This is a genomic window from Leifsonia sp. PARNA 1/14, from assembly GCF_055720965.1.
The window spans coordinates 828,256-884,693 of the sequence record NZ_JBVQSP010000002.1; the positions used below are offsets into that span (position 1 = coordinate 828,256).

Here is a 56,438-nt window from a genome sequence, read left to right on the forward strand (position 1 = left end):
TGAGACGCGCCCCCGCACCTCAGAGCGTGCGGCGGGCCCGTTCGGCGATGCGCCGGTCGAGCGCGCTGAGCTCGTCGATGATCGCGGTGACCGCCCACACCCTGTTGCGCTGACGGTTCGTTATTCGGTGGATGATGCCCGCACCCTCCAGCCGGTCCAGTGCCTCGTATGTCGTCGAGGTCGCCCGACCGATGCGGTCCTCCACCGACTCGGCGTCGAAGACGGGGTTGTCGAGAAGACCGTCGAGCACAGCGGCGACCGCGCTCCCTCTGCGGGGCTCGAGATCGGCCTCCCACTCGGCCGGGAGATCGCGGATCGCGCGGACGGACTCGAGTGCCTCCTCGGACGCGACTCGGGTCGCGTGCGCGAGTTCGCTGACAATCGGGGCCGCGACGCCCTTCCGGTACCGGGTCAGCAGCGCGAAGTAGCCGCCTTGGTCGGCGGCGAGCGCCGACGCGATCGGCGGCGTCGTGCTCGACGTGAGGCCCCGGCGACGATAGATCGCCCCGATGAGCGCGCGGCCGATACGGCCGTTGCCGTCCGTGAACGGGTGGATCGACTCGAACTGGGCGTGCGCGATCGCCGCCTGGGCGATGATGGGGACGTCGTCACGGTTCGCGAACACCAGCAGGTCGTCGAGTAGCGCGCGCACGCGCCCGGGGGCAGGCGGAACATGCACGGCGCGGATGGGGGAGAAGTCGCTTCCGCCGATCCAGTTCTGCATGATTCTCACCTGTCCCGCGTACGGGCTCTCCGCAGGATCGTCCTCCAGGAGGATTCGATGGGCGCCGAGCAGGGCCTCCAAGGTGATTTGACCGCTCGCCCCCGCCTCATCGATCAGCCGCATGATGGCGCGGGAGGCCGAGACCATCGAGGTCGCGCTCGTGTTCGCGCGGACGCCGGCCAGGGCGCGGGCGAAGTCCTCCGTGGACGCGTCGATGTGTTCGATCTTCGACGACGCGATCGACTCGGTGCGGATCAGGAAGGCCGAGATCGCGACGGCGCCTGGGCCGGCGACGGTGTCGAGCTTCGCGAGGGCGCGGATCGCGCCCTCCTGAGCAAGCTGGTCGGCGACGCCGCTCGTGAACTCGAGTTCGCCGATGAACGGCGGGACTGTCGCGTCGACAGCGGTCAACATGCGGTCGGCGCGCGTGCCCCGGCCGCTCCTGCTCCGCCAGGGCACGGTCTCTAGGCCATGTGCGGTCCAGTCGGACTCGTCGATCATCGTGGCCTCCAACCGGAATAGGGCTCGGTAATTCCGATTACGGTGCTAAAACTGGAATAATATTCCCATACTACGGTTACAGCACGACTTTCGGAACAACGCCGGAACTATTCCGGGGAACCGCACCTCAGAACCAGGTGCTGAGGCGCGGCGGCACCGCCGTGCGGAAGAGCCGGTCGAGCGCCTCCGCGTCGCCGTGGATGCGTCCCGCGAGCGCGAGACCGCGCGACAGGTCGTGCCCGAGGTACACGCTGCCGAGCGACTCGACCGGGAGGGTCACGTCCGGCGCGTCCGTCGTCGACTCGACGCGTGCCTCCCCGTCCTCCACGATGAGCCGGTAACGGCCGGCGGCGAACCCGAGTTCGTCCGTGACCTCCAGCACCAGATCGCCGTCGCTCTCGTACCGGCGGGCGGTCAGGGTCGCCGGTACGTCGAGGATGCGCACCCACAGGTGGTCCTGCACGCTCGTGATCTGCGCGCCGCGGACGTCCTGCACCAGCAGCTGCACGGGTTCGTCGACGCCACGTGTCCACGCTTTCACCTCGGCCACGAGGTCGAGTTCGAGGAGGTAGCGCCAGAGGGCGGTGAGCGCCGCGTCGGTGGCCGCCGCCAGGTAGGCGACCTCCACCACGTGTCGCGAGAAGTCCTCCTCACCGCCGCGCACGATGTAGCTGACGAAGCCCTCCGGCCGGCCCTCCGGTGAGTCGTAACGCACGAGCAGTCGCTTGGGGCCGTCGTCGTCGCCCTTCAGCGGCCCGAGGAGCCGGTCGGCGAGGTATGGTTCCAGGCCGATCTCGCCCGCGCGGGAAGCCATGACCTCCGCCAGCACGGCGTAGCCCGTCTCGCGGTACTCCTCCGGAGTGGTGAACGACAGCCGGCCCGGCGTCGGGGCGCCCGCCCAGCGGACGCGCTTGGCGTCGATGCTCCATCCGGTGGCGAAGGTGGCCGGCCCGAAGCCCCAGCGCCCGTAGATCGTGGACTCCGACACGGTGAGGATGGCTGCGGGCACGCCCAGCGCGTGCGCGGTGCGCAGCTCGGCGCCGAGCAGGGCGGTCGCGATGCCGCGGCGGCGGTGCGTCGGCGCAACCGTGACCGAGCTGATCGCCCACGCCTCGAGGGCGACTCCACCCGGGACGGTGAGCGGCGCCACCCAGGAGTTCACGGTGCCGACCGGGGTGCTGACGCCGTCGTCGTACACCGCGGTGGTGCGGCGGCCGCCGAAGTTGCCGCGCGCCTCCTCGAGCACCTCCTCCGTCGGCCGGCGACCGTGGAAGCCGCGGAAGTCCGCGACGATCCAGGCGTCGAGAGCGGCCGTGTCGGTCGGATCGACGAGCGACAACCGGAGGCCGGAGTCGGCCAGCATGGTCTTCGAACGGTCGTCAACGGGTGCGGTGAGGTGTGTCTCCGTCATGCCCCCACGCTATCGGGACGGCCCGACGCCGGGCCAGAGCCGCCGGGGCCGCTCGTCATCGTTCCGCGAGCGCGTGCAGGATCGGGAGCAGTGCCCCGGGTGCGGCAGTCGCCGCCGGGCCGAAGAACTCGGCGTCCGCCGCCTCCACCGATGCGATCGCGGCGACGGCAGTCGATGCGCCAGACGCCGTCACGCGCAGGACCTTCGCGCGGCTGTCCGCCGGGTGCTGGTCGCGTTCGATCAGTCCCTTCGCGGCCAGCCGCCGCACGACCTCCGATGTCATGCGCGGGTCGGAGCCGGTGAGTTCCGACAGCTGTGACTGGCTGGGTCGGTCGTCGTGACCATTGAGCCACCACGTGGAGGCGAGCAGCACGAACTGCGCGTGAGTCAGGTCGTGCGGCTGCAGCGCCTCTGCCATCGCGCGCTGCCAGCGCAGGGTGGCGTGCCACAGCAGGAAGCCGGGGCTGGTCGCCGGGCCTTCGGGGAAGTCGGTCATGCGCCCAGTGTGGCCTCGTCGTCCGCGACGGCGGTGCGGCGCTCCGCCTCCGCCAGCAGAGCGGCGAGCGAGGCGGGGAAGTCGGCGCTGATCTGCGGGCCGAGTTCGGGGCCGACCGTATCGGCGTCGACCCCGTCGATGGTCAGCGAGTAGCGGACGACGGTTCCGTCCTCCCGGTCGTCGAGGTCGTAGCGGAAGGTCAGCCGCAGGTCGCCGAACTCGGTGACGTCGGCGTACGTGCGTGCTTCGTCGAGCTCAACGATCCGCGAGCGGATCGGCTCCTGGCCCTCGGGCGTCACCGTCAGCTCCGTCCCGACCGCGAACGGCCCGTGCAGTTCGAACCGGTCGGCGCCCGCGTAGGTCAGGTCGCCGGTGTGGAGGTCGCGCACGGCCTCCCAGACGGCTGTGCGAGGGGCGGTGGTCTCGGCGGTCTGTTCAGTGGTCCACATCATCGTGCCTTTCTCTGTGCGTAGATGATCTACGTATAGATTAAACTCTGGCGGCTTCCGGCACAACCTCTTTCTGGTACCCCGGGACGACATCGCGGGGATGAGGCGCCGCGGCAGGAATCGTGCCCGCGGCGGACGCGACGAGGGTCCGCCCCCGCGATGCTGGACGACATGACAGCGATACCAGAACCGACCTCGTTCCACCCCGTGCTCCACGCCGCCGCGCTCACCAAGACCTACGGCTCCGCCGTCGCCCTCGCCGGTGTCGACTTCCGCATCGCCGCGGGCGAGTCGGTCGCGATCATGGGAGCCTCCGGCTCGGGCAAGACCACCCTGCTGCACTGCCTGGCGGGCATCGTGAAGCCCGACTCCGGCACGGTCGTCCTGAACGCACCCACCGGTCCCGTCGAGGTGACGGCCCTCCGCGAGTCCGAGCGGTCCCGACTGCGCCGAGAGGCGTTCGGCTTCGTTTTCCAACAGGGCCTGCTGCTGCCCGAGCTGACGGCCGTCGAGAACGTCGCCCTCCCGCTGATGCTGTCGGGCACCCCGCGCAAGTCCGCGGAGGTGTCGGCTGCCGAGTGGCTGGCCCGGCTCGGCCTCGCCGGGATGGAGGCGCGCCGCATCGGCGAGCTCTCCGGCGGCCAGGCCCAGCGCGTCGCGATCGCGCGCTCCCAGGTGACGGGCGCGTCGGTGGTGTTCGCCGACGAGCCGACCGGTGCCCTCGATTCCGGGACTTCCGCCGAGGTCATGGCGGCGTTGATCGCCTCCACCACCGGCAACGGACGTTCGCTCGTGGTCGTGACGCACGACGACGAGGTCGCGCGGCAGTGCGCCCGCGTCCTCAAACTGTCCGACGGCCGCATCGTCGACGAGGTGGTGACCCGATGACGACTTTCCGGATCGCCTGGCTGTTCGCTCGACGCGGCACGGCCGACAAAGCCACCGTGCTGCTCCCGATCGTCGGGTTCGCGATCGCGACCGTGCTGCTGCTCGTCGTGGGGGGCGGAGCGCAGGCCTTCTTCTCGTGGCGCGATGAGTCGGCGTTCGTCTACCAGGCGCTCGCGATCATCGGTGTCGTCCTCCTGGTCGTCCCGCTGCTCACCTTGGGAGGCTCGGCGGCGCGGCTGTCGGCCCGACGGCGCGACGACCGGCTCGCGGGGCTCCGCCTGCTCGGCGCCACGCCGACGATGGTGGCGGGGCTGACCGTCATCGAGTCGACGGCCCTCGCGGCACTCGGTGTGCTCGGTGGAGCAGTGCTCTACCTCCCGGCCTCCCGGCTGATCGGGCTGATCCCGTTCCGCGGCGAGCCGCTCGGCGCGCAGGCGTACCTGAGCGGCGGCGCCATCGTCCTGTGCGCACTCGGGGTGGTCGCGATCTCCGCCGTCAGCGCCATTCTGAGTCTGCGCGGCGTCGTCGTGTCACCGCTGGGCGTCCGCACCCGGCAGAACGCGCCCACGTTGCACTGGATCCGGTTCCTCATCGGCTTCGTCGTCGTGGTGGCGACGTTCGTGGCGATGTCGCTGCTGCGGGCGATGGAGGCCGCGGTCATCCTGATCGTCCTGGGCGTCGGCTTCGGTGCGACGATCGCGGTGCTGAACCTCGTCGGTCCGCTGGTCCTGCGAGTGCTGGCGCTGGTGCAGGTCCGCCGGGCGAAGACCCCTCGTCGGCTGCTCGCCGCCCGCGCGGTGCTCGAGTCGCCGAAGGCGGCATGGCGCCAGGTCTCCGGTGTGGCGATGACCAGCTTCGTGGCTGTGTTCGCCGGGGTCGGTGTCGCCCTGATGAGCGCCGCCTCCGACGGGACGGAGGGGCGGGAGGCCGCGATGCTGCTCACCGACATCCGCACCGGCATCGTGGTGGTGGTGGCGATCTCGTTCCTCATGGTCGCGTGCTCGGTGGGAGTGAACCAGACGGCCGCGATCCTCGACCGGCGTGACCTCTATGTGAGCCTCGACCGGATCGGTATGCCGGTCGCCGAGATGGACGCCGCCCGCTCCCGCGCCGTGCTGTCGCCGCTGCGAGTGACGACGATCTGCTCGGCGCTCACGGCGGCTGTCGTGGTGTCGCCGCTCGCCGGGATCGCGATGCTCTCCTCTCCGCTCACGCTCCTGCTGGTCGCGACGTGCCTGGCGGCCGGCATCCTGCTGGTGTGGTCGGCGCTGCGGGCGACGCGGCCGGTGCTGCGTCGGGTCCTCGCCGAGACCGCCCCGTCGCTCTGAGAGCGACCCGCCAGGCGCTCGTGCCCTGCTCCGGCCCGGTAGGGTCGGAGCATGGCTGAGAACGAGTCGACCGCGCAGGCGCTGGAGCGTCTGCGGAGCATCCGGCAGAGCATCGACAACATCGACGCGGCCGTCATCCACATGCTCGCGGAGCGGTTCAAGTTCACCCAGCAGGTCGGCGCCCTCAAGGCCGAGCACGGCCTCCCGCCCGCCGACCCCGACCGGGAGCGGGAACAGATCCAGCGCCTCCGCGTGCTGGCGGAGGAGAGTCATCTCGACCCCGCTTTCGCCGAAAAATTCCTGGGCTTCATCGTCGCGGAGGTCATCCACCACCACGAGCGCATCGCGTCCGAGAACGGCCGCTGAGGCGTGGCCTGGCATCCTGCGGAGATTCCGGACGCCCACGGCCTGACCGTCGTCATCACCGGAGGCAACTCCGGCGTCGGCTATTTCACCGGCGAGCAGCTCGCGAGGGCCGGCGCGCAGGTCGTGCTCGCGTGCCGGGATCCGGAGCGCGCCGAGGCCGCGGTGTCGGCCATCCGGCGCCGGGTGCCGGGCGCCCGGGTGGAGGCCACGCCGCTCGACGTGACCGACCGCCGGTCGGTCGATGCGGCGGCCGCGGCGCTGCTCGACCGCGGCCGTGTCGACGCGCTCGTGCTGAACGCGGGCCTGGTGCACGCCCCGCGCGAGCGTCGCACCGACGCGTACGGCAACGAACTGGTGCTCGCGACGAATGTGCTCGGCCACTTCCGGCTGGTCGCCCGCGCCCTGCCGGTGCTGGAGGCCACCGAGAGGGCGCGCATCGTGACGCTCGGCTCCCTGGCGACACGGCTCTCGCGCCTGCGGCTGGACGACCTCCAGCTCGAACGCGGCTACACCGCGTGGCGCGCCTACGCGGGCTCCAAGATCGCCGTCCAGGCGTTCGGCTTCCAGCTCGAGCGGCGGCTACGGGCCACGGAGAGCGGTGTCACGAGCGTCGTCGTGCACCCCGGGTACTCCACGTCGGGCCGCACGCCCGGCGTGCGCGGCGTCAACCAGCCGAGCCGCGCAAAACGTTTCGTGGACAACCTGCAGGCGACGTGGTCGCAGGGCAAGGACCACGGCGCGTTGGTTCCCGTGCGCGCGGTGCTCGACCCAGGCATCACGGGCGACGACTACCTGGGCCCGATCGCACGCACGAAGGGCCTCCCGACCCACGCGCACCCGACGCGCAGCTCGCGCTCCCCGCGCACCGGCGCCCGCTTGTGGCCGCTGCTGGAGGCCGCAGCAGATCAACCGTTCGCGCTGGCCTGAGCCGATGACCACGGCTCGGGCCGCAGTCGATGGCGGTCGGTTCGTGCTGGGCGGGTCGTGGCGGGACGGATCGCTCAGGCGTCGTCGATGACGATCGACAGCAGCCGCTGCCCCTCCGGCACCGCGGCCCGCAGGGCGTCGCGAGCGCTGGGGTAGTCGGCGCCGTCCGCCTCGATCGCGGTCACCGCGACCGGCCGCACGATCCCGGAGGCGATCACACGCCCGCCGCGCGGCATCGCGTTGTGCACCTGGATGAGCTCGTAGCCCTCCGGCACCTGCGCCTCCACGAGCTCGCGCGCCGTCTCGGCATCGTCGGCCTCGGCCGTGACCTCCTGGGTCTCGCTGCTCTGGATCAGTCCGCGGACCTTCATCGGCTGGGGCGCTCCTCGGGAAGGGATGACGAGGACCGCCGGGAGGTCTCCGGGCGGTCCGAGGGTCGGGCGGACGCTCACGGTCGGGCGGGGCGTCCGCTGCAACGCTACCCGACCCGGCCGACGCCGCCGGGCACGCCACGGCTGCGCGCGGAACCTCCATACACCCGGCCTCCTCCGACCCTCCCAGCGCACGCTCAGAACGCTGGGGTGGGCTGAGCGGCATGGATATCGCCTACACCGCCATCGCGCACGCCTCGGGAGGCGGACGCGACGGTCACGTCCGCAGCGAGGACGACCTCATCGACCTCCCCACCCGACCGCCCCGCGAGCTCGGCGGCTCGGGGGAGGGCACCAACCCCGAGCAGTTGTTCGCCGCCGGTTTCGCCGCGTGCTTCCTGAGCGCCATCCACGCAGTCGGACGGGCCGACAAGCTCGATACCAGCGACGCCGCCGTCTCCGCGAGCGTGGGCATCGGAGCGAACGGCGAGGGAGGCTACGGTCTCGCGATCGAGCTCGACGTGTACCTGCCGCGCCTCGGTCGCGAGCAGGCCGAACTGACGATGGAGAAGGCCCACCACGTCTGCCCGTACTCCAACGCCACCCGGGGGAACGTCCCCGTTCGGCTCACGCTCGTCGACTGATGCGCGACACCCGGGTCGCCGCGCTCAGCCGGTGGCGACCCGGCCGACCTTCTCGGTCTTGTCCCAACGGGCTTCGGCGCCCGCCAGCTCCTTGAGGTAGGAGTCGAACGTGATCGCGCACAGCAGCGATCCGTACCCCGCCAGGTAGATGAGGGTGGGCGCGAGCCAGCGCCCGGCGCGCGTGCGCTCCGCCCGGCGCGCGAGCCACGCGACGACCATCGAGAACGGGATCCAGATGTAGATCGCGAGGGTCAGGACGAACAGCGCCGTGGCGCTGAGCGTCACGCCGAACAGCCCGGGCAGCCAGACCAGCGTGATCGGCGGGAACAGTGCCGTGATCATCACCACCATGTTGATGATCCCGGGGAAGAGCAGGATGTGTCCCAGCTCCTTCCTGCTCGTCTTCGCATCGGTCAGCGACCCCAGGACCAGCACGAACAGGTAGGCGAGCGCCGCCGAGATCCAGAGCACCCGGAACACCGAGGTCGCGAGGCCGTTCTGCAGGAACAGCAGGCCGGCCAGCCCGATGGCCGAGGTCACCATGATGAGCGGCAGCAGCCACAGACTGAACCAGACGATGCCGAACGTCCAGGCGCCGAGGTGATGCACCTTGGACGGCCGGAACCAGATCTTCGAGTAGCGCGACGTGACGGAGACATTGCCGCGCGCCCAGCGCAGCCGCTGCTTCCACAGGGCGTCCACCGCGCGCGGCTCCTCCGCCAGCACGTGCGCGTGCGGCTCGAAGACGACCCTCTTGCCGTGCAACTGCGTCTCGAACGTCGTGATCGTGTCCTCGGCGAGAGTGGAGGTGTCCACGCGCCCGCCGAGGGCGACCAGGTTCTCGCGCGTGTGCAGCTGGGCGCCGCCCGCGAGGCACGCCTGCGCGCCGAGCACGTTCTGCGCGCGCCGGGCCGCCGGCTGCGAGAGCACGTACTCGACGCTGACGAATTTGGTGAGGTAGTTGCGGTCGCTGCTGCCCTCGCGGATGTACGCGGACACGGCGCCGACCTCGGGATCGGCGAGATGCCGGGTCATCCGCCGCAGCGAGTCGGGCAGGTAGATGACGTCGGCGTCCATGATCAGGAGCGCCTCCATCCAGTCTTCGGCGAGGACGCGCTCGATGCCGTGATTCAGCGTGTGGGCCTTGCCCTGGCCTCCCTGATCGCGTCGCAGCAGGAAGACGCTGCCCGGGTACTGTTCGGCGCGGCTCCGCACGACGTCGGGGGTCGAATCGGTGCTGGCGTCGTCGACGACGTAGACGCGCAGCGCCTCCCGCGGGTAGTCGAGGCCCATCAGACGGTCGATGGAGGCGCCGATGACGGCGCCCTCGTTCCACGCCGGCACGATGATGGCGACACGGGGGAGGTAGGGCGCGGCCTTCTTGTAGTGGTTGATCCAGGCGTGGAAAGGGATCACCACGAAGGTCGCCGCCGCCGCGACCACGGGGATCAGCCCGCTCAAAGCCAGGATCAGGCACACGACGACGCCGATCCACTCCAGCACGCTCAGCACGTCCACGCGGCTCCCCTCAGTCCTCCCACACAATACTCGGGGGTTCTGCCCCCGCGTGGCGCGAGCGTCGGCTAGGCGGGCGCCGGGGTGGAGGCGTCGGGCGCGGCGAACTCGCCGTCCGCGACCGCCTGCCGCACCGTCAGGTAGTCCGCATGAGCCTGGTCGGCGTACGAGAAGGCCCATTCGACGACGGCCGCGTCGAACGTGGTGCCGCTTCCGAGGTACCCGGCGATGAACGGCGCGTCGGGGGACTGCGCGTGGGCGCGCGCCAGCACGGTGCCGCACGCGTCGACGTAGTCGGCGAACGGCCGGAAGTCGAGCGTCTCGGTGTCGATCGACACGTTCCTGTCGCGGAACTGCCGGATGTAGAACGCGTGCCCGTCCTTGCTGGCGTAGCCGAGGAACGGATCGCTGACGGCCTGGAGCACGCGCTGGTTGCCGACGACCCGATGGCCGTGCTCCTCGTCGTGGGCGTGGTCGTCGAAAACGGGCGAACGCCCTGCGGTGGCGCCGCCGAACTCGACAGCGACGGACTCGCTCGCCTCCTTCACCTGCAGCACGAGCGGCTCTCCCGCCGGCCCGGTGAGGACGATGATGTAGCACCGCGTGCCGACGCTCCCGACCCCCACGACGCGACGGGCGGCATCGGTCGTCACGTACTGGGAGAGCAGCACCGCGATGTCCGCGGGCACCGTGGTGAGGTACGCGTCGGTGATCTCGAGCACGTTCTGCTCGGTGGCCTCCGGCACGTGGGCGAGCAGCGGAGGATTCTCGACGATCGTCACGGCCCCGTCGCCCGCGCGGCGCGTGATCTTGCGCACGACCCGCGCCGACGCCCGCCGCGAGGCCGCCTCGATCGCCCGGTCGAGCACCTGCTGCGAGCTGAGTGCCCGACGGCCTCTGCTGACGTCGGCGCGGAGGTAGTAGCGCTCCAGGACGCCCAGCCCGGTCATCTGCCGTAGAGCGGTGCGATACGCGGCGGCGGCCTCCAGCGCCGCGGCCTCCACCTTCGCCTCGCCGAACGTGCTCTGTCGTGCCGCCAGAACGACGCTCGCCACGAAGCGCTTCACGTCCCACTCCCACGGCCCGTATGCCGACTCGTCGAAGTCGTTGAGGTCGAAGACGAGGCTGCGCTCGGGGGAGGCGTAGATGCCGAAGTTGGCGATGTGCGCGTCGCCGCAGATGGTCACGTCGATGCCGGTGCGCTGCTCGCGGCTCAGGTCCACCGCCTGGATGGCCGCAGAGCCGCGGTAGAACGCGAACGGGTTCGCGGTCATCCGCTCGAGTCGCAGCGGAATCAGCTCTGCGACGCGGTGCTCGTGCTGCCGCTTGAGGACGGCGACCGGGTCGCGATCCGTCGCGGGCGTGTATGTGCCGTGGGCGCTGCGCGGCACGCGGGTGCGCGCGTCCTTGCCGGCCTGGTAGAGCTCGGCGGCACTCCTGATCGCCGCGTGCTCGAAACGGAGGTGTCCTTCTTCGGCGACCACTGCGGTGCTCCTCCCTCGGCCCGTGCGTGGCACAAGCCTAGGGGGAGGAGCACCCGTATCAGCGGGTCAGCTGCGCGCCGGTCCGCCCAGCGAGCCTCCCGCGGCCAGCCGCATCAGGTCCGATCCCAGGTCGATCCCGAGCTCATTACCGCCTGCTGAGCCGAACTCGTGCTGGTAGCTGTCCCACGACGCGTCCTTGATCCGCGCTTCCACGCCGGTCTCCATGAGCACGACCAGCTCGCGCGCGGCGCGGTCGATCCGCTTGCCGAGGGAGTTGTCCTGCCAGTCCTCCGTCGCGGCGAAGACCGAGGTCGGCGCCGTCATGGTGCGCAGGAATGCGAACATCGACCGCATCTGCTCGTCGACGACCAGCGCATGCCTGGCCGTGCCGGCCGTCGCGCCGAGCACGACCGGCTTGGCGATCAGCAGGTCGTTGTCGAGAACCTGGAAGAACGAGGTGAACAGTCCGCTCGGCCCGGCCTTGTAGACCGGAGCCGTCGCGATGATCCCGTCGGCCTCGGCGAGCTTCTCGATCGCCGCCGTGAACTTCGGCCCCAGGTGACCGGAGGCCAAGGCCCCGGACAGCTCGGGCAGAAGCCCCCGCAGGTCGAGGTGCTGCGTCTCGACGGTGCGGCCGTCGCGCTGGGCCGCGGCCTCCACTCGCAGGCTGAGGCGGTCGGCGAGCATCTTGGTGGACGACGGGTCGCTGACGCCCGCGTTGACGACGACGACCCGGAATGGTCGCAGGTCGGTGCTGGTCATGATGTCCTTCTCTCGGATGCGTTCGATGCGTTCGATGCGTTCGTCAGCGTCAGAGCGCCGGGTACTCGGCCTGGAACTCGTCGGCCGAGTCCTGGTACGGGGAGGCGCCGGTGACGTTGTCGCCGCGGTTTGCGTTCGGGCGCGGCTGGCGCGGGGCGGCGTCGCCGTACTTCGCGAGCACCAGCGACTCGTGAGTGGGGGCCTCCGGGGTCTCCGGGTCCTTGCGGGCCTCGGTCTCCTTGCGCAGCACCGGCACGACCTCCTCGCCGAGCAGGTCGAGCTGCTTCAGCACGGTCTTCAGCGGGAGCCCGGCGTGGTCCATGAGGAACAGCTGGCGCTGGTAGTCGCCCGCCCACTCGCGGAAGCCCAGCGTCTTGTCGATGACCTCCTGCGGGCTGCCGACCGTGAGCGGCGTCGCGTCGGTGAACTCCTCCATCGTCGGGCCGTTGCCGTAGACCGGGGCCTCGTTGAAGTACGGGCGGAATTCGTTCTTGGCGTCCTGCGAGTTCTTCGCGATGTACGCCTGGCCGCCGAGGCCGACGATCGCCTGCTTGGCGGTGCCGTGGCCGTAGTGCTCGAAGCGCTCGCGGTAGAACGCGATCAGCCGCTGGTAGTGCTCCTTGGGCCAGAAGATGTTGTTCGCGAAGAAGCCGTTGCCGTAGAACGCGGCCTGCTCGGCGATCTCCGGCGTGCGGATGCTGCCGTGCCAGACGAACGGCGGCACGTCGTCCAGCGGGCGCGGCGTGGAGGTGAAGCCCTGCAGCGGAGTGCGGAACCGGCCCTCCCAGTCGACGACGTCCTCATGCCACAGGCGGTGCAGGAGGTTGTAGTTCTCGAGCGCGAGCGGCAGGCTCTGACGGATGTCCTGGCCGAACCACGGGTACACCGGTCCGGTGTTGCCGCGGCCGAGCATGAGGTCCATGCGGCCCTTCGACAGGTGCTGGAGCATCGCGTAGTCTTCCGCGAGCCGCACCGGGTCGTTCGTGGTGATCAGAGTCGTGGAGGTCGTGACGATCAGGCGCTCGGTGAGGGCTGCGATGTGCGAGAGCAGCGTGGTCGGCGACGACGAGAAGAACGGCGGGTTGTGGTGCTCGCCGACCGCGAAGACGTCGAGCCCGACCTCCTCGGCGTGGGTGGCGATCTTCACGATCGCTTCGATGCGCTCCGCCTCACTCGGGGTGTCACCCGACACCGGGTCGCGGGTGATGTCGCTGACGGAGAAGATTCCGTACTGCATTGCTGGCTCCTCAGGTTCGTTCTCGCCGTATCTATGCAAACGCATATAACAAGAGGCGCTCGTGTATATTCCCGCGGGCTCCGGTCCAGGTTAACGGAGTGCTCCCCCGCGGTCGAGCTGGTGGCCCGACCGCCGGGAAGCGGTGTCACGGTCTCGCGTGACGCGGAGTGAGGTGTCAGCGCACGAGCATGGCGTAGCTGTTTTCGTAGGTGGCGGCGATGTCGATAACCGTGGCGCCCTGCGGGGGCGTGAACTTTACGGCCACCATACTGCCCACGGTTCCCGTAGTCGTGTCGTCTCCCTTACCGCTGTACGCGTTGGAGCCAGAGAAATACACCGTGCCATCGGTCATCCGCCACAGGCACGCACTCGATGTCATGACGAGGTCGGCGACAGTCTTGCCGCCGGCGACCTGCGACTGAACCCAGGTGTTCTGTGCCGAGCTGGGGCCTCCGACGCTCGCCTTGGCGTCTGAGTTCCCGCCGGTGAACCAAACGTTGTTGTCGACGTCTTGTGCCATGTAGGTCTGGCCGGATCCCCAGATCTTCTTGACCTTGTTGCCACCGGGCAGGCCGACCGGCTTGGCGAATTCGTTGACGTATCCCATATCGAGGCCGGGGAGGGGGCGTACCGAATTGCTGGGGGTGCCGGCTCCCCAGAGGTTGCCGTCGCTGTCGAGGAAGAGCGTCGTCGTGTCGCCGAGTGCGACCGAGACGATCTTGTCGAGCGGGGCACCGCCGGTGACGAGGGTCTGGCCGGCGAGGAACTGCCCGGCGTTGTTCACCCCGACGCCCATCGCGTTGCCGGTGTTCGCGCCGGAGTGCCAGACCGTTCCGTCGCTCAGGATGTAGGCGGCGCGGTACTTGTCGGTTCCGGTGTGGACCGATCTGATCGTCTTGCCGGGGTTGGCCTCGAGGACCTTGAGGCCGATCTTGACATCGTTCTTCGTTGATCCCGGGCCGTTGAGCGCGGTGCCGTCGCCGAGCGAGAAGTGGTCGCCGGAATTCACCCCGGTTGCATACAACTCACCCGCGCGCCAATAGAAGGTCGCATCGACGGCGGAAGCCTTGTTATTGGAGACGATCGAGTCGGAGGTCCCGTCGGCCAAGCGACGGACACCGTTTGTCACGGTCGTCCCGTATCCGGCACGGGCCACAGCCGAGTGGTTGTTCGCCTGCGAGGCCAGAATCCGGGTCGAGGATGCGAGCGCTCCGTAATCGGTGAACGTGGGAGGGGAGACCGAGAGGGCCCATTGGGTCGGCGAAGTGATGAAGTTGCCCGCCGTGTTGGCTGCCTGGTTGCGGTCGTTGTTTCCCCACGCGAAGACCTGACCGCCGGTGCCCACCTTCGCCGTCAGCGTGTCGGTCGCGCCCTTGTAATTGACCGTGATGGTATAGCTGCCGGCCGGGGTGCCCCACGGGACCTGGATCTCGTCATAGGGGAGCGAGACCGACGCCGGCCAGGTCGCGGCGGACGGCGTGTATGTCTTCGCAGCGCCACCGCTCTTGAATACCAGCGGCGGCGGGAGGGTCACCGTGACCGGCTGATCGCCGGCCGGGGTCGAGGTGGGCACATCGTAAGTCGCGGTGATTTCGATTCCAACCCTGTCGTAGGTGTCTGTTCCTTGGCTGTTCGACTGGGCATAGAAGACAGCGTTCCCGGTTCCCGTTCCCCACTCTTCGATCAGGCGCTTGTTGGCGAACGACACCCCCGCGACGGGGTTCGGCGGGAGGGGCTTGGTCGAGGCGGCCGCCGCGGGCGAGGCGACACTCATCGCGATCGCGGGCGCCGTCCATGCGGCGGCTCCGACGATCGCACGTCGCGAAAGTTGGGATTTCGGCTTCTCGGAATCGTTCACGGGTCTTCCTTAATTTCTGGGAGGTAGCGGTCGCGTGGGAAATAGCGATCGACAGGGTCAGAGAGTCGATGGCGTACGCGGCATATAATATGATAGCAGTATATCGGGATGTTCCGTATCAGTTTCAATGTCTGCAGTTGAGAGGGTTATCGCATCGGACTGACCGTCGGTGCTGGCTCGTCAGATTTGGTCCTGGTTAAATGGGCCGCTCCCCGGTGGTCGAGCGGTGGCTCGACCACCGGGGAGCGGTGTCTGGAGTGGTGGGGTGTTAGCGCATGAGGACGGCGTAGCTTGCTCGTATGCGACGGTGATCTCGCCAGAGGCAGGAATAGCTGGCAATGGTGATTTCGGCGACGAGGCGACGAACACCGTTTTCTTGAGACCCGTCAAACCCCACTCTGTCGGCGCGCCGATGCCGTTGCCGGAGGTGTTGACTGCAGGGTCCCCGCGATCTGACCGCCGGGGAACCCGGAATCGACATCGGCACATGGTAGGTCCCGCAGGACCCAGGTCCTGGTTAACTGGGCCGCTCCCCGGTGGTCGAGCGGTGGCTCGACTGCCGGGGAGCGGTGTCTGGAGTGGTGGGGTGCTAGCGCATGAGGACGGCGTAGCTTTGCTCGTAGGTGGCGGCGATGTCGATGGCGATGGCCCCGGAACCGCCGGTGGGGATGTTGACGGGCACCATGTTGGCGACGTCGGCTCCGCCCGTGGTGTTGTTTCCCTTGCCGCCATTGCCGTTGCTGCCGGAGAAGTAGACGGTTCCGTCGGTCATGAGCCAGAGGCAGGAACCGCTGGCAATGGCGATTTCGGCGACGGTCTTGCCGGCGGCGACTTGTACCTGGGTCCAGGTGTTCGCTGCGCGGCCGGGGTTTCCGATGCTTGATCTGCTGGCGTTGTTTGCGCCGGTGAACCAGACGGTGCCGTTGATGTCTTGGGCGAAGTATGTCTGGCCGGATCCCCAGATCTTCTTGACCTCGTTGCCGCCGGGGAGGCTGACCGGCTTGGCGAATTCATTGACGTATCCCATATCGAGGCCGGGGAGGGGGCGTTCGTTGTTGTTGGGGGTGCCGGCGCCGTACAGATTGCCGTTGCTGTCGAGGAAGAGCGTCGTCGTGTCGCCGAGTGCGACCGAGACGATCTTGTCGAGCGGGGCGCCGCCTACTAGGACGGTCTGTCCGGCCAGGAATTGCCCGGCGCTGTTCACCCCAACGCCCATCGCGGTGCCGGTATTCGCGCCGGAGTGCCAGACCGTTCCGTCGCTCAGAACGTAGGCGGCGCGGAACTTATCGCTTCCGGTGTGGATCGATCTGATCGTCTTGCCGGGGTTGGCCTCGAGGATCTTGGTGCCGATCTTGACGTTGCTCTTCGCGGAGCCGGCGCCGTTGGACGCGGTGCCGTCGCCCAGGGACATGTGGTCGCCGGCGTTGGTGCCCTCGGCGTACAGTTCGCCGGCGCGCCAGTAGTAGAACGCGTTGCCGGCGGTGCCCTTGTTGGTGGCGATCGAGTCGGCAATCCCGGTGGCGAGGCGGCGCACACCGTTTCCTTGGTTAGTGCCGTATCCGGCCCGGGCGATGGTCGAGTGGTTGTTCGCCATCGACGCCAGCATCTGGGCCGAGGATGCGAGCGCTCCGAAATCCGTGAACGCCGCAGGGGACACGGAGAGACCCGTCAAACCCCATTTTGTCGGCGTGCCGATGCCGTTGCCGGCGGTGTTGACTGCCTGGTTGCGATCGTTGTTTCCCCAGGCATAGACCAGGCCGCCGGTGCCGACCTTCGCTGTCATAGTGTCGGTCTTGCCCAGGTAGGTGACCGTGATCGTGTAGTTGCCAGCCGGCGTTCCCCACGGAATCTGGATCTCGTCGGCCTCGAGGGTGACCGAGGCCGGCCAACTCGCCCTGTCCGGCGAATAGGTCTTCACCGTACCGCCACTCTTGAACACCAACGGTGGCGGCAGGGTCACCGTGACCTGGCCCCCGGGGATGGTCGCGGAACCCGGAGTCGAGGTCGGCACATCGTAGGTCGCAGTGATCTCCATGCCGTGAAGGTCGAAGCCGTCGGCGGCGCTTGTATTTGGCGTTGCAAAAGTGACAAAGAACCCGTTGCCAGTTCCGTACTCTTCGAGCTCCCGCTTGTTGGCGATGGAGACGGCTGGTACAGGATTCGGCGGGAGGGGCGTGGTCGAGGCGGCCGCCGCGGGTGAGGCGACACCCATCGCGATCGCGGGCGCCGTCCATGCGGCGGCTCCGACGATCGCACGTCGCGAGAGACGGGATTTCGGGTTCTCAGAGTCGTTCACGATTCTTCCTTAGGGAGATGTAGCGATCACGGTAAGGTGCGCGATCGGCGGGTCAACGTTGCGTGTGAATACGCTAACATATGACACTAACAATTGAAATGTATTGCACAAATGACAGCGTTAGCAATTGAGAACGTGACTATCACATTATAGTCTTTACATTTTACGCCCGGTTAGTTGGCAGAAAGGCAGCGCGTTGACAGAATTCGACAACCACGCAGATCATCCGCGGGCGCGCCGTCGGTTCCGTGCGGCAGCCGGTTTTGTAGGGCTGAGCATTGGCGCCGGCGTGCTGATCAGCGCCATGGTGACCCCGGTCATCGCCGTCGCGGGCGTCGCCGCCGAGACCGGCATCCAGGTCTTCGAGACGATGCCGGAGGCCCTGACGCTCGATGCGCTCGCCCAGACGACCGATATCTACGCCAAGAACTCCGCGGGCGAGGCCGTGCTGCTGGCGTCGGTCTACGAGCAGAACCGCAAGAGCGTGCTCTGGGACGACATCTCCGTCTTCGTCAAGGACGCCGTCGTGTCGACCGAAGACCCACGGTTCTTCACCCACGGAGGCGTGGACATCACGTCGGCGCTGCGGGCCGCGATCGGCAACGCCGCCTCCGGCGCAGTCGGCTCCGGCGCATCGACGATCTCGATGCAGTACGTCAAGAACATCCTGATGCAGCGCGCCGAGGCTATCCGCGACAAAGAGGAGCGCGAAGTCGCCTACGAGGAGGCCGTCAAGACAAGCCTCGATAGGAAGCTCCGCGAAATGCGCCTCGCGATCGGCCTGGAGAAGACACTGACCAAAGACCAGATCCTGCTGGGCTACCTCAACATCGCCCACTTCGGCGGATCGGTGTACGGCATCCAGGCGGCTGCCGAGTATTACTTCGGCGTGAACGCCTCAGAGCTCACGCTCGCGCAGGCGGCCTCCCTCGTCGCGATGGTCAACGAACCGAACGGGCTGCGTATCGACGACCCGGACAACATCGCGGACAACAAGTTCCGGCGCGACAACGACGTACTGGCGGCGATGCTCCAGAAGCACGCGATCACGCAGGCACAGTTCGACGAGGCGGTCGCGGCGCCGATCGAGCCGAGGATCACCCCGCCGTCCACGGGATGCCACGCCGCGAATCCGCTCGGCGCAGGGTTCTTCTGCGACTACGTGCAGCGCGTCATCGAGAATGAGAAGATCCTCGCCGATCCCGAGGACGACACGTACTCCACGCTCGCTCGCGGCGGGTACGACATCTACACCACCCTCGACCTCGACCTCCAGGCCGCGGCCGTGAGCGCGGTCGACGCGTACATTCCGAAGAGCTCGGAGGTGCTCGACATCGGCTCGTCGCTCGTGACCGTCGAGCCGGGAACCGGACGCATTCTCGCGATGGCGCAGAACAAGGAGTTCAACGCGGATCCCGGCGAGCAGTCCGCCGGCAGCACGGCCGTCAACTACGGCGCCGACTTCGACTACGGAGGATCGAGCGGCTTCCAGGCCGGCTCGACCTACAAGATCTTCACCCTCGCCGAGTGGCTCAAGGACGGCCGGTCGATCAGCGACGTGGTCAACGGCGACTCGCGAACGCTCAATCTGTCCAACTTCAAGGACAGCTGCCAGGGATCGGGCTCCGGACCGTACTCGCCGAAGAACGACGGCGCGCAGCGCCCTGGCAACATGTCGGTGCGCGCGGCCACCGCCGGCTCGGTCAACGGGGCGTACTTCTCGATGGCCCAGAAGCTGGACCAGTGCGAGATCCGCAAGACGGCGGAGGCCTTCGGGGTGAAGCGCGCCGACGGCAAGGAGCTGACCTCCTACGTGTCCGACGTGCTCGGGACCAACGAGGTGTCGCCGGTTCGGATGGCGTCCGCGTTCGCGGCGATAGCCAACAAGGGCGTGTACTGCTCACCGATCGCGATCGACCGGATCGTGGCGCCCGACGGCACGGAGGTGCCGGTTCCGAAGAGCGCGTGCTCCGAGGCGGTCGCACCGGAGGTCTCCGCGACCATGGCGTCGGCGCTCACCAGCGTCATCAAGGGCGGTACGGGCTCGGCTTCCAACCCGGGCGACGGCGTGCCGGTCTTCGGCAAGACCGGCACCACGGACTCCGAGAAGGACACCTGGTTCGTGGGCGCGACCACCGCGCTCGCGACCGCCGTCTGGGTCGGCAACGTGACCGGTGGCGTCTCTCTGCGGCGATCGGAGGTCGGCGGCATCAAGGCGGACACCCTCCGTCACCGGGTGTGGAAGGAGTACATGACGGCCGCGAACACCAAATTCCCAGGGGGCGAGCTGCCCGACGCCGTGGCTCGCCCGGTGCACAACTGAACGCCTGGTCCGTTTTCCGCGAGTCACGCGTCGGCGGCGGGCAGTAGCCTCGTCAGGTGAAGGTCGCTCTGCAGTTCGTCGCCATGGGTCTCGTCTGGGGCGCCAGCTTCCTGTTCATGAAGGTCGCCCTCGAGGGCGTCTCGTTCGGGCAGGTCGCGTGGGCGCGGCTGGTCTTCGGGGCGGTGACGCTCGGGATCATCGTGCTCGCGACCCGCAGCCGCCTGCCACGGCAGCCGATCGTGTACCTCCACTTCGTGGTCGTCGCGATCACGTACTGCGTCGTGCCGTTCCTGCTCTTCGCCTGGGCGGAGCAGTACGTGTCGTCGAGCCTCGCGAGCATCTACAACGCGGTCACGCCGATCACGACGGCCATCCTGGCGACGGCGGCCTTCCGCGTCGAGAAGCTCAACCGCGACCAGGTCCTCGGCGTGCTCATCGGGGTCGTCGGCGTCGTCGTGGTCGTGGGGCCGTGGACGATCGCGGCGCTCTCGGGCAGCGTGTGGGGCCAGCTCGCCTGCCTCGGCGCCGTCACCTGCTACGGCTTCAGCTTCGGCTACATCCGACGCTTCATCAGCCACCGGGACATCCCGGCCACCTCCGTCGCGTTCCTCAACATCGGGGTCGCCGCGCTGATCATGCTCGTGCTCACCCCGGCGGTCGCGCTGTCGCCGATCGAGTTCAGCTGGCCGGTGCTGCTCAGCCTGCTGGCGCTCGGCGCCCTCGGGACGGGCGTGGTCTACATCTGGAACATGAACGTGCTGCGGGCCTGGGGGCCGACGGCGACCTCCGGAGTGACCTATGTGACCCCGGTCGTGGGAGTCGCGCTCGGCATCCTCGTGCTCGGCGAGCACCTGAGCTGGAACGAGCCCGTCGGCGCCGTGATCGTGCTGGGCGGCATCCTGCTGACGCAGCAGCGCGTGCGCCTGTTCACGCGCCGCCAGGCCGAGCTCGTCGGCAGCTGAGACGCCGAAGGGCACGTAAACGCTCCTAAAACTCGTTTTTGGGGGCGTTTACGTGCCCTTCGGGGAACTGCTTAGGCGACCGTCGGGCCGAAGTGCTCCGGGAGGGTCGAGCGGTGGACGCCGCGGAGCTCCTCGATGCCGATCGTGAAGAGGTCCTGGACCTCCAGCACCGGCTGCGTGCCGACCTCCGCGTCGGTCACGCCGATGCGCAGCAGCGGGACGCCGCGACCGTCGCACAGCCCGCGGAACTTCACGTCGTCCTCCCGGGGCACCGACACGATGACGCGCGCGGTCGACTCGCTGAAGAGCGCGGTCGCGGCGTCGACGCCGTCGCGCTCCTGCAGCTCGCCCAGCCAGACGCGCGCGCCGACTCCGAACCGCATCACGCTCTCGGCCAGCGCCTGCGCCAGACCGCCGTCGGCGAGGTCGTGGGCCGACGAGATCAGGCCCTCCTGCGACGCGGCGTGCAGCGTCTCGGCCAGCGTGCGCTCCGCCGCCAGGTCGACCACGGGCGGGCGTCCGCCGAGGTGGCCGTGCACGGTGCCGGCCCATGCCGAGCCGTCGAGCTCCTCGCGGGTGACGCCGAGCAGGTAGATGTTCTCGCCTTCGTCTTGCCAGCCGGCGGGGATGCGTCGGGCGACGTCGTCGATCACTCCGAGCACGCCGACGACGGGCGTCGGGAAGATCGGGGTGTCGCCGGTCTGGTTGTAGAACGAGACGTTTCCGCCCGTGACCGGGACCTCGAGCTCGAGGCAGGCGTCGGAGAGTCCCTCGACCGCCTGCGAGAACTGCCACATGACCTCGGGGTTCTCGGGGCTGCCGAAGTTGAGGCAGTCGGTGACCGCGACCGGCACGGCGCCGGAGGCGGCGACGTTGCGGTAGGCCTCCGCCAGGGCGAGCTTGGCACCCTGCTTCGGATCGAGCTGGCAGTAGCGCCCGTTGGCGTCCGTCGCGATCGCGAAGCCCAGGCCGCTCTCTTCGTCGACGCGGATCATGCCGGAGTCGTCGGGGAAGGAGAGCGCCGTGTTGCCGCCGACGAAGTAGTCGTACTGGTCGGTGATCCAGCTCTTGTCGGCCAGGTTGGCGCTGCCGAGAAGGGCGAGCACCTGTTCGCGCAGCTCGTCGCCGGAGGCCGGCCGCGCCAGAACGGACGCGGAGTCGGCCTGGAGGGCGTCGATCCACGCCGGGTAGGCCACGGGCCGCTCGTACACCGGGCCGTCGACCGCGACGGTGCGCGGGTCGACGTTGACGATCTCCTCGCCCTGCCAGTTGATGACGAGGCGGCCGGTGTCGGTGACCTCGCCGAGCACGCTGGTCTCCACGTCCCACTTGGCGGTGACGGCGAGGAAGGCGTCGAGCAGCTCGGGCTTGACGACCGCCATCATGCGCTCCTGGCTCTCGGACATGAGGATCTCCTCGGCCGTGAGCGTGGGGTCGCGCAGCAGCACGCTGTCGAGCTCGATGAACATGCCGCCGTCGCCGTTGGAGGCGAGCTCGGAGGTCGCGCAGGAGATGCCGGCGGCGCCCAGGTCTTGGATGCCCTCGACCAGCTTGTCGCGGTAGAGCTCGAGGCAGCACTCGATGAGCACCTTCTCGGCGAAGGGGTCGCCGACCTGCACGGCGGGGCGCTTGGTCGGGCCTCCTGCCGAGAACGTGTCGGAGGCCAGGATGCTCGCGCCGCCGATGCCGTCGCCGCCGGTGCGCGCGCCGAACAGCACCACCTTGTTGCCGATGCCGGACGCGTTGGCGAGGTGCAGGTCTTCGTGGCGCAGCACGCCCACCGAGAGGGCGTTGACGAGCGGGTTGCCCTGGTAGATCGGGTCGAAGTACGTCTCGCCTCCGATGTTGGGCAGGCCGAGGCAGTTGCCGTAGAACGAGATGCCCGAGACGACGCCGTGCACCACGCGGGCGGTGTCGGCCTGGTCGATCGCGCCGAAGCGCAGCTGGTCCATGACGGCGACCGGGCGCGCACCCATCGAGATGATGTCGCGCACGATGCCGCCGACGCCGGTGGCGGCGCCCTGGAACGGCTCGATGTACGACGGGTGGTTGTGCGACTCCACCTTGAACGTGACGGCCCAGCCCTCGCCGACGTCGACGACGCCCGCGTTCTCGCCCATGCCGACCATGAGGTTCTTCTTCATCACCGGCGAGACCTTCTGGCCGAACTGGCGCAGGTAGATCTTCGACGACTTGTAGGAGCAGTGCTCCGACCACATGACGGAGTACATCGCCAGCTCGCCCGAGGTCGGGCGGCGGCCGAGGATCTCGCGGATGCGCGCGTACTCGTCGCTCTTGAGGCCGAGCGCCGCGTACGGCTGCTCCTTCTCCGGCGTCGCGGCGGCGTTCGCGACAGTGTCGACGACGTGCTGGATTGAGGTGTCGGTCACGCGGGCACTCCAGGCTGCTGGGCGGTGGCGGGGATGCCGTCCAGTCTACCGGCGCACGGTGGCACCTGGTCCCGCGGTCCGATGCGCTCGACGGGTCCGTGCCGAGGGAGAGAGTGACAGGATGTGGACAGGCGCCGTGCGCGCCTCCCGCAGCCGGATGGAGGCCGTCAGTGCAGATCCCACGACCGTCGCAGGAGACGATGGAGCTGTTCCGCTCGGTGGTGCCCGAGGCGCCGGGCGTGGAGGTCAAACCGATGTTCGCCAACCTCGGGGCGTTCGTGAACGGCAACATGTTCGCGGGGCTGTTCGGCGAGAGCGTCGGGGTCCGGTTGCCCGACGACGCCGTGCGCGAGCAGCTGCTCGCCGTCGACGGCGCGGGACCCTACGGGCCCGCGGAGCGGCCGATGGGCGACTACGTCGCCCTCCCCGACTCCTGGCGCGACGAGCCGGACCGTCTGCGCGAGTGGATCGGCGTCGCGCTCGAGCAGGTCGGGGCGATGCCGCCCAAGGTGAAGAAGCCGCGGACGCCGCGGACGCCGCGCGCGACCGCACGCTAGCCGATGCGTCTCACCTCGTTCGTCGACCTGTCGCACCCGCTCGGCGACGGGACGGAGGTCTATCCCGGCGACCCGGAGGTGCGGCTCGAGCCGCACGCGACGATCGCGGCCGACGGGTTCAACCTGCTCGCCGTGCACCTGGGCTCGCACTCGGGAACGCACGTCGACGCGCCGTACCATTTCGCCGCGGAGGGCGCCCGCGTCGACGAGCTGCCGCTCGCGCTGTTCTCCGGGCCGGCGGTGATCGTCGACGTGAGCGGGCTCGGGCCGCGCGGGAGGATCGGACGACGGCAGCTCGATCCGTTGGAGGCCCGCCTCCATGAGGGTGTCGTGCTCCTGTTCCGCACGGGATGGGACGCGCATTACGGCGAGGGCGGGTACTACGACCATCCGTTCCTCGCCGCGGACGCGTGCTCGTGGGCGCTCGATCGCGGAGTGCGCACCTTCGGTCTCGACGCTCCGAGCATCGACGAGACGCCGATCGCGGAGAGCCCGGGCGACTATCCGTGCCACCGGCTCATCGCCGCTGCCGGCGGCGTGATCTGCGAGAACCTGACGCGGTTGGAGGCCGTGACCTTCGACGACCCGTACGTGTCGCTCTTCCCGATCCCGCTGAGCGGGGCCGACGGGGCGCCGGTGCGTGCGGTGGCGTTCCGGCTGGAGGCGTGACCTCGTCGGGCCGCCTGGGCGGCGTTACCAGTCGGAACCGTAGCTGCCGACGATCCCGGGCCGCACGGAGGGGTCGGAGGCCGAGTGGCCGGTGGTCGTCGAGACGGACGTCTGGCCTGGCGTCGTCGTCGTCGCGACGACACCGCTGTTCGAGAACGCCGCGGCCCCCACGACCAGCACTGCGATGAGCGCGAACGCCGCGAGCAGCGCGGCAGCGAAGCCGAGTTCGCCGCGCAGGAAGCGCCGTAGCGACCCCGCGCCGACGGGAGGAGTGAGCTGCTCCGAATCGCCGCTTACCAGGTCGGCGACGAGCGCGTCGAGCTCACGGGTGGAAAGGCGCGCGAACGCCTCCAGCTCGACCTCGCCGCGTTCGTCGAGCGGGGTCTCGGCGACGAGCTGAGTGTAGCGCTGGGCGCCTTCACGGTCGGCGCGACTGATGCGACTCACGCAACCATTCTGACGCCCTTCGACGCGGGTCTGGCTGCGGAGACGGGCGCGTGGTGGTGTACACGGCGCAAGGGTGAGCAGAATGGGCGTGTGTCCGAGAGCACATCGCCGAGCACGCCGTCGAGCTCACCGCCGAGCGCCGGAGCCGGGTTCAACCACCGCCTGATGCGGATGACCGGCCGCGACCCCGGTGAGGCGCATCGCGCCGCGACGCCCCTGGAACTGCTGTTCGACCTCACGTTCGTGATCGCGTTCGGTCAGGCCGGCGACCAGCTCGCGCACCTGCTCGCGGGCGGGGAGGTCGCGGCAGGGATCGGCGCGTTCGTGTTCGCCATGTTCGCGATCTGCTGGGCCTGGATCAACTTCTCCTGGTTCGCCTCCGCGTACGACACCGACGACTGGTTCTACCGCGTCACCACTCTGGTGCAGATGGTCGGCGTGGTCGTGCTCGCGCTCGGGTTGCCGCAGCTCTTCTCGTCGGTCGAACACGGTGGGAGCTTCTTGATCGGCGGCCTGGTCGGCGGCTACGTCGTCATGCGCATCGCCATGGTCGCGCAGTGGCTGCGCGCCGCCGTGCAAGACCAGGTCCGCCGGCGCGTCGCGCTGACCTACGCGGGCTTCGTCACTGCGGCGCAGATCGGCTGGGTCGTGCTCGCGATCGCCGCGCCCGACTTCGTCACCGTCTTCGTCATCGCCGTGCTGCTCTACCTCCTGGAGCTCGGCGGGCCGGCCTTCGCAGAGACCCGGCTCGGCGGAACGCCATGGAACGCCGCGCACATCGCGGAGCGCTACGGTCTCCTGACGATCATCGCCCTCGGCGAAGTGCTCTTCGGCACGGTCACGTCGGTGTCGGCTCTCGTGGCCGAGCAAGGCTGGAGCGTCGAGGCGGCGCTGGTCGCCGTCGCGGGCGTGGGCCTGACGTTCGGCCTGTGGTGGACGTACTTCATCATCCCGTCGTCCGCGATCCTGCGCCGCCATCGCAGGCGCGCGGTGGTGTGGGGCTACAGCCACATCCTGCTGTTCGCCTCCATCGCGGCCACGGGCGCCGGGCTGCACGTGGTCGCGTACCTCATCGAAGGGCAGGCCGAGATCGGGGTGACCGGCGCGATCGTCAGCGTCGCGGCGCCGGTACTGCTGTTCTCGGTGGTGTTGTTCCTGCTCTACACCTACCTGGTGCACGAGGGGGACCCGTTCCACATCGGCCTCTTCGCCGGAACGGTGGCGACGCTGGTCGCCGCGGTCTGGCTGGCCGCAGCGGGAGGCTCGCTCGGGGTCAGTCTGATGCTGGTGACGCTGTCGCCCGCGGTCGTCGTGATCGGCTACGAGACGGTCGGTTACCGCCACCAGGCGGCAGCGCTCGCACGCCAGTTGGCACCGGCGGGTGGTGACGCGAACGGCGGGGACGCCGCTGCTACGCCTCGACCAGAGCCGAACGGATGACCGACGTGAAGAACGTCAGCCCGTCGATGCCGGAACGCATCGCGGACGTGGTGTCGGGGCCGAACCCTGGCTCCACCGCGTGCTCGGGGTGCGGCATCAGGCCGACGACGTTGCCGCGCTCGTTGCGCACGCCGGCGATGTCGTCGAGCGAGCCGTTCGGGTTGACGCCCGTGTAGCGGAACACCACCAGGCCCTCGCCCTCGAGCCGCTTCAGCTCCTCGGCCGAGGCGATGAAGCCGCCCTCGCCGTTCTTGAGCGGGATGACGATCTCCTGGCCCTGCTCGAAGCCGCTCGTCCACGGGGTGCTGGTGTTCTCGACGACGAGGTGCTGGTCGCGGCGGATGAAGTTGCCGTGGTCGTTGCGGATCAGACCGCCGGCGACGAGGTGCGCCTCCGCCAGCATCTGGAAGCCGTTGCAGATGCCGAGCACCGGCATCCCGCGGCCGGCCGCGTCCACGACCTCCGTCATGATCGGCGAGAGACTCGCGATGGCGCCGCAGCGCAGGTAGTCGCCGTAACTGAACCCGCCCGGCAGCACGAGGGCATCGACGCCCTGGAGGTCGTGGTCGCCGTGCCAGAGCGCGACCGGCTCCGCGCCGGCGAGCCGCACGGCACGCAGGGCGTCGCGGTCGTCGAGCGAACCGGGGAAGGTGATGACGCCGATGCGCATCAGGCGTCGCCCTCCGGGTAGTGGATGCCCACGACGTCTTCGATGACGGAGTTGGAGAGGATCTCGTTCGCGATCTCTTCGACGGCGGCCTTCGTCGCGTCGTCGATCGGGCCGTCGACGGTCAGCTCGAAGCGCTTGCCGACCCGGACTCCCGAGAACCCGCCCTTGCCGATACGGGCCAGGGCGCCGGCGACCGCCTTGCCTTGCGGGTCGAGCAGCTCTGCCTTGGGCATGACTTCAACAACGATCGTCGACAAGGGTGATCTCCGCTCCACTCGCGCATCCGGGGCCAGCGGCAATTCTACCGTCCCGGCGGGAGGCTCTTGACGCCGTCGGTCGCGGTGCGGGAGGCGAAGGCGACGGCGCGCGGGCCGAGGTCGCGGTGGAGGCGGCCGAAGAGCGCCGCGGAGGCCTCCCCCGGCCAGTTCGCCGGCAGCGCGGCGGCGGGAAGGCCTGGGTCGCGATAGGGGATCACGCGCCACTCGTCGAGCACCCGGATCCAGAGCGCGAACGCCTCGGCGTCGGTCGCGGGCTCCGCCGCGTCGCCGAACCGCGAGAGGAACGACTCGTGCAGCGCGCGGAGGGCCTCCAGGTCGTACCAGCGCGAGACGGCGGTCGAGAGGTCCGCCGCGGCGGCGGCGGGTCTGGCTCCGGTGAAGAGGTCGGCGCCGAACTCGACCGCGACCTCGGCGAGCTCGGGTTCGAGGCGGTCGGGGCCGATCCAGAGCCCGTCCGCGACGGTGCCGCAGCCGAGTGCGGCGAGCCGCCGGCGCAGCTGATGGCGCTGGGAGCGCTGGTGTTCCGGGAACGAGAAGGAGACCAGGCACCAGTGCGCTGTCGGCCGTCGCTCGCCGAAGATCCGAGCGTCCCCGCGCTCGAGCATCGGCACGGCGTCCGGGTCGAGGGCGTACCCGGCCGCGGCCGCTCGCGGTTCGCGCACGAGCACGCCGCGCGAGCAGAGCCGCGCCAGGCTGGAGCGCGCGGTCGCCGCGGGGAAGCCCAGGGCGCCCATCAACTCCACCGCGCCCGCGGCGCTCATCCAGCCGCCGATCGGGCGCAGCGTGCTGCCGACGACCGTGCGCAGCAGGGCGGTCGCCGAGCCGCTCCGCGCCTCCAGATCCTCGCGGGCGATGGTCACTCGTGGATCAGCTCCCCGAGCACGTCCCGCACGGCGGCCAGGCCGACCGCGACCTCCTCGAAGCTCGTGCTCAACGGCGAGAGGCCGATCCGCAAGCCCCCGGGATCGCGGTAGTCGGGGATCACGTCGCGCTCCCAGAGCCGCGCGGTGACCTCCCGCATCGCCGGATGGTTCAGAGTGAGGTGTCCTCCCCGTCGCTCGGGGTCGCGCGGGCTCGCGAGCGCGACGCCGAGCGGGGCCAGCCAGGTCTCGGCCAGTCGCAGCGCGAACTCGGTGAGGGCGACGGACTTGTCGCGCACCGCCTGGATACCGCAGTCGCGGATCATCGCCACGGTGTCCTGGAGGGCGAGCATCCCGACGATCGGCGGGGTTCCGGAGAGGAAGCGCCGGAGGCCGTCGGCCGGCTGGTACTCCGGACCCATCAGGAAGACGTCGCGGACACCCATCCAGCCCTGGATCGGCTGGACGAGGCGGCTCTGCAGGCGCTCGTTCACGTAGCCGAAGGCGGGCGAACCCGGGCCTCCGTTCAGGTACTTGTAGGTGCAACCGACGGCGAGGTCGACGTCCCAGGCGTCCAGCTCGACGGGCACGGACCCGGCGGAGTGGCACAGGTCCCACAGCACGAGGGCGCCGGCGTCGTGCACGATGCGGGTGATCGCGCGCGCGTCGGCGAGGAAGCCGGAACGGTACGCGACGTGGCTCAGCACGACCAGCGCGGTGCGCGGCCCGACGGCCGCGGAGACCTGCTCCGGGGTGACACCCGCCTCGGTGTCGGCCTCGATCCAGACCAGGTCGAGACCGCGATCGCGGGCGATGCCGTCGAGCACGTAGCGGTCGGTCGGGAAGTTGTCGGTGTCGAGCACGATCTCGCTGCGCTCAGGCAGGGAGTCGACGGCCGCGCGTGCGAGCTTGTAGAGCAGGACGGTCGTCGAGTCGCCGATGAAGACCTGACCGGCCCCGGCGCCGAGGGCCGCCGAGCCGAGGTCGTCGCCGATGCGGAACGGGAGCTCCATCCACTCCTCGTCCCAGCCGCGGATCAGGCGGCCTCCCCAGCCGTCGATCACGAAGCGCTGGAGGCGCTCGACGCTCGCGACGGTGGGGCGGCCGAGCGAGTTGCCGTCGAAGTAGGCGAGGACGGGCTCGGGGGTGTCCGCGCTCGGCGTGACGCCGACGAATCGCTCGCGGTAGGCGGCGAGTGGGTCGGCGGCGTCGAGTGCGCGCGCCGCCGCGAGGGGATCGCCGTCGAGGGCCTGGTCGTCGGCGAAAGGGTCGTCGGTGGGGGTGTCGGTCATGGGTGCTCCTGTCGGAGGGACGCGAGTTCGGAGAGGTGGAGGCCGCGCGCGGTGGCCAGCCAGGCGGGGAGCCGGCCCGGGTCGGAGGGAGGCGGGGAGGGGATCCACGCGACGCGGGGGCCGAGGGGTTCAGTGCCGGTGCCGGTAGTGCCCGCGATCGTGCGGAGGAGGTCGTCGCCGTCGACCCCGGCCTCCCGGAGGGCGGCGAGTTCGCGGGCGTTCACGCCGATCGGGAGGTCGCCGTTGCCGAGGTCGGTGCCGTAGAGCACGCGGCCTCCGCGGTCCGCGAAGCGGCGCAGGTTGTCGACGGCGATGCGGTACCCGGAGGTCGGGGCGCCCCAGCCGTGGATGTCGAGGGTGCTGATCCAGCTCATCCCGGCGTCGACGGCCTCGGCCACGAGGTCGTCGACGAGGCGCTCGCTGAACGGGGCGTGCGCGAGCTGGTCGACGCCGGCGCGGAGAGCGCGGACGGTCTGGCCGATGCCCTGCACATGGGCCACGACCGGCAGGCCGGCGGTGTGCGATTCCTCCACGATCGCGCTCAGGGTCGCGTTGTCCACGGTTGCGCCCGCGTCGGCGTTGAGGGCGACCTTGATGCGGGAGGCTCCTGTCATGACCTGTTGCCGCACTGCGTCCCTGGCCTCCCGAGGGCCGCCGATCTCGCTCGCCGCACCGGGAGGAGCCCATCCCGCCGAGACGGGGTAGCCACCGGGAGCGGTGAGGAGTGCGCCCGCGATGGCGATGGACGGACGGTCGTGCTCGTCGCGCAGCCAGGCGGCGGCGACGGCGGGGATCCAACCGAGGTCGACCGCGTGCGTGATGCCGCCACGGAAGAGGGCGGCGGGGTCGCTGAGGCCGAGGTGAGTGTGGTGGTCCGTGAGGGATGCGAAGAGGGTGCCGCCGAGCTCGACCACGTCCGACGGGTCCGCGACGTCCGTTGTCGGGCGGAGGCGGTCGCCGCCGCGCGCGAGGAGGGTCGGGCCCGTGAAGCCGTCGCCGGTCCAGAGCGCGTCGACCCGGAGCAGAGCCGATCGGTTGACAGCGCTCACTCCGGTGCACCGGTCTCCGGCGCGCCGATCTCGGTGCGCACCGCGAAGAGCTCGGGGAAGAAGGTGAGTTCGAGGGCCTTCTGCAGGAAGCTCACGCCGCTCGAGCCCCCGGTGCCGATCTTCATGCCGATCGTCCGCTGCACCGTCTTGAGGTGGCGGAAGCGCCAGAGCTGGAAGTTGTCCTCCAGATCGACGAGCTCCTCGCAGGCCTCGTACTCGCTCCAGTGCTCCGCGGCGTGCTCGTAGATGTCGCGGAAGACCGGGACGAGTTCGGGGGAGAAGACGTGGGCCTCCGTCACATCGCGGTCGAGGACCGAGCGCGGTACCGGGTGGCCGGCTCGCGCCAGGTAGCGCAGGAACTCGTCGTAGACGCTGGGCGCCTCCAGCAGCTCGGTCAGCAGCGCCAGCGCGCCCGGGTCGTCTCGGAACACGGTCAGCATGCGCCGGTTCTTGTTGCCGAGCACGAACTCCACTGCGCGGTACTGGTACGACTGGAAGCCGGACGAGTTGCCGAGGAATCCGCGGAACTGCGCGTACTCGGTCGGCGTCAGCGTGGCGAGCACCGACCACTGCTCCGTGAGCGTCTTCTGGATGTGCTTGACGCGCGCGATGCGCTTGAGCGCCTGCGGAAGCTGGTCGGCGCGGAGCAGGTCGCGCGCGTCCTCCAGCTCGTGGAGCACCAGCTTGAGCCAGAGCTCGGTCGTCTGGTGCTGGATGATGAACAGCAGCTCGTCGTGATGCTCGGGGACGCTCACCGGCTTCTGCGCGCTGAGCAGGGTGCCGAGGTCCAGGTACGACCCGTACGACATCCGCTCGCGGAAGTCCGTGACGATGTCCGGGTCGAACTCTCGGGTGTTCTCGTTGACGGCCATGTTGCGATTCTGCGTCGATCGTCACGAAAGTGCAACAGGCAATCGGCTCGCGGCGCGCGAACGGCGACGGGAGGCCGAGCGGCACCCGGACGTTCGCCTCCGTTCACCCGTCGGTTACCCGGAGTTGCCGCCTCGGTCGTCGCTGCCTCCTAGCGTGGAGGCGCTGCGTCGGGACGCGGACGGGAGACGGGCATGGGCAGGCACTACGACCTCGCGATCGTCGGCGGTGGCATCGTCGGGCTCGGCCATGCCGTCGCGGCCCTGCGTCGCGGTCTCACCGTCGCCGTCGTCGACCGGGCGTCGAGCGTGAACGGCGCGTCCATCCGCAACTTCGGCCACCTCGGCATCACCGGTCAGGAGGGCGAGGCGCGGGCGTACGCCGAGCTGGCACGCGAGTTGTGGCTGACCCTGTCGGTCGAGGCGGGGTTCTGGCTGCGCGAGTCCGGCGCGGTCGTCGTCGCCCAGGCGCCGGACGAGCTCGTCGTGCTGGAGGAGTTCCGCGATCGGCGCGGCGGCCACGACGTGCTGTTGCTCACGCCCGCGCAGGTGCGCGAGCGGATCCCCGTAGGCGACGGCATCGCGGTCGGAGGTGCGCATCTCCCGGCCGACCTGCAGATCGATCCGCGAGAGGCGGCTCCGGCGATCGCACGCTGGCTCGACGCGCACGGGGTCGACTTCTTCTGGCAGACCACGGTTACCGGCGTCGAGACCGGGCGCGTGCACACGTCCCGCGGGCGGGTGTCTGCCGACGCGGTGGTCGTCGCCGTGAACCACGACGTCGACCAACTGTTCCCCGGCATCGCGGAGGCCGACGGCATCCGGCGCTGCGGGCTCGACATGATGCTCGTGGAGGCCGACCTGGACGAACCGCTCGGCGCGCCCGTGCTCACCGGGTCGTCGCTGCTGCGCTTCCCGGGGTTCGCGCACACCCCGTCCGCAGGAGGGCTGCGTGAGCGGCTTGCCGCGGACGATCCCGTGCCGGCGGCGCTCGACGCCAACCTCATGTACGTGCAGCGACCGGATGGCGCGCTGATCCTCGGCGACACCCGCTCTGCGGGCGACGACGTGTCGCCGTTCCAGTCGGAGGCCGCCTCCGAGCTGCTCGTCGAGCGCGCACGGACGCTCTTCGGCCTCGGTCGCGTGCGGGTCCTCGAGCGCTGGCAGGGCATCGACGCATCGGCGCCCGACGACTTCCTCGTGTCGTCTCCGGCCCCGTCCGTGCGTGTCGTCTCCGTCACCGGCGGCATCGGTATGACCACCGGGCTCGGTCTTGCCGACCGGGTCGTCGACGAGCTCTTCTCGACCGCTCCGGGAGTGCTGACCGCGGCAGGAGCAGCCCGCTCCCGCTGACCTCCGCCGCACGCCCGAGCGGACCTCCCGACACCGACACACCGCCCCGCGACACCCGCCCCGACACCCGGCCCCGACACCCTCCCCCGACACCCGACGCCGACCAGGAAGACCGCACAGAAAGGCCTCTGCCATGTCCCCTGAAGGACTCATCACGAGTGAGTTCGACGACGCCGCGATCATCGAAACCGACGTCATCGCCGTCGCGGGTGAAGACCCCGACGACCTCGCCGACCTCGAGGTGGTGGTGCTCGATCTGACGGGCACCACCGTCATCGACGACGGCCTGGTGGAGCGGGCATTCGAGCGCGCGGCGGAGGCCGCGGGCATCGCCGAGTCCGACGACGAGTTCGAGCGCGCACTCGCGTTCGTGCGTGCGACGACGGGTCGCTCGACCGTGGCGGTCTTCCGCGCCCTCACCGGCGACGAGGAGCAGGCGCAGCACGCCAACGCCGTCTTCGAGTCGTCCTACGCCGAGCTCGCCGCCGCAGGAGGCGTCCGGGCCGTGCCCGGAGCGGAGGAGCTCATCCGACGCCTGCGCGCGATCGGCGTCGCCGTCGTCCTGACGACCGGGCTCTCGCGTGCGACTGCCGACACCGTCCTCGACGCCGTCGGCTGGCGCGATCTCGCCGACCTCACCCTCACCCCTGCGGAGGCCGGCAGGGGCGGCCCGTATCCCGACCTCCCGCTGACGGCGCTGCTGCGCACGGGCACCACCACCGTCGAGGGGATGGTCGTCGTCGGCGACACGACCGCCGACATCGCCGGCGGCCTTGCCGCGGGCGCCGGGCTCGTCGTCGGCGTGCTGACCGGCTCGAACGACGAGCCGGCACTCACCGGTGCCGGCGCGGACGCAGTCGTCGCGAGCGTCGCCGATCTCGGCGAGCTGCTGGGCCTCGACGACCTGGAGCGCGTCGACAGACTCGACGACGACTTCGACGACTTCGACCCGTTCGACGACAGCGACGACGAGGTGGACGAGCCCGAGGTCGACGGCGCCGATGTCTCCGACTTGGACACCCTGTACGACCGGGGCGACATCGAGGAGCTCGACGAGACGGACGACGCGGACTCACGGCCGGAGGGGCAGACCCTGCGGTGACGATCAAAGCAGTGACCCCGCGCGTCGTCGAGCCACCGGCGAGCCTGGGGATGGGGGTGAGCGTGTACCCCTCGGCCACCGCGATGGTGTGGCCAGGAGAAGGGCACACGCACGAGGCGGTCGCCGTACCCGGTGTGCGGCTCGCGCCCGGCGACGTGCTCGTGGAGGTGGAGCTCGCGACGGTGTGCGGATCCGACGTCGAGACGGTGCTGGGTCACCGACCCGCGTCCACGCCGCTCGTGCTGGGTCATGAGCAGGTCGGCCGCGTGATCGCGCTCGGCCGCGGCGGGGCGAAGACGACCGACGGAAAGCGCGTGGCGCTCGGCGAACGTGTGGTCTGGTCGGCCGCGGTGCCGTGCGGCCGTTGTGCGCGGTGCCGGCGCGGCGTACCGCAGCAGTGCGTGAGCCTCCAGAAGTACGGGCACGAGCGCATGCGCCGCGGCTGGGAGCTCTCGGGGGGATTCGCGACGCACACCCACATCCTCGACGGCACGCCGATGGTGGCGGTTCCGGAGGGTGTCGCAGCGGAGGTGCTCGCGCCCGCATCGTGCTCCACAGCGACGGTCGCAGCAGCCCTCGAGGCGGCCGCGGCGATCGTCCCCCTCGACGGGGCGCTGCTGGTCATCGCCGGCGCGGGGATGCTCGGACTGACGGCCACCGCGATGGCGACGGAGGCGGGGGCGAAGGTCGTCGTGATCGACCCCCTCCCCGAGCGCCGCGACGCCGCGCTGCTCTTCGGAGCCCTGGCGGTCGCCGACCCGAACGCCGCGCCGGGAGCCCGCTCCGGACTGCCGCACGCGCTGGCCAAGGCGGGAGGCCGCGCCTCCGCGCCCTCGATCGCCCTCGAGCTCTCGGGCGCGGCGTCCGCCGTCCGCTCGCTGCTCTCGATCGTCGACATCGGTGGCGTGCTGGTGCTCGCCGGCTCGGTGTCGCCGGGTTCTGAGCTGCCGGTCGTCCCCGACCGCCTGGTGCGCCACCTGCTCACCATCCGCGGCGTCCACAACTACGCGCCGCGGCACCTGGAGGAGGCGGTGCGGTTCCTCACCGACGCGGGCGCCAAATACCCGTTCGCGCAACAGGTCGGCGCCGTCTTCCCTCTCGCCGAGGTGGATGCGGCGCTGGTCTGCCGCGGCTTCCCACGGGTGGCGGTGCGGCCGTAGCCCTTTCCTGAGCGTTCTCACATGTTCGGGTTCGTATTCTGGGATCCGCCCGAACCGTGAGGACCCCGTGATCGAGACCCCCACCGCCCAGAGCACCGCGGACAGCGCGGCAGACGAGCACGCGCGGCTCGCGCTCGCACCCGAGCCGGCGCCGACGTCCAGCGGGCCGAGCCGCGTCATCAGTGCCGTGATCTTCTCGAGCCGCTGGCTCCAGGCTCCGCTTTATCTGGGGCTGATCGTCGCGCAGGCCGTCTATGTCTACGTATTCGTGGTGGAGCTGTGGCACCTCACCGAGAAGGTCGTCTCCGACCCGACCCACGTCGATGAGGCCTACGTCATGCTCGCCGTGCTGGGGCTGATCGACGTGGTCATGATCGCCAACCTCCTCATCATGGTGATCATCGGAGGCTACGAGACGTTCGTCTCGCGCGTGAATGTGCAGGGTCATCCCGACCAGCCCGAGTGGCTCTCGCACGTGAACGCGAACGTGCTGAAGGTCAAGCTGGCGATGGCGATCATCGGCATCTCGTCCATCCACCTGCTCAAGACGTTCATCGCCGTCGGCGATCTGGGAGCGGCCAACGGCGGGTCGATCGACGGAGAGCGGTACACGTCGACCGGCGTGTTCTGGCAGGTGATGATCCACGTGGTGTTCATCGTGTCGGCCGTGGCGCTCGCCGCGATCGATCGCATGTCGAAGCCGCGCGGAGCAGCCGCGGCGCACTGACGCGGCCCACTGACGCGGCCCACTGACGCGCACCGTGCCGCCGTGCCAATGTGGGAGCGTGCCCGCCGATCCGCTAGCCCGCTTCTTCGAGCTGCTGCGCGCGCTGCCCGAGCCGCCCGACGCGGAGGCGCTCTACCGCGATGACGTGGAGGGTCGCAGGCGGGAGCGCAACCTCCGGCGCTACTTCGCGATGCCGCACGCTTCGGTGCTGCTGCTCGGCGAGGCTCCGGGGTGGCGCGGGATGACCGTGACCGGGGTGCCCTTCGTGTCGGTTCGGGAGGCCGAGGCCGGGGTGGTTCCCGGGCTGGAGCTCCCCGAGAATCCGCAGGCGCCGTGGGAGGCCTCCAGCCGGGTGGTGTGGGCGACCCTGCGCGACTGGCGCGGCCCGATCCCGCTGTCGTGGCCGGTGTATCCGCTGCACCCGTTCGTGGCCGGCGATCCGCAGAGCAACCGCACGCCGCGGCCGGCGGAGGTGCGCGCGGGCGCTCCCGTCGCACTCGAGCTGATCCGGGCGCTCGACATCGAGACCGTGGTCGCCGTCGGCCGCAAGGCACAGGGCGCGATTGCGACGGCCGGCCTGGAGGCGCCCGCGATCCGGCACCCGGCGCAGGGCGGCGCCGCGCTGTTCGCGGAGCAGCTGATCGAACTCAATCGCGCTCTGGAGCTCTGACCATCGATAGCTTGACTCCGCATGCTTCACCGCGTACTATTCCACGTGGAATAATCCTTCCCGATCACTCATCCACCAAAACCTGACTGGATCCATGCCGCGCACGCCCTCCCTCACGCCTCTGGCCGTCGCAGCCCTCGCGCTGCTGGCCGAGGGGCCGACGCATCCGTACGAGATGTACCAGACGCTCGTGCTGCGCTCGGAGGACCGGCTCGTCAAGGTGCGCCCGGGATCGCTGTACCACACGGTCGATCGCCTGGCCCGTCAGGGCCTGGTGCGGGCGACCGGCACCGAACGCGAGGGCAACCGCCCCGAGCGCACCACCTACGAGATCACGGAGGACGGCACTCTGGCTCTCGGCGAACGGGTCGCGGACATCATCGCGACGCCGGTCAACGAGTTCCCGGAGTTCCCGCTCGGCCTCGGGGAGGCGCACAACCTCCCGCTCGAGACCGTCATCGACCTCCTGCGCAAGCGGGTCGGGCTGCTCCGCGCCGACATCGCCGTGCTCGACCACGCGGTGGTCCGGGTGCGGGCGAAGGAGCTGCCCGCGAAGTACTGGCTCGACGTGCGGTACCTGCGCACGATGGCGGAGGCCGACGTGGCCGCGCTCGAAGCCCTCATCGACGACCTCGTCTCGGGAGCCATCTCCTGGGACGAGGAGAAGAAGCACTGAGAGAAAGAATCACATGGAACGCCAACTGAAGCCGTGGCCCGCCCTCTGGGCGCTCGTCATCGGGTTCTTCATGATCCTGATCGACACCACCATCGTGTCGGTCGCGAATCCGTCGATCATGAAGGGCCTGAACCTCGGGACCGACTACAACGCGGTCATCTGGGTGACCAGCGCCTACCTGCTCGCGTACGCCGTCCCGCTGCTGATCACCGGTCGCCTGGGCGACCGCTTCGGCCCGAAGAACCTCTACCTGACCGGTCTGGTCATCTTCACCGCCGCCTCCGCCTGGTGCGGTTTCTCCGGCCACATCGGCTGGCTGATCGCGGCCCGCGTCGTGCAGGGCCTCGGCGCCGCACTGATGACGCCGCAGACCATGGCCGTCATCACGCGCATCTTCCCGCCCGACCGCCGCGGCGCGGCGATGGGACTCTGGGGCGCGGTCGCCGGTGTCGCCACGCTGGTCGGCCCGATCCTCGGCGGTCTGCTCGTCGACGGCTTCGGCTGGGAGTGGATCTTCTTCATCAACGTGCCGATCGGCATCGTCGCGTTCATCCTCGCGGTGCGCCTGGTGCCCAAGCTCGAGACGCACACGCACAGCTTCGACATCCTGGGTGTGATCCTGTCGGCCGCCGGCATGTTCCTGCTGGTCTTCGGCCTCCAAGAGGGCGGAACCTACGACTGGGGGACGATCGGCGACGGCCCGTTCTCGGTGTGGGGACTCATCATCGCCGGCATCATCGTGCTCATCGCGTTCGTCGTCTGGCAGGCGCTGAACAAGAAAGAGCCACTGCTGCCGCTCCCGCTGTTCCGCGACCGCAACTTCTCGCTCTCGAACGCCGCGATCACCACCGTCGGCTTCTCGGTGACCTGCATGGCGCTGCCTCTGGTCTTCTTCTTCCAGACCGTGCGCGGCCTCACCCCGACCGAGTCGGCGCTGATGCTCGCCCCGATGGCGGTCTGCACGGGCGTGCTCGCGCCGTTCGTCGGACGCTTGGTCGACCGCGTCAACCCGAAGTACATCGCCGTCAGCGGCCTCACGCTGTTCGCCCTGTCGCTCGGCCTCTACTCGATCATGCTGTCGCCCGACATCAGCATCTGGTTCCTGCTCATCCCGAGCGCGACCCTCGGCATCGCGATGTCGGGCGTCTGGGGCCCGATCTCGACCACCGTGACCCGCAACCTGCCGATGAATCAGGCCGGCGCGGGGTCAGGCGTGTACAACACCACCCGGCAGATCGGCGCCGTGCTGGGAAGCGCGTCCATCTCGGCGCTCATCACGAGCCGGCTGGCGGCCGACCTCCCGAAGGCGCCGGGCGGCGCGACCCCGTCGGAGGCCAGCGTCGGAACCGAGCTGCCGACCTTCCTGCACGCCGGGTTCACCCAGGCGATGTCGGAGGCCCTGCTGTTGCCCGCGATCGTCGCCCTCCTCGGCGCATTGATCGTGATCTGGTGGGAGAAGCCGCGGCCGCCCGCGTGGGGACCGGGTGCTGCCGCTCCGGCCGGCGCAGGGGCGCAGGCGGCCGAGCAGGGCTCGCCCGAGGCACAGGCCCAGCCCGCTGGCGCCTCGCACGGCGCGCACGCGGCCGCAGCGCCGGTCGACGCCGTTCAGCACGGGGCCCACGCGGCGCCGTCGGTCGAGACGGCCCGCGACGGCGACGAGCACCACGGCATCCACGCCGCGCCGGCCACCGACTGAGCACCATGTGAACGAGGGAGGACTCCCGAGCCGATCCGGCCCGGGAGTCCTCCCTTCACTGCTTTCCGGCGCGCGACGGCGCGAATCTCCTCCGCTACCGCTCGGCGACGACGCGCACCGCGTTCGCCCACGGGTCGTCGAACGCGACAGACCGGCCGTCGTCGCGCGTCGGCACACCGTAGTGCCGCATCCGCTCGGTCAGGGCGCCGAGGTCGTCGGCCGCGGGGAGGCGCAGCTCCACCTCGCCGAGCCCGAGCGCGAGCCGGCGCGCACCGGCGCCCCGGCTGTTCCACGTGTTCATCGCCATGTGGTGGTGGTAGCCGCCCGCGGAGACGAACAGCGCCGACGAGCCGAGGGAGGCCGTGGCCTCGAAGCCGAGCCTGTCGACGTAGAAGGCGCGCGCGGTCGCGACGTCGCCCACCGAGAGGTGCACGTGGCCGACGATGGCGTCACCGAACCGCGGGTCGTCGCCGGCCGCGTCCGGAACCGCCTCGGCCAGCGCGGCGCCGCGGTCGGTGAGGTGCTCGCGCAGGAACGCGTTCGGGTCGAGGTAGAGCGTGTCCATCTCCACCTGACCGTGGGTCCAGCTCCACTGGCTGCGGTCGCGGTCCCAGTACAGCTCGACACCGTTGCCCTCCGGGTCGTTGAAGTAGAAGGCCTGCGACACCAGGTGGTCGGCGCTGCCGGTGAACGTGCCGGGTGCGCGCCGCGCAACGGAGTAGACCGCCGCGGCGAGGGCCTCCTGGCTGTCGAACAGGATCGCCGTGTGGAACAGGCCGGCCGCACCGGGTGACGCGTGCTTCAGCTCCGGCGCGTGCTCCAGGATGACGGAGGGCGTCGAGCTTCGACCGAGGATCACGCGTCCGCCCTCGGAGGCGAGCACGGAGAGCGTGACGGCGTCGCGGTAATAGGCGGTCATGGCGTCGAGATCGGCGACGCGCAGGGTCACCGCTCCCATGGCGGAGTCGGCGGGCAGCAGTTCGGGCATGAGAGGTTCAACAGCGGGGAGCCCGCCAGAATTTCGTCGCCCGAGCTGTCAGGTCTCGATCGCGCCACCGGTCTCGGCGAGGTAGCGGCGCAGCGTCAGCGTCGGGTCGGCGGACTGCAGCTCGCGGTAGCGGCGGAAGTCGAGTTGCTCGCGCAGGGACGAGCCCGCTCGCATCCGCTCGGCCTGGGCGCCCTCGACCTCCTGGATGCGCTGCGCCTCTGCGGCGAGTTCGTCGTGGCGGCCCCCCGCGACGACGAGGATGCCGTCGTCGTCGGCGACGATCCAGTCGCCGGGCGCCACAGCGACACCGTCGAGGACGGCGCTGCGCATGGCGGTGCCGGCCGGGGGAATGCGCCTCGGTCCGAACGGATGCGCACCGAGGCTGAACAGTGGGAGTCCGATCTCGCGCAGTTGGGCGGTGTCGCGGTGCAGCCCCCAGATCACGGCGCCGGCCATCCCGGCGCTCGCCGCCTCCAGCAGCATGAGGTCTCCGACGCAGGCTTCGTCGCGGCGGCCGCCGTTGTCGACCACGAGCACGGCGCCCTGCGGTGCGTCGTCGATGGTCTCCAGGAGCACGTCGACGCTGCCGAGGTGCGTGACGGGTGCGGTCGGGCCGTGGAAGGGGCGCCCGGGAAGGAGCGCACGGAGGGCGACGGGTGCGACGGCGACGGGGATGCCGAGGCGCACGGCGGCGTCGGCGACGGCGGCGGTGGGGAGCGGAGCGGCGTTCGAGTCCATGGCGCGACGCTACCGCGGTGTCTATGCGCGTGGGGGAATGCCGTCGTCGGCGAAGTCCTCCACAAGGGCGCGGCAGTGCGGGCTCTCCACGGATTCTGGTCGGGCCTTCTGCCGGAGCTGCGCCTGCTCAAGGATGGAGGCGGGAGGTGCGATGAGACGGATCACGAGGCTGGCCCGCCGGTACTGGGTCGTGACGCTGACGCTGGCGATCGGCATCGTCGGCATCGTGCTCGCGCTCGCCGGAGCGGGCTGGCTGGTGCAGTGGGTGTTCAGTGCGTACGCACTGGCGGTCGCGGTCTGGCAGGCCGTCGGCATGGTGCGCGCCATGGCGCACGGCCGGTTCGGCCTCGACATCCTGGCCATCACGGCGATCGTCGCGACCGTGCTGGTCGGCGAATACGTGGCCGCTCTGATCGTGGTGCTCATGCTCACCGGCGGAGACGCGCTCGAGGACTACGCGAACCGCCGGGCCAAGCGCGAGCTCGACGCCCTCCTGACCCGCGCGCCCCAGTTCGCGCACCTCGTGGTCGAGGGCGGCTACCAGGAGGTTCCGGTCGACCGGGTACGGGTCGGCGACGAGCTGCTCGTGCGGCCGTCCGAGATCGTCCCGGTCGACGGCGTGCTGCTGTCGGCGCGCGGTGCATTCGACCAGGCGTCGATCACCGGCGAGAGCATGCCGGTCGAGAAGACGGCGGGCGACGACGTGCTCAGCGGCTCGGTCAACGGGCAGGAGGCGGTGGAGCTGCGCGCGACGTCGACCGCGGCCTCCTCGCAGTACCAGCAGATCGTGGCGCTCGTCGCGGAGGCGGCGGAGAGCAAGGCCCCGGTGGTGCGCCTGGCCGATCGGTATGCCGTCCCGTTCACGGTGTTCTCGCTGGCGCTCGCCGCCGTGGCCTGGTGGGTGAGCGCAGACGCGGTCCGGTTCGCGGAGGTACTGGTGCTCGCGACGCCGTGCCCGTTGCTGATCGCGGCTCCGGTGGCGTTCATCGGCGGGATGAGCCGGGGCGCGCGCAACAGCATCATCGTCAAGTCGGGCGGCGTGCTCGAACAACTCGCGCGAGCCCGCACCGCCGTGTTCGACAAGACCGGCACCCTGACCTACGGCGCACCTGAGCTCAGCGAGGTGCGCCCGCAGCCGCCTTTCGACGCCGACGAGCTGCTGGCCGCGGTGGCGAGCGCCGAGCAGTACTCGTCACATGTGCTCGCGGCGTCGTTCATCCGGGCGGCACGCGACCGCGGGCTGCAGCTCCACGAGGCGGCGTCCGCTCAGGAGGCCGCGACCAACGGGGTGGTCGCCGAGATCGAGGGCAGGGAGGTCGCCGTCGGCAAGTACGCGTTCGTCGCCGAGCACGCGCCCGACGCCGTACGCACGGCGATAGCTCCGGGCGAGCTCGCGGTCTACGTCGCGATCGGCGGACAGTATGCGGGCGCGCTGCTCGCGAGCGACCGGCTCCGCGACGACGCTGCCGCGACCCTGCGCGAGCTGTCGGAGCTCGGGGTGACGAACACCATGATGCTCACCGGCGACGCGCGGGAGACCGCCGAGCACATCGCCGCCGAGCTCGGCATCACGCGCGTGCGTGCCGAATGCCTGCCCGCGGACAAGGTGGCTGAGGTGTCGGGTATACCCGATCGGCCGGTGATCATGGTCGGCGACGGTGTGAACGACGCGCCCGTGCTCGCCGCCGCCGACGTCGGCATCGCAATGGGCGCGAAGGGCGCGACGGCCGCGAGCGAGTCGGCCGACGCGGTCATCCTCGTCGACGACATCCACGGGGTGGCCCAGGCGGTGCGCATCGGCAGGGACACGGTCCGCATCGCGCTCCAGAGCATCTGGCTCGGGATCATCGTGTCGGTCGTGCTCATGGTGATCGCCGCGTTCGGGTTCATCCCGGCGACCGCAGGAGCGCTCATCCAGGAGCTCGTCGACCTGGCGACGATCCTCGCGGCGCTCCGCGCGATCGGAGGCCGGCTCGACGCCCGCGAAGCTGCGCGTGCCGACGAGGCCACGGCCATGGACGTCGGGGCGGCCGGGCGTTCGAGCACCACCCAGTGAGCGGCGCCGGGCCCAGGTGCCTACTCCCCGGTCAGTCGCTGCAGCAGCTCGCGGTAACGGTCGGCGGTGCGGGCAACGATCTCGGCAGGAAGCTCCGGAGGCGTGCCGCTCTTGTCCCAGGTGGCGGCCAGCCAGTCGCGCACGATCTGCTTGTCGAAGCTCGCCATCCGCTCGCGGGCGGAGGGGGCGGTGGCGAACACGCGGGCGTCCCAGTACCGGCTGGAGTCGCTCGTCAGCACCTCGTCGGCGAGGGTGATCTCGCCGGTCGCCCGGTCGGCGCCGAACTCGAACTTGGTGTCGGCGATGATCACGCCGCGGTCCTCGGCGATGGCCGCGCCCCGGGCGTACACCTCGAGCGAGAGCCGGCGCAGCTCCTCGGCGATCTCCGGCCCCACCAGCTCCACGGTCCGGTCGAAACTGATGTTCTCGTCGTGCTCGCCGAGCGGGGCCTTCCATGCGGGCGTGTAGATCGGCTCGGGGAGGCGGTCGCCGTCGGTGAGACCCGACGGCAGAGGTACGCCGCAGATGCTCTGCGTCTGCTGATACTCGGCCCAGCCGCTTCCCGTGAGGTAGCCGCGCACGACGCACTCGATCGGGAACATGTCCAGAGGCTTCACGAGCATCGCGCGACCCGACACTTCGGCCGGGATCCGCTCGACGACGCGGTCGCCGTCCAGCCGGTGGTCGGGGATCAAGTGGTTGGGGACGCCGTGCAGGCGGTCGAACCACCACAGGCTCAGGGTGGTGAGCAACTCGCCCTTGCCAGGGATCCCCGGCTCGAGCACGTGGTCGAACGCGCTGACACGGTCGGAGGCCACGACCAATACGGCGTCGGTGTCCTCCAACCCGTCTGCGCCCTCCGGCACGTACAGGTCGCGGACCTTCCCGGAGTAGACGTGCTTCCAGCCTGCCAGTTCGCTCACCCGTCCATCGTAGAGGCGACGGCCGCGACGCGTGCCGGACCGTCAGACCGTGCGGCCGCCGTCCACCGCCAGTACCGTCCCGGTCACGTAGGCGGCGGCGGGCGAGGCGAGCCACGCCACCGCAGCCGCGACCTCCATCGGCGAGCCCATTCGCCCCAACGGCACGTAGCCGCCGACACGCTCGCGCACCGACGGGTCCTGCTTCATGATCGGGCCGGACTCGATCGGGCCCGGCGCAACCGCGTTCACGCGGATGCCCGCGCGCGCTTCGTCGAGAGCGGTCGTGCGCGTCAGGCCGACGATCGCGTGCTTGGCGGCCGTGTAGGCGGCCATTCCCGGGGCGCCGCTCACACCGGCCGTAGAGGAGACGTTGACGATCGCCCGAGGCCCGGAGGTCGTACGCATCGCCCGCACTTCTTCGCGCAGTGCGACCGCCACACTGCGGAACGTGACTGCCACGACCGAGTCGAACTCGTCGAGGGGCATGTCCGCGAGGGGAACCGGTTGGTGGCCGCGACCCACGTTGTTGACCGCGACGGCGAGAGGGCCCAAGGAGGCCGCCTCCGCGACTGCGGCCGCCAACGCGTCGTCGTCGGTGGCGTCGACCGCGACGGTGCGCGGGCAGTCGAGCCCGGCGTCCACGAGTTCGCTGCGAAGCCGCTTCAGCGCCCCGGCGTCCCGGGCGCACGCCACGATCGCCAGGCCGTCCGCGCCGAGCGCGTGGCAGATCGCGTTGCCGATGCGCCCGTCGGCGCCGAGCACCAGGGCGATCCGACCGCCGGCGGGCAATGCATCGGTCACGATCGCACCTCCGACTGCGCGCCGCGCCCGCCGCGTCCGACGCGGGCGTCGCGCACCTCCCGCCGCTCGAGCGGCAGGAGGAAGCCGGCAGCGATCAGCCACGCCATGCCGATGAAGCGTCCGACCGGCAGGAGGAACTGCAGCGGCTCGACGGCGAGCGACAGGAAGGAGAGCTCCGCGAGCCCGGCGACGACCAGCCCCACCCAGGCCAGCCAGCGAGGCAAGAGACCGAGGATGAGCCCAGGCACCGCCATCCCCGCGATCAGCAGCCCCAGCCCCACGACGTAACCGACGCCGCCCGCGGCGAACGCGAGGAACGAGAACGCGAGGGCGAGGTGCGGGTCGGCTGTGAGCTCGGGCCGGCTGAGGAGGTAGCTGCCCAGTGCCGACACCATGAGCATGAGCGACGCGGTCAGCCCTCCGGCGAAGCCGATCGCGGGCCCGGGCACGCGGACGCCCAGCCGCTGCAGGCGTGCGAACGCGGTTGCGGCGTAAATTCCGAGTGGCACGGCCGAGCCGAACTGCAGCATCGCGCCGATGCGGATCGCAGCCCAGTCGGTGTGAGCGTGTGCGGCGACCGCGTCCGCGCCGGCGAAGGGGGAGAGCAAGGCGCCGGTGCCCGAGAGCAGCACGCCGACCAGCAGTGCGAGGAGGAACAGCCCCGCGTGCACGATCGCGAGGATGCCGAGGGGAGGTCCGCCCCCGCCGCGACGGCGGGAGGTCGGCTGAATATCGTTCATGTTGGTAATCGTTACATAGTGTAATCGTTACGCGCAAGCGCTATTCTGGATCCGTGACGAACGCCCGCCTCGCCGACCCAGCCGCCGAATCCGCCGCCGACAGCGCCCCCTCGGCTCAGCCGCGCCGCGGAGCGCCGCCGCGCACCGCGTTCCTGCTGGCCCAGCTCGGCGCCGACGCCGCCGACCGCTTCGCCGCCCGGGTCGCCGAACTCGGCCTGTCGCCGCGCGAGGCCGGTGCCATCCGTGTCCTCGGCCGGCGCCAGGGCCTCAGCCAACGCGAGCTCGCCGAGTCGCTCGGTACCGTGCCGAGCCGCTTGGTCGCACTCGTCGACGAACTCGAGGCCAAGGGATACGTCCTGCGCGAGCGCAGCGAGGGGGACCGACGCAACAACGTCCTCACGCTCGCGCCCGGAGGGGAGCGGATGCTGGCGCAGCTGAGGGAGGTCGCCCAGGCTCACCAGCGCGATGTCCTCGCCCCGCTCGCCCCCGACGAGCAGCTAACACTCGCCGCGCTCCTGGCCAAGCTCGCTGCGGCCTCCGATCTCACCCCCGACGGCCACCCCGGCTACCGGCGCTGACGTCGAACGGTTCGTCCCGACACGCCGCGAGGGCGCACGCCTGAACGGCGTGTCGGGATCAGCAGATCCGGGCGCGGCCTCAGGCGAGCAGCTTGGCCTTGGCGGCCGAGAACTCCTCGTCCGACAGGATGCCCTGCGCGTGCAGCGTTCCCAGCTGCTGCAGTTTCGTCATCATGTCGTCCGCGGGCGCAGTGGGTGCGGCGGGGATCGCCGCCTGCTGCTGCGCCGCCTGCTGCTGCGCCGCCTGCTGCGCCATCGCCTGCATTTCCATCTGCTGCTGCTGGGCCTCGTACTGCTGCTGCTCGTACTGGTCCTGCGCCTTCGCCTGCTGATGGCGTTGCACGCTCCCGGAGACCGCCGTCGCGGTGCCGGCCACGACCGCGGTGCGCGCGGCCATGCCGATGAGTCCCGGTCGTCCGATCCGTCGTAATGGCATGTCTGCTCCCTAGTTCTCGACCGGCTGGACGTCCGGCTCGGAATCCGATTCGATGAACGCCTCGAAGTCCTCGGCGACGACGGCGTTGACCACCGGCGCCGGGATGCGTTCGCTGTGCACGACCAGGCCGCCCGCCTGGAAGAACTTGCTTGCCAGGTCCTTGGCCCAGAGGTGCTCGATCACGAGGATCGCACCGGTCGTCCCCGGCTCCACCAGCTCGGCGATCGAGTCGACGTCCTCGTCGCCGGCGAGGCCGCTCGCTTCGAGCGTGACGCCGGCCATGCCGATCTCGTCGCCGATCTCCTCCAGTTCGACGATGTCGACGCTGCCGTCGTCGTGGCGGGTGACGAACAGGAGGTCGAGCAGCCGAAGTGTGCCGCTCTCGACCAGGTCGAGGATGGCCTGTACCACCCCGGGCGACGGTCTGTCGTTGTCGAACTGGGCGACGATGAACTCCGCCGGACCGTACTCGAATTCAGCCATCTCGTGCCTCCGTCTGCGGGCCGGTCCCGCTTTCACGGCAGACGATACACACGCGCACTCGGCCCCGGCAATGACCGAATCCGCGCCGATCCGGGAGGAGAAATGTGCACGTTCACATCCCTAGACTGGGACGCACGGACACGGCCGCAGACGGCGCGCCGGCGCGAGGAGGACCGTGGTGAGCGAGAAGAACTGGGCGGGAAACTACGAGTACCGGGCGCAGCGCATCCTGCAGCCCGCCGACCTCGACGAGCTGCGCGAGATCGTCACGACGGCGCCGAAGATCCGGGCGCTCGGCAGCAGGCACTCGTTCAACGACCTCGCCGACACGGGCGCCGACGTCGACGGCGTGCTCGTGAGCACCGCCGCCCTCCCGGCCGAGATCCGCATCGACGCCGACGCGAGCACGGTCACCGTGGGCGGAGGCGTGCGCTACGGCGACCTCGCCCGTGAGCTCCAGACCGCGGGCTGGGCGCTGCACAACCTCGCGTCGCTGCCGCACATCTCGGTGGCCGGCGCGATCGCCACCGCGACCCACGGGTCGGGGGACCGCAACGGCAACCTGTCGACCGCGGTCGCGGGCCTGCGCATCCTCACGGCCTCCGGCGAACTGGTGAGCCTCCGGCGCGGCGACCCCGAGTTCGCGGGAGCTGCTGTCGCGCTCGGCGCCCTGGGCGTGGTGACGGACGTCACCCTCGATATCCGCCCGACCTTCGACGCGCGTCAGCGGCTCTTCGCCGGTGTGCCGTGGGAGGCCGTGCTCGACCGGTTCGACGAGGTCACCTCGGCCGCCTACAGCGTCTCGCTGTTCACGACGTGGGATGAGGACGCCGTCTCGCTCGCGTGGCTCAAGGAGCTCGACGGTGCGCCGACCACGATCGGCGACGACTTCTTCGGCGCCCCTGCGCTCACCGAGGCGCGACACATGATCTCCACCATGGACGTCCGCAACACCACCGAGCAGCTCGGCGTCGTGGGCCCGTGGAACGAGCGCCTCGCACACTTCCGCTTCGAGTTCACGCCCTCCAACGGCGAGGAGATCCAGTCGGAGTACCTGGTGCCGCGGGCGCGAGCGGTGGAGGCCATCCGCGCGGTGCGCGAGCTCGCCCCGGTGGTCGCGCCCCTGCTGCAGATCAGTGAGATCCGTACCGTCGCGGCGGACGACCTGTGGCTGTCGAGCGCCTACGGCACCGACGCGGTCGGCCTCCACTTCACCTGGGTGCGCGATCAGGCAGGTGTGGAGGCCGTCCTCCCCGCGGTGGAGGCCGCTCTGCTGCCGCTCGGCGCCCGCCCGCACTGGGGCAAGCTCTTCCTCGACGTCGACGGTGTCGTCCCGTCCTTGTACCCGCGGCTCGACGCGTTCCGCGCTCTCGCCGACCGTCTCGACCCCGAGGGCCGCTTCCGCAACCCCTTCCTCACCCGCCTCCTCGACTGACCGTGAGCGTGCGCCGCGGTCAGGCGCGCGCGACGCGGGCCGCGATGTCGGTGCGGTACTGCGAGCCCTCGAGGTGGATGCGCGCGACGGCGTCGTACGCGCGCTCGCGCGCCTCGTCGAACGAGGTGCCGCGGGCGACCACCGAGAGCACGCGGCCTCCGGTCGCGAGCAGGGCGCCGGTCTCGGGGTCGAGGGCGGTCGCCGCGTGCGCGATCGTGACCTCGGGCACCTGCGCCGCCTCGTCGAGGCCGACGATCGGGCGGCCGGTCTGCGGAGCCTCCGGGTAGCCCTCGCTCGCGAGCACGACCGTCACCGCGGTGTCGAGCGCGAACTCCGGGCGCGGCATGCCCGCCAACTCGCCGGTCGCGGCCGCGTACAGCAGCGACGACAGGGGTGTCAGCAGCCGCGGCAGCACGACCTGCGTCTCGGGGTCGCCGAACCGCGCGTTGAACTCGATGACCCGGATGCCCTTCGGCGTCACGATGAGGCCGCAGTAGAGGAGGCCGATGAACGGCGTCTGCTCGGCGGCGAGCTGCCGCACCGTGGGCAGGGCGATCGTGTCGATGACCTGGTCGACGAACGTCTCGGGCAGCCAGGGCAGTGGAGAGTACGCGCCCATACCGCCGGTGTTCGGGCCGGCGTCGCCGTCGAGGAGGCGCTTGTAGTCCTGTGCCGGGCTGAGCGGGAGGACGGTGTGGCCGTCGCTGACGAGGAACAGCGACACCTCCTGGCCGTCGAGGAACTCCTCGACGAGCACCCCGCCCTGCACGAGATAGTGGCGCGCGTGCTCGACGGCGGCGTCACGGTCGGAGGTCACGATGACGCCCTTTCCCGCCGCGAGGCCGTCAGCTTTCACGACGTACGGCGCACCGTACTCGTCGAGGGCCGCCTCGGCCTCGGTGAGGGTGCTCGCCCGCACTGCGCGGCCGGTCGGAACACCGGCCTCCTCCATGATGCGCTTGGCGAAGGTCTTGGACCCTTCGAGCCGGGCGGCGGCACGGCCGGGGCCGAACACGGGGATGCCGCGCGTGCGCAGCGGGTCGGCGACGCCGGCGACGAGCGGGGCCTCCGGGCCGATCACGACCAGTTCGACGCCGTTCTCGATCACGTACTCGGCGACCGCCGCGCCGTCGAGCGGGTCGAGCCCGGTCTCGACGGCGACGTCGGCGGCGATCCCCGCGTTGCCGGGCGCCGCGACGATCGCGTGTCCCGCCTCCTCGGCCAGGAGCGCGGTGATGATGGCGTGCTCGCGGGCACCGGAACCGAGGACCAGAATCTTCACGCGACCAATGCTAGAGGGCACTGCCGAGACGTGCCGACCCCCGGTGGAAGGATGGGGATATGGCCAGAGCGAAGATTTCTGTGGAGGACGGCGGCGCGGCCGTGCGCGCCGCGCTGGGCGACGACGCCGATCGCAACACGACGGCCATGGCCGTGCGCTACCTCCTGCAACTGCTCGCCGAGCGGGCGCCCGGCAACACGGTGGAGGTGCGGGTGCCGCCGTTCGGGGCCGTGCAGTGCATCCCCGGCCCGCGGCACACGCGGGGCACGCCCCCGAACGTGATCGAGACCGATGCCGCGACGTGGCTCGCCCTGGCGTCCGGTCGCCTGGCCTGGGACGACGCCCTGGCCTCCGGCTCGGTGCACGCGTCCGGCCAGCGGGCCTCGCTGGAGGGGCTGCTCCCACTGCGCTACTGAGGGCCTCCCGTGCCGCCTCCCGTGTGGGCGAGCGCTCAGGCACGGTGCGAGAGAATGGAGGTCATGAGCGAGTCCCATTCGCAACCCGAGCCGCAGCCCGAGGAGGAGCCGCAGCCCGAGGTGCACCAGCCGGCCGAGGAGCAGGCCACCGTCACCGAGGCGGCCGTGCGTGTCCAGCGCTCGCCGCGGTACTTCCGGTTCATGATCACCGGCGCTGTGGTCTTCGCCGTCATCGCGCTCATCCTGACGTACGCGTTCCCCGAGAACCCGACCTACGACCGTGGCGCCGTCTTCGGCTTCCTGCTGGCGATCTGCGCGACGGTCGGCGTCGCCCTCGGCGCCCTCGTCGCCCTCCTGATCGACCGGGCGGCGACCCGCCGGGCGCGCACCGTGCAGGCGGATAGAATCGACGTGCGCCTGCCCGACTCCGAGAACGACTCAGAGAACGACTCTCCGAGTGATTCCGAGCCGGGCGACACGCGGCCGAGCGATCAGCGCCCGTCCGTCGACAGCTGAACATCCCGACAACCCTCGAGAAAGGGGTCCGCTGTGGCCGGAGGCGACGGTCGTCTGAGTCATGATCTTCTGCCAGGAGAGAAGGGCCCGCAGGACGCCTGCGGTGTCTTCGGGGTCTGGGCGCCCGGCGAGGAGGTCGCCAAGCTCAGCTACTTCGGTCTCTACGCGCTGCAGCACCGCGGCCAGGAGTCCGCGGGCATCGCGACCAGTGACGGCAGCAAGATCCTCATCTACAAAGACATGGGTCTGGTCTCGCAGGTCTTCAACGAGAACGCGCTCAACTCGCTGACCGGGCACATCGCCGTCGGTCACACGCGCTACTCCACCACCGGCGCCTCCAGCTGGCAGAACGCGCAGCCCACGCTGGGCCGCACCTCCAGCGGAACCGTCGCCCTCGGCCACAACGGCAACCTGACCAACACCGCCGAGCTGATGCAGCTCGTGCACGACCGCTACCCGCAGCTCGACGGCGAGCTGAGCCGCGGCAACACGACCGACACCGCCGTCGTCACGGCACTGCTCACGGGTGACCTCGACCACACGCTCGAGGCGACCGCCCTGGAGGTCCTGCCCCGGCTCCGCGGCGCCTTCTGCCTGGTCTTCATGGACGAGCACACGCTGTACGCGGCCCGTGACCCGCAGGGGGTCCGCCCGCTGGTGCTCGGCCGTCTCGAGCGCGGCTGGGTGGTCGCCTCCGAGACCGCGGCGCTCGACATCGTGGGCGCGAGCTTCGTGCGCGAGGTGGAGCCCGGCGAGCTGATCGTCATCGACGAGAACGGCCTCCGCACGCAGCGGTTCGCGGCCGAGAAGCGCGCGGGCTGCGTGTTCGAGTACGTCTACCTCGCCCGCCCCGACACCACGATCGCCGGTCGCGGCGTCTACGAGGCGCGCGTCGAGATGGGCCGTCAGCTCGCCCGCGAGCACGAGGTGGAGGCCGACCTGGTCATCCCGACGCCCGAGTCCGGCACTCCCGCGGCGATCGGCTATGCGCAGGCGTCCGGCATCCCGTTCGGTCAGGGCCTGGTCAAGAACTCCTACGTCGGCCGCACGTTCATCCAGCCGTCGCAGACCATCCGCCAGCGCGGCATCAAGCTCAAGCTGAACCCGCTCAAGGAGGTCATCAAGGGCAAACGCCTCGTGGTGGTCGACGACTCGATCGTCCGCGGCAACACGCAGCGCGCGCTGGTGTCGATGCTGCGGGAGGCCGGTGCGGCCGAGGTGCACGTGCGCATCTCCAGCCCGCCCATCACCTGGCCGTGTTTCTACGGCATCGACTTCGCCTCCCGCGCCGAGCTGATCGCGACCGGCCTGGGCGTCGACGAGGTTCGTCAGTCCATCGGCGCCGACTCACTGGGCTACCTCTCGGAGGACGGCATGATCGCCGCGACCGAGCAGCCGCGCGAGCGTCTCTGCACGGCGTGCTTCACGGGCGTGTACCCGATCGAGCTGCCAGACGCGCACCACCTGGGCAAGAACCTCCTGGAGCGTCCGGAGGCCGCGGCCGAGACGGTCGCTCCGACAGACGACGGCGCGAGCGCGACCAGCGACGGTTGCGAGCCCGGGCCCGACGCCGAGTACGAGCGGCTGCTGAGCTTCGGCGACCCCGGTCGGCAGGAGTAGGGCGACAGGAACAGCGGGCAGGATCGGCCCTCCGCTCCCCGATACCATGGAGCAGTGACCGAGCCCACCGCATCCTCGTCCTCCTCCTACGCCGCCGCCGGCGTCGACACGGCCGCGGGCGACCGCGCCGTCGAACTGATGAAGGCGGCGGTCGCGCGCACGCAAGGCGCGCAGGTGCTCGGCGGGGTCGGCGGGTTCGCCGGGATGTTCGATGTCTCGGCGCTGAAGGACTTCCGTCGTCCGCTGCTGGCGACCTCCACCGACGGTGTCGGCACCAAGGTCGCGATCGCCCAGGCTCTCGACAAGCACGACACCATCGGTCAGGACCTCGTCGGCATGGTCGTCGACGACATCGTCGTGGTTGGCGCACGGCCGCTGTTCATGACCGACTACATCGCATGCGGCAAGGTCGTGCCCGAGCGAATCGCTACGATCGTCGCGGGCATCGCCCGCGCCTGCGAGGCGACGGGGACCGCCCTCGTCGGCGGCGAGACCGCCGAGCACCCCGGTCTGCTCGGGCCCGACGACTACGACGTGGCCGGCGCCGCAGTCGGTGCAGTGGAGGCCGACGAGCTGCTCGGCGCGGATCGCGTGCGCGACGGCGACGTCGTGCTGGCGCTGGCGTCGTCCGGTATCCACTCGAACGGCTTCTCGCTCGTGCGGCACATCCTGGCCCAGCGCGGCATCGGCTTCGACGACCGCTCGGACGACTTCGGCGGCGTGGTCGGGGAGGCCCTGCTGGAGCCCACCCGCCTCTACACGTCGCCGCTGCTGCGGGTGCTCGGCGAGCCGTCGCTGAGCGGTGCGGTGCACTCCCTCAGCCATGTGACCGGCGGCGGGATCGCTGCGAACCTCGCTCGCGTGCTCCCCGTCGGGTCGTGGGTGGAGGTGGACCGCTCCACGTGGTCGCCGACACCGGTGTTCCGGGTGCTGAGCGACCTCGCCGGCAGCACGCTGGAGTCGTCGGAGGGCACCTGGAACCTCGGCATCGGCATGTTCGCCGTTGTGGCTCCTGAGGCCGCGAGCGCGGTCGCCGCGGCGATCACGGCCGACGGCATCCCGACCTGGCCGGTGGGAACGGTCTCGACGGCTGCCCGCGACCTCGCCGGCTTCGAGCAGGGCGCCAAGGGCGTCGACGGCGGCGCGGTGCGTCTCGTCGGCTCCTACGCGAGCTGACCCGGGCCTCCACGCCGCCCCCGAAGCGCCGAAGGGCACCTTGTTGTCGCTTTCGCGCGCGAAAAGCGACAACGACGTGCCCCTCGGCGAGCAGCCGACCGCGTGACCCCTTCGTGGAGGCGCGAGCGGCTGCGCCCGCCCGCTAGAGTGGCCGCTGTGACCCCTCCGCATGCCAGCATTCGTGTGGCATGCGCGCTCGGGGTCGTCGTCGCCGCAGTGTCGGCCGCACTCGGCCTGGCGGCGGCGCCCGTGGAGGCGACTCCGGCCGGAGCCCCCGCTCCCGCGGCCGCCCTCACGCCCCTCGTCGACTGCGTCCAGGACGCACCGCTCGGCGCCGTCACCTCGCGCACGGTGGTTCTCGGCTACCGCTCGAGCGCCGCAGCAGCGCTGGAGGTGGCGCCGGGCTCCGGCGACAACGCCTTCGCGCCAGGGGCGGCCGACCGCGGGCAGCCGTCCACTTTCCTCGCCGGCGACCATCACGCCGCGTGGCTGCTCACCCTCGACGCGGCTGTCGAGCCGACTCTCACCTGGACCCTCGGCGGAACCACCGCCACGGTGGACACCTCGGCGCCGTCGTGCACCGACGCCACAGCCGTGACGCTGAGCGCACCCGCGACCGCTGCCGACGGAGGCCGGGTCGCCGTCACGGCGGTCGTCTCGCGGTTCCTGCTCGGGCCGCCGGAAGCCGGAACCGTCGCGTTCTCGTTCGACGGCGCCGCCCCGACCACGGTCCCCGTCGCCGCGGGTGGCGTCGCGCGCGCCGACCTCCCCGCACCCGCCGTCGGGGATCACACGCTCACCGCGCAGTTCGTCCCGGCCACCGGTGCGACGCTCCGCACGGCGACGGCGACCGCCTCTGTCGCTGTCGCGCCGGCCTCCGGGCCGCTCACGATCGTCGCGGACAGCGTGGTCGCCGGCAGCGGCAGCGTCCTCGTCACCGTCACCCGCCCGAGTCCGGCCGGGCCGGCGACGGCCGCGTTCGCGACGAGCGACGGCACTGCGTCCGCGGGAGCGGATTATGTCGCGACCACGGGGAGCGTCACGTTCGCCGACGGCCAGTCGAGCGCCACGGCGACGGTCCCGCTCCTCTCTCGGCAGGCGGGATCGCCCTCCTCGCGGTTCTTCGTCGTCCTGACCCGGGCATCCATCCCCGTCGCGGAGGGTGTCGCGACCGTGTCGCTCCCGGCTGTGCCGGTCGCCCCTGCCGCCGCCGTCGCGACGTCGAGCGGAGGCGGTGACGCAGCCGGGCCGGCGTCCGCACTCCCGGAGGCCGATCCGACCGAGACCGCCTCGCTCCCCGCGCAACCGATCAGCCAGGACCTCCTCCTGATCCTCGGCGCCCTCCTCGTCACAGCCGGAGGAGTGGCCGGCGTCATCGGTCTGTTCCGCGCGGTCCGCTCGCGCGACGCGTTCTCCTGACCGGGTCGACCCATGACGAATGTCACCCCCAGATCCTGACGGAGGCCCTGCGCAAGGAGGTTCGCCGACCGGCACTCTGGGAGACGTGAACGAGACACCAGCCATCCGCCTCTCCGGTCTGCACAAGGCCTTCGGGTCGTTGACCGCCGTCGACGGCGTCGACCTGACCGTGCGCCCGGGCGAGGTCGTCGCCCTCCTCGGCCCCAACGGCGCCGGCAAGTCCACCACCATCGACCTCGCCCTCGGGCTCGCCCGGCCGACCTCCGGCACCGCTGAGCTCTTCGGCGCCGACCCGCGGCGCGCGATCCGCGACGGCCGCGTCGGCGCGATGCTGCAGGGCGGCGCCCTCCTCCCGACCCTCACGGTCGCCGAGTCGGTCGCCCTGGTCGCCGCCGCGCACAAGCATCCGCTCAGCGTCACCGAGGCGCTCGAACGGGCCCGCTGCACTGAGATCGCGAAGCAGCGGGTCGCCAAGCTCTCGGGCGGCCAGATGCAGCGTGCGCGCTTCGCGGTCGCCGTCGTGTCGAACCCCGACCTGCTCTTCCTCGATGAGCCGACCGCGGCGATGGACGTGGAGGCGCGCCGCACCTTCTGGCTCTCGATGCGGGAGTTCACCGCCGAGGGCCGCACGGTCGTGTTCGCCACCCACTACCTCGACGAGGCCGACACCTACGCCGACCGCATCGTCATGCTGGCACGCGGACGGATCGTCGCCGACGGGACGCCGACCGAGGTGAAGGCGGTCGTGTCCGGCCGCCGCATCCGCGCCACCGCAGGCTTCGCCTGGACGGCCGACACCGAAGCCTCCCTCGCGGCCCTGCCGGGCGTCCGCAGCGTGGACTACCGCACCGGCCTGCTGACCATCGTCAGCGACGACTCGGACGCCACCCTGCGCGGGCTGCTGGCCGCGCACGACGACCTCCACGACATCGAGGTCACCGCGCACACCATGGACGAGGCCTTCCTCGCCCTGACCGAGTCCTCCACCGAAGCCTCCACCGAGTCCGAAGGAGCCCTGAAATGAGCATCGCCTACCTGGGGCGCGAGTCGCTCCGCCAGCTGAAGAACATGCGGGCCATGATCTTCACCCTCGCCGTCCCGCTGGTCATGCTGCTGGCCTTCGGCGGCACGTTCGGAGGCCAAGGCCAGGTGGATGCCGTCACCCACCTCCCGTGGATCGTCGTGACGACCATCCAGGTCTCGGCGTACGGCGGCATGATGGCCGCGCTGTCCCAGGCCTTCACCATCGTCACCGAGCGGTCGCTGGGCTGGAACCGGCAGCTGCGGATCACCCCGCTCAGCGGCACCGGCTACCTCGTCTCCAAGCTGGTCGCCGCCCTCGCGCTCGCGCTGTTGAGCATCGTCGTGATCGTGACCGTGTCGATGATGCTCTACCACCCCGACCTGCCGATCGGGAGCTGGCTGCTCGCCTGCCTCGGCATCTGGTGCGGCGTCGTGCCGTTCGCCCTGCTCGGCATCCTGATCGGGCAGTTCGCGAAGCCCGAGTTCGCCCAGCCGCTGTTCATGGCCGTATTCATGGGCATGGCGGTGCTGGGAGGCCTGTGGATCCCCCTGCAGATCTTCCCCGCCTGGGTGGCGAACGTGGCGCAGGCCGTGCCGTCGTACTGGCTGAACCGGGTCGGCCAGCTCGGCGCCCTGCAGAGCGGCGACGCGCTCACGCCGGCCCTGGTGCTGACGGCCTGGACCGTCGCCCTGGGTGCGCTGATCGTCTGGCGCTACCGCCGCGACGCGGCCCGCGGCTGACGCGGTCGAAGCTGGCTAGGGTAGGGACGTGTTCAGCAGCGACGTCGACGAGTACCGCCCCGTCGGGGTGTGGGCGCGGCTGACGCACCGCTCGGCGTTCCGCTGGTACCCGGGTGCGGTCATCGGCCTCCTGTACCAGGTCTCGGTGCTGGGCGGCCTCTGGACCCCGTCCGGCGCCCTCGGCACGAAGATCGTGGCGACCGCCCTCCTGACGGTGGTCTACGTCGGCTTCCTCGCCCTCCCGCCGGTGCTCTGGTGGGAGGGCGAGCGCACGCGACTGACCGGCGTGCTCGTCTACTTCGCGTTCACGCTGACGCTCGTCCCGTTCATCGGCATCGCGACCCTGTGGACGTGGGTGTACGTCGCCTGCGTCGCCGGGATGGCGATCGCGCGCACGTGGGTGTCGACGACGATCATCCTCACGCTCGGCGCTGTGCAGCTGATCGTCTTCCTGGCGACCGGCACCTTCGACGACAACTGGTTCATCGCGCTGATCACGGTCTCCATCGGCATCATGATGAGCGCCTTCGCCCGTCAGATCGACGCCCTCCGGAGGCTGCGGAACGCCCAGGGCGAGATCGCCCGGCTCGCCGTGGTGGAGGAGCGGGCGCGGTTCTCGC

55 protein-coding genes (1 of these 55 running past the window's edge) are annotated in these 56,438 nt (G+C 70.5%); 28 read left to right on the plus strand and 27 right to left on the minus strand.

Features of this window, described 5'->3' with window-relative positions; translation table 11 throughout:
• Positions 1–19 precede the first annotated feature (19 nt).
• From AC0HS0_RS09095 to AC0HS0_RS09110, 4 genes are all read right to left on the minus strand, one after another.
• Positions 20–1,225, minus strand: a complete 1,206-nt coding sequence (locus tag AC0HS0_RS09095; RefSeq protein ID WP_472963354.1) for a Fic family protein — start codon at positions 1,223–1,225, stop codon at positions 20–22.
• 127 nt (positions 1,226–1,352) lie between these two features.
• Complete coding sequence (locus AC0HS0_RS09100; protein ID WP_472963355.1) at positions 1,353–2,636, minus strand: GNAT family N-acetyltransferase; 1,284 nt, start codon at positions 2,634–2,636, stop codon at positions 1,353–1,355.
• A gap of 55 nt (positions 2,637–2,691) precedes the next feature.
• The gene (locus AC0HS0_RS09105; protein ID WP_472963358.1) at positions 2,692–3,132 is read right to left on the minus strand and encodes a MarR family winged helix-turn-helix transcriptional regulator; all 441 of its coding nucleotides are present in this window, start codon (positions 3,130–3,132) and stop codon (positions 2,692–2,694) included.
• On the minus strand, positions 3,129–3,584 hold the full coding sequence (locus AC0HS0_RS09110; protein ID WP_472963360.1) for an SRPBCC family protein: 456 nt from the start codon (positions 3,582–3,584) through the stop codon (positions 3,129–3,131). The genes AC0HS0_RS09105 and AC0HS0_RS09110 overlap by 4 nt, the downstream gene beginning before the upstream one ends.
• Before the next feature lie 168 nt (positions 3,585–3,752).
• Here AC0HS0_RS09110 and AC0HS0_RS09115 point away from each other — a divergent pair, with 168 nt between their 5' ends.
• From AC0HS0_RS09115 to AC0HS0_RS09130, 4 genes are read left to right on the plus strand one after another with little or no spacing between them, the layout of a single operon-like run.
• Positions 3,753–4,469 carry an ABC transporter ATP-binding protein gene (locus tag AC0HS0_RS09115; RefSeq protein WP_472963363.1) on the plus strand — a complete coding sequence of 239 codons (717 nt, stop codon included), beginning with the start codon at positions 3,753–3,755 and terminating at the stop codon, positions 4,467–4,469.
• Entirely contained in the window at positions 4,466–5,797 is a 1,332-nt protein-coding gene (locus AC0HS0_RS09120; protein ID WP_472963365.1) for an FtsX-like permease family protein, read from the plus strand. Before AC0HS0_RS09115 ends, AC0HS0_RS09120 begins: the two co-directional genes overlap by 4 nt.
• A 51-nt stretch (positions 5,798–5,848) precedes the next feature.
• The gene (locus AC0HS0_RS09125; protein WP_472963366.1) at positions 5,849–6,163 is read left to right on the plus strand and encodes a chorismate mutase; all 315 of its coding nucleotides are present in this window, start codon (positions 5,849–5,851) and stop codon (positions 6,161–6,163) included.
• Between the two features lie 3 nt (positions 6,164–6,166).
• Entirely contained in the window at positions 6,167–7,090 is a 924-nt protein-coding gene (locus AC0HS0_RS09130; RefSeq protein ID WP_472963368.1) for an SDR family NAD(P)-dependent oxidoreductase, read from the plus strand.
• Between the two features lie 74 nt (positions 7,091–7,164).
• On the opposite strand, the gene AC0HS0_RS09135 is transcribed toward AC0HS0_RS09130, so the two are convergent.
• Positions 7,165–7,461, minus strand: coding sequence for a hypothetical protein (locus AC0HS0_RS09135; RefSeq protein ID WP_472963370.1), 297 nt, complete (start codon positions 7,459–7,461; stop codon positions 7,165–7,167).
• Positions 7,462–7,685: 224 nt separating this feature from the next.
• On the opposite strand from AC0HS0_RS09135, the gene AC0HS0_RS09140 reads away from it, so the two are divergent.
• Positions 7,686–8,105, plus strand: coding sequence for an organic hydroperoxide resistance protein (locus AC0HS0_RS09140; protein ID WP_472963371.1), 420 nt, complete (start codon positions 7,686–7,688; stop codon positions 8,103–8,105).
• Between the two features lie 24 nt (positions 8,106–8,129).
• On the opposite strand, the gene AC0HS0_RS09145 is transcribed toward AC0HS0_RS09140, so the two are convergent.
• The 6 genes from AC0HS0_RS09145 to AC0HS0_RS09170 form a co-directional block, all read right to left on the minus strand.
• Positions 8,130–9,608 (minus strand): glycosyltransferase, encoded by a 1,479-nt coding sequence (locus AC0HS0_RS09145; protein WP_472963556.1) that lies wholly within the window; start codon positions 9,606–9,608, stop codon positions 8,130–8,132.
• Between the two features lie 80 nt (positions 9,609–9,688).
• On the minus strand, positions 9,689–11,104 hold the full coding sequence (locus AC0HS0_RS09150; protein ID WP_472963374.1) for a DUF2252 domain-containing protein: 1,416 nt from the start codon (positions 11,102–11,104) through the stop codon (positions 9,689–9,691).
• A 66-nt stretch (positions 11,105–11,170) separates the two neighbouring features.
• Positions 11,171–11,866: a CE1759 family FMN reductase gene (locus AC0HS0_RS09155; RefSeq protein WP_472963375.1), complete on the minus strand. Its 696-nt coding sequence runs from the start codon at positions 11,864–11,866 to the stop codon at positions 11,171–11,173.
• 49 nt (positions 11,867–11,915) lie between these two features.
• Positions 11,916–13,103 carry an LLM class flavin-dependent oxidoreductase gene (locus tag AC0HS0_RS09160; protein ID WP_472963377.1) on the minus strand — a complete coding sequence of 396 codons (1,188 nt, stop codon included), beginning with the start codon at positions 13,101–13,103 and terminating at the stop codon, positions 11,916–11,918.
• Positions 13,104–13,278: 175 nt separating this feature from the next.
• Positions 13,279–14,961, minus strand: a complete 1,683-nt coding sequence (locus AC0HS0_RS09165) for an RCC1 domain-containing protein (protein WP_472963380.1) — start codon at positions 14,959–14,961, stop codon at positions 13,279–13,281.
• A gap of 589 nt (positions 14,962–15,550) precedes the next feature.
• Complete coding sequence (locus AC0HS0_RS09170) at positions 15,551–17,257, minus strand: RCC1 domain-containing protein (protein ID WP_472963381.1); 1,707 nt, start codon at positions 17,255–17,257, stop codon at positions 15,551–15,553.
• 289 nt (positions 17,258–17,546) lie between these two features.
• Here AC0HS0_RS09170 and AC0HS0_RS09175 point away from each other — a divergent pair, with 289 nt between their 5' ends.
• Together AC0HS0_RS09175 and AC0HS0_RS09180 are read left to right on the plus strand one after the other, a co-directional pair.
• A complete protein-coding gene (locus tag AC0HS0_RS09175; protein WP_472963384.1) occupies positions 17,547–19,580 on the plus strand; it encodes a transglycosylase domain-containing protein in 2,034 nt (677 codons plus the stop codon).
• Between the two features lie 56 nt (positions 19,581–19,636).
• Entirely contained in the window at positions 19,637–20,542 is a 906-nt protein-coding gene (locus AC0HS0_RS09180; protein WP_472963386.1) for a DMT family transporter, read from the plus strand.
• Positions 20,543–20,613: 71 nt separating this feature from the next.
• On the opposite strand, the gene purL is transcribed toward AC0HS0_RS09180, so the two are convergent.
• On the minus strand, positions 20,614–22,932 hold the full coding sequence (purL, locus tag AC0HS0_RS09185; protein WP_472963388.1) for a phosphoribosylformylglycinamidine synthase subunit PurL: 2,319 nt from the start codon (positions 22,930–22,932) through the stop codon (positions 20,614–20,616).
• Positions 22,933–23,102: 170 nt separating this feature from the next.
• Between purL and AC0HS0_RS09190 the strand changes: the two genes are divergently transcribed.
• A complete protein-coding gene (locus AC0HS0_RS09190; protein WP_472963390.1) occupies positions 23,103–23,489 on the plus strand; it encodes a TfoX/Sxy family protein in 387 nt (128 codons plus the stop codon).
• Positions 23,490–23,492: 3 nt separating this feature from the next.
• Positions 23,493–24,158 (plus strand): cyclase family protein, encoded by a 666-nt coding sequence (locus AC0HS0_RS09195; protein WP_472963393.1) that lies wholly within the window; start codon positions 23,493–23,495, stop codon positions 24,156–24,158.
• A 24-nt stretch (positions 24,159–24,182) separates the two neighbouring features.
• Here AC0HS0_RS09195 and AC0HS0_RS09200 read toward each other — a convergent pair whose 3' ends face one another.
• Entirely contained in the window at positions 24,183–24,605 is a 423-nt protein-coding gene (locus tag AC0HS0_RS09200) for a hypothetical protein (RefSeq protein WP_472963394.1), read from the minus strand.
• Positions 24,606–24,695: 90 nt separating this feature from the next.
• On the opposite strand from AC0HS0_RS09200, the gene AC0HS0_RS09205 reads away from it, so the two are divergent.
• Positions 24,696–26,045 (plus strand): low temperature requirement protein A, encoded by a 1,350-nt coding sequence (locus AC0HS0_RS09205; RefSeq protein WP_472963396.1) that lies wholly within the window; start codon positions 24,696–24,698, stop codon positions 26,043–26,045.
• On the opposite strand, the gene purQ is transcribed toward AC0HS0_RS09205, so the two are convergent.
• From purQ to kynA, 6 genes are read right to left on the minus strand one after another with little or no spacing between them, the layout of a single operon-like run.
• Positions 26,017–26,715: a phosphoribosylformylglycinamidine synthase subunit PurQ gene (gene purQ, locus AC0HS0_RS09210; RefSeq protein WP_472963398.1), complete on the minus strand. Its 699-nt coding sequence runs from the start codon at positions 26,713–26,715 to the stop codon at positions 26,017–26,019. The genes AC0HS0_RS09205 and purQ overlap by 29 nt on opposite strands.
• Positions 26,715–26,972, minus strand: coding sequence for a phosphoribosylformylglycinamidine synthase subunit PurS (gene purS / locus AC0HS0_RS09215; protein ID WP_472963400.1), 258 nt, complete (start codon positions 26,970–26,972; stop codon positions 26,715–26,717). The genes purQ and purS overlap by 1 nt, the downstream gene beginning before the upstream one ends.
• Positions 26,973–27,016: 44 nt before the next feature.
• The gene (locus AC0HS0_RS09220) at positions 27,017–27,853 is read right to left on the minus strand and encodes a PaaX family transcriptional regulator (RefSeq protein ID WP_472963403.1); all 837 of its coding nucleotides are present in this window, start codon (positions 27,851–27,853) and stop codon (positions 27,017–27,019) included.
• Complete coding sequence (locus AC0HS0_RS09225) at positions 27,850–29,145, minus strand: kynureninase (RefSeq protein ID WP_472963404.1); 1,296 nt, start codon at positions 29,143–29,145, stop codon at positions 27,850–27,852. Before AC0HS0_RS09225 ends, AC0HS0_RS09220 begins: the two co-directional genes overlap by 4 nt.
• On the minus strand, positions 29,142–30,194 hold the full coding sequence (locus AC0HS0_RS09230) for an amidohydrolase family protein (RefSeq protein ID WP_472963407.1): 1,053 nt from the start codon (positions 30,192–30,194) through the stop codon (positions 29,142–29,144). The genes AC0HS0_RS09225 and AC0HS0_RS09230 overlap by 4 nt, the downstream gene beginning before the upstream one ends.
• Positions 30,191–31,066: a tryptophan 2,3-dioxygenase gene (kynA, locus tag AC0HS0_RS09235; RefSeq protein ID WP_472963409.1), complete on the minus strand. Its 876-nt coding sequence runs from the start codon at positions 31,064–31,066 to the stop codon at positions 30,191–30,193. Before kynA ends, AC0HS0_RS09230 begins: the two co-directional genes overlap by 4 nt.
• 192 nt (positions 31,067–31,258) lie before the next feature.
• Here kynA and AC0HS0_RS09240 point away from each other — a divergent pair, with 192 nt between their 5' ends.
• From AC0HS0_RS09240 to AC0HS0_RS09270, 7 genes are all read left to right on the plus strand, one after another.
• Entirely contained in the window at positions 31,259–32,416 is a 1,158-nt protein-coding gene (locus tag AC0HS0_RS09240; RefSeq protein ID WP_472963410.1) for a TIGR03364 family FAD-dependent oxidoreductase, read from the plus strand.
• 133 nt (positions 32,417–32,549) lie between these two features.
• Positions 32,550–33,518, plus strand: coding sequence for an HAD family hydrolase (locus AC0HS0_RS09245; protein ID WP_472963412.1), 969 nt, complete (start codon positions 32,550–32,552; stop codon positions 33,516–33,518).
• The gene (locus tag AC0HS0_RS09250; protein WP_472963413.1) at positions 33,515–34,678 is read left to right on the plus strand and encodes an alcohol dehydrogenase catalytic domain-containing protein; all 1,164 of its coding nucleotides are present in this window, start codon (positions 33,515–33,517) and stop codon (positions 34,676–34,678) included. Before AC0HS0_RS09245 ends, AC0HS0_RS09250 begins: the two co-directional genes overlap by 4 nt.
• Before the next feature lie 67 nt (positions 34,679–34,745).
• Entirely contained in the window at positions 34,746–35,405 is a 660-nt protein-coding gene (locus tag AC0HS0_RS09255) for a TIGR00645 family protein (RefSeq protein WP_472963415.1), read from the plus strand.
• Between the two features lie 58 nt (positions 35,406–35,463).
• Positions 35,464–36,075 carry a uracil-DNA glycosylase gene (locus AC0HS0_RS09260; protein WP_472963417.1) on the plus strand — a complete coding sequence of 204 codons (612 nt, stop codon included), beginning with the start codon at positions 35,464–35,466 and terminating at the stop codon, positions 36,073–36,075.
• A gap of 94 nt (positions 36,076–36,169) precedes the next feature.
• A complete protein-coding gene (locus tag AC0HS0_RS09265; protein WP_472963419.1) occupies positions 36,170–36,751 on the plus strand; it encodes a PadR family transcriptional regulator in 582 nt (193 codons plus the stop codon).
• A gap of 13 nt (positions 36,752–36,764) precedes the next feature.
• The gene (locus AC0HS0_RS09270; RefSeq protein WP_472963422.1) at positions 36,765–38,447 is read left to right on the plus strand and encodes an MFS transporter; all 1,683 of its coding nucleotides are present in this window, start codon (positions 36,765–36,767) and stop codon (positions 38,445–38,447) included.
• 94 nt (positions 38,448–38,541) lie between these two features.
• Here AC0HS0_RS09270 and AC0HS0_RS09275 read toward each other — a convergent pair whose 3' ends face one another.
• Entirely contained in the window at positions 38,542–39,435 is an 894-nt protein-coding gene (locus AC0HS0_RS09275; RefSeq protein WP_472963424.1) for a VOC family protein, read from the minus strand.
• Positions 39,436–39,483: 48 nt separating this feature from the next.
• The gene (locus AC0HS0_RS09280; RefSeq protein WP_472963426.1) at positions 39,484–40,173 is read right to left on the minus strand and encodes an RraA family protein; all 690 of its coding nucleotides are present in this window, start codon (positions 40,171–40,173) and stop codon (positions 39,484–39,486) included.
• A gap of 151 nt (positions 40,174–40,324) precedes the next feature.
• Between AC0HS0_RS09280 and AC0HS0_RS09285 the strand changes: the two genes are divergently transcribed.
• The gene (locus AC0HS0_RS09285; RefSeq protein WP_472963428.1) at positions 40,325–42,229 is read left to right on the plus strand and encodes a heavy metal translocating P-type ATPase; all 1,905 of its coding nucleotides are present in this window, start codon (positions 40,325–40,327) and stop codon (positions 42,227–42,229) included.
• A 20-nt stretch (positions 42,230–42,249) separates the two neighbouring features.
• Here the strand turns inward: AC0HS0_RS09285 and AC0HS0_RS09290 are convergent, their stop codons facing one another.
• From AC0HS0_RS09290 to AC0HS0_RS09300, 3 genes are read right to left on the minus strand one after another with little or no spacing between them, the layout of a single operon-like run.
• The gene (locus tag AC0HS0_RS09290) at positions 42,250–43,152 is read right to left on the minus strand and encodes a phosphoribosylaminoimidazolesuccinocarboxamide synthase (RefSeq protein WP_472963429.1); all 903 of its coding nucleotides are present in this window, start codon (positions 43,150–43,152) and stop codon (positions 42,250–42,252) included.
• Positions 43,153–43,194: 42 nt separating this feature from the next.
• Positions 43,195–43,953: an SDR family NAD(P)-dependent oxidoreductase gene (locus AC0HS0_RS09295; RefSeq protein ID WP_472963430.1), complete on the minus strand. Its 759-nt coding sequence runs from the start codon at positions 43,951–43,953 to the stop codon at positions 43,195–43,197.
• The gene (locus AC0HS0_RS09300; RefSeq protein ID WP_472963432.1) at positions 43,950–44,693 is read right to left on the minus strand and encodes a hypothetical protein; all 744 of its coding nucleotides are present in this window, start codon (positions 44,691–44,693) and stop codon (positions 43,950–43,952) included. Before AC0HS0_RS09300 ends, AC0HS0_RS09295 begins: the two co-directional genes overlap by 4 nt.
• Before the next feature lie 53 nt (positions 44,694–44,746).
• Between AC0HS0_RS09300 and AC0HS0_RS09305 the strand changes: the two genes are divergently transcribed.
• Positions 44,747–45,271, plus strand: coding sequence for a MarR family winged helix-turn-helix transcriptional regulator (locus tag AC0HS0_RS09305; RefSeq protein WP_472963433.1), 525 nt, complete (start codon positions 44,747–44,749; stop codon positions 45,269–45,271).
• Between the two features lie 79 nt (positions 45,272–45,350).
• On the opposite strand, the gene AC0HS0_RS09310 is transcribed toward AC0HS0_RS09305, so the two are convergent.
• Positions 45,351–45,668, minus strand: a complete 318-nt coding sequence (locus tag AC0HS0_RS09310; RefSeq protein ID WP_472963435.1) for an SHOCT domain-containing protein — start codon at positions 45,666–45,668, stop codon at positions 45,351–45,353.
• Positions 45,669–45,716: 48 nt separating this feature from the next.
• Positions 45,717–46,190, minus strand: coding sequence for a DUF6325 family protein (locus tag AC0HS0_RS09315; protein WP_472963436.1), 474 nt, complete (start codon positions 46,188–46,190; stop codon positions 45,717–45,719).
• A gap of 178 nt (positions 46,191–46,368) precedes the next feature.
• Between AC0HS0_RS09315 and AC0HS0_RS09320 the strand changes: the two genes are divergently transcribed.
• Entirely contained in the window at positions 46,369–47,625 is a 1,257-nt protein-coding gene (locus AC0HS0_RS09320; protein ID WP_472963437.1) for an FAD-binding protein, read from the plus strand.
• Between the two features lie 19 nt (positions 47,626–47,644).
• Here the strand turns inward: AC0HS0_RS09320 and purD are convergent, their stop codons facing one another.
• Positions 47,645–48,907, minus strand: a complete 1,263-nt coding sequence (gene purD, locus AC0HS0_RS09325; protein WP_472963438.1) for a phosphoribosylamine--glycine ligase — start codon at positions 48,905–48,907, stop codon at positions 47,645–47,647.
• A 59-nt stretch (positions 48,908–48,966) separates the two neighbouring features.
• Here purD and AC0HS0_RS09330 point away from each other — a divergent pair, with 59 nt between their 5' ends.
• From AC0HS0_RS09330 to AC0HS0_RS09365, 8 genes are all read left to right on the plus strand, one after another.
• Positions 48,967–49,323, plus strand: coding sequence for a sterol carrier family protein (locus AC0HS0_RS09330; RefSeq protein WP_472963440.1), 357 nt, complete (start codon positions 48,967–48,969; stop codon positions 49,321–49,323).
• Between the two features lie 63 nt (positions 49,324–49,386).
• Positions 49,387–49,839, plus strand: a complete 453-nt coding sequence (locus AC0HS0_RS09335; protein WP_472963443.1) for a hypothetical protein — start codon at positions 49,387–49,389, stop codon at positions 49,837–49,839.
• Positions 49,840–49,872: 33 nt separating this feature from the next.
• Positions 49,873–51,459: an amidophosphoribosyltransferase gene (purF, locus tag AC0HS0_RS09340; RefSeq protein WP_472963445.1), complete on the plus strand. Its 1,587-nt coding sequence runs from the start codon at positions 49,873–49,875 to the stop codon at positions 51,457–51,459.
• A 54-nt stretch (positions 51,460–51,513) separates the two neighbouring features.
• Positions 51,514–52,635, plus strand: a complete 1,122-nt coding sequence (gene purM, locus AC0HS0_RS09345; RefSeq protein ID WP_472963447.1) for a phosphoribosylformylglycinamidine cyclo-ligase — start codon at positions 51,514–51,516, stop codon at positions 52,633–52,635.
• A gap of 156 nt (positions 52,636–52,791) precedes the next feature.
• Positions 52,792–54,054, plus strand: a complete 1,263-nt coding sequence (locus AC0HS0_RS09350; protein ID WP_472963450.1) for a Calx-beta domain-containing protein — start codon at positions 52,792–52,794, stop codon at positions 54,052–54,054.
• Positions 54,055–54,139: 85 nt separating this feature from the next.
• Positions 54,140–55,078 carry an ABC transporter ATP-binding protein gene (locus AC0HS0_RS09355; protein ID WP_472963452.1) on the plus strand — a complete coding sequence of 313 codons (939 nt, stop codon included), beginning with the start codon at positions 54,140–54,142 and terminating at the stop codon, positions 55,076–55,078.
• On the plus strand, positions 55,075–55,818 hold the full coding sequence (locus AC0HS0_RS09360; RefSeq protein WP_472963453.1) for an ABC transporter permease: 744 nt from the start codon (positions 55,075–55,077) through the stop codon (positions 55,816–55,818). Before AC0HS0_RS09355 ends, AC0HS0_RS09360 begins: the two co-directional genes overlap by 4 nt.
• A gap of 28 nt (positions 55,819–55,846) precedes the next feature.
• Positions 55,847–56,438, plus strand: the 5' portion of a protein-coding gene (locus AC0HS0_RS09365) for a sensor histidine kinase (RefSeq protein WP_472963455.1). Its footprint extends 551 nt past the window's final position; the window shows 592 of its 1,143 coding nt (coding positions 1–592); the start codon lies at positions 55,847–55,849; its stop codon lies off the right edge, out of view.

Coding starts and splice junctions, on each gene's coding strand:
- AC0HS0_RS09160 (WP_472963377.1), bottom strand. CDS start 13,103: ATGCAGTACGGAATCTTCTCCGTCAGCGACATCACCCGCGACCCGGTG.
- AC0HS0_RS09125 (WP_472963366.1), top strand. CDS start 5,849: ATGGCTGAGAACGAGTCGACCGCGCAGGCGCTGGAGCGTCTGCGGAGC.
- AC0HS0_RS09100 (WP_472963355.1), bottom strand. CDS start 2,636: ATGACGGAGACACACCTCACCGCACCCGTTGACGACCGTTCGAAGACC.
- AC0HS0_RS09275 (WP_472963424.1), bottom strand. CDS start 39,435: ATGCCCGAACTGCTGCCCGCCGACTCCGCCATGGGAGCGGTGACCCTG.
- AC0HS0_RS09140 (WP_472963371.1), top strand. CDS start 7,686: ATGGATATCGCCTACACCGCCATCGCGCACGCCTCGGGAGGCGGACGC.
- AC0HS0_RS09195 (WP_472963393.1), top strand. CDS start 23,493: ATGCGTCTCACCTCGTTCGTCGACCTGTCGCACCCGCTCGGCGACGGG.
- AC0HS0_RS09280 (WP_472963426.1), bottom strand. CDS start 40,173: ATGGACTCGAACGCCGCTCCGCTCCCCACCGCCGCCGTCGCCGACGCC.
- AC0HS0_RS09315 (WP_472963436.1), bottom strand. CDS start 46,190: ATGGCTGAATTCGAGTACGGTCCGGCGGAGTTCATCGTCGCCCAGTTC.
- AC0HS0_RS09360 (WP_472963453.1), top strand. CDS start 55,075: ATGAGCATCGCCTACCTGGGGCGCGAGTCGCTCCGCCAGCTGAAGAAC.
- kynA (WP_472963409.1), bottom strand. CDS start 31,066: ATGGCCGTCAACGAGAACACCCGAGAGTTCGACCCGGACATCGTCACG.
- AC0HS0_RS09155 (WP_472963375.1), bottom strand. CDS start 11,866: ATGACCAGCACCGACCTGCGACCATTCCGGGTCGTCGTCGTCAACGCG.
- AC0HS0_RS09115 (WP_472963363.1), top strand. CDS start 3,753: ATGACAGCGATACCAGAACCGACCTCGTTCCACCCCGTGCTCCACGCC.
- AC0HS0_RS09110 (WP_472963360.1), bottom strand. CDS start 3,584: ATGATGTGGACCACTGAACAGACCGCCGAGACCACCGCCCCTCGCACA.
- AC0HS0_RS09095 (WP_472963354.1), bottom strand. CDS start 1,225: ATGATCGACGAGTCCGACTGGACCGCACATGGCCTAGAGACCGTGCCC.
- purQ (WP_472963398.1), bottom strand. CDS start 26,715: ATGCGCATCGGCGTCATCACCTTCCCCGGTTCGCTCGACGACCGCGAC.
- AC0HS0_RS09105 (WP_472963358.1), bottom strand. CDS start 3,132: ATGACCGACTTCCCCGAAGGCCCGGCGACCAGCCCCGGCTTCCTGCTG.
- AC0HS0_RS09240 (WP_472963410.1), top strand. CDS start 31,259: ATGGGCAGGCACTACGACCTCGCGATCGTCGGCGGTGGCATCGTCGGG.
- AC0HS0_RS09310 (WP_472963435.1), bottom strand. CDS start 45,668: ATGGCCGCGCGCACCGCGGTCGTGGCCGGCACCGCGACGGCGGTCTCC.
- AC0HS0_RS09300 (WP_472963432.1), bottom strand. CDS start 44,693: ATGAACGATATTCAGCCGACCTCCCGCCGTCGCGGCGGGGGCGGACCT.
- AC0HS0_RS09225 (WP_472963404.1), bottom strand. CDS start 29,145: ATGACCGACACCCCCACCGACGACCCTTTCGCCGACGACCAGGCCCTC.
- AC0HS0_RS09285 (WP_472963428.1), top strand. CDS start 40,325: ATGAGACGGATCACGAGGCTGGCCCGCCGGTACTGGGTCGTGACGCTG.
- AC0HS0_RS09335 (WP_472963443.1), top strand. CDS start 49,387: ATGAGCGAGTCCCATTCGCAACCCGAGCCGCAGCCCGAGGAGGAGCCG.
- AC0HS0_RS09120 (WP_472963365.1), top strand. CDS start 4,466: ATGACGACTTTCCGGATCGCCTGGCTGTTCGCTCGACGCGGCACGGCC.
- AC0HS0_RS09265 (WP_472963419.1), top strand. CDS start 36,170: ATGCCGCGCACGCCCTCCCTCACGCCTCTGGCCGTCGCAGCCCTCGCG.
- AC0HS0_RS09270 (WP_472963422.1), top strand. CDS start 36,765: ATGGAACGCCAACTGAAGCCGTGGCCCGCCCTCTGGGCGCTCGTCATC.
- AC0HS0_RS09330 (WP_472963440.1), top strand. CDS start 48,967: ATGGCCAGAGCGAAGATTTCTGTGGAGGACGGCGGCGCGGCCGTGCGC.
- AC0HS0_RS09245 (WP_472963412.1), top strand. CDS start 32,550: ATGTCCCCTGAAGGACTCATCACGAGTGAGTTCGACGACGCCGCGATC.
- AC0HS0_RS09135 (WP_472963370.1), bottom strand. CDS start 7,461: ATGAAGGTCCGCGGACTGATCCAGAGCAGCGAGACCCAGGAGGTCACG.